Genomic DNA, 56,279 nt, shown 5'->3' with positions numbered 1-56,279 from the left:
GAGAAGTTGCAAGAACTTGAAGAACTTGATTCCAAAGGGGAACTTGTGCTATATTATGCCGACGAAAGCCATGTCTGTACAAATGGATATGTTCCATATGGCTGGCAATTCAAGAATGAGGATGTTTACATCCCATCCGAGAAAGCTGCCCGGCTTAATATCTTTGGTATGATTACCAAAAGGAACCAATATAAAGGCTTTACCACAAAAGAGTCCATCAACGCAGACAAGATTGTGGACTATCTTGACAGATTCTCTTTCAATGTCACGAAGAAGACTGTAATTGTCTTGGACAATGCTTCTGTTCATAGAAATCGGAAGGTGAAAGAACTGAGGAAAATTTGGGAGAATAGAGGATTGTTCCTCGTCTATCTTCCACCTTATTCTCCAGAACTTAATCCTGCCGAGATTCTTTGGCGTATACTTAAGGGCAAATGGATAAGACCGATAGATTACGAGACTACGGACTCGCTTTTCTATTGTACGAACAGGGCCTTGGCCTCTGTGGGTACGAACTTATTCGTGAATTATTCATATTTGTAAAATTAATTTTGAACAGTTACTTACAATAAAATATTGATTAAAAAACAAAGGTAATGAAAATTTTTGCAAAGACGGCAAAACATGACACAAATGTTGCTTATATTTTGGTGGGGTGGGCAATTATGTCTACCTTTGTGTGATAATGAAGTAATTAAGTGTATATATCTAAACAGCATATATAATGGAAGACAATAGCCTGGTTTCGGTGATAGTAGTTACATACAACCAACATGACAGCATAGCGCGCACTCTCGACTCTATATTGATGCAGAAATGTAGATTGCCGATAGAGATTGTTGTTGGCGATGATGCTTCGACTGACGGCACCAGAGCTGTATGCGAAGATTATGTCAGGCGCTATCCACACATCGTTAGGCTAATGCCAGCAGCCCCCAACAAGGGAGTTGTAGATAATTATTTCGACTGCTTGTTGGCGTGTCGAGGCAAATATATAGCCGATTGCGCTGGCGATGACTATTGGATTGACCCTATGAAACTTGATAAAGAGGTCGGGATAATGGAGACTGATCCATTGGTAACGATAGTGCATACCAACTGGCGCATATATAATGAGAGTACCCACGTTACTAAGGATAATGATGTTGTACAGTTTCCTGCTCGTAAGACAGACGGCAAGTTGATGCTTGAGGCTATTGTCACACAGACTGTAACACCAGTTGTGCATCTCTGTACAGCCCTTTATCGTGCCGAAACAATTAAGCGTTGTTATGATGCCAACATCGATTTGTTTAGAAATAAAGACATAGGATGCGAGGATCTTCAGATTGTCTTTATGCTTGCTCTTAATGGTAAGGTGGCTTATTTGCCCGATGTAACCATGACCTACAGCACAGGCAAGCCGTCAGTAAGCAATCAGCCCAATCATGTTAAGCAGTTTCGTTTTGTGCGTCAGACGGCAATGCTTTCGTGGAAGCTTGTAAGCTTAGCAAGTATAGATACTGATCATACACGTTGGTTCTTCTCATTGCGTGTGTACGAGCTTTTGATGCACGCCTTCAGAAGTGGCGATGCCAAGCTTAAGGCAATAGCCTTAGAGTGTATGTCTATCTGGAATGTAAAGCCCGATAAAAGAATTAAGACAGCGATGGCTGTAATGTCCAATGCTGTCTTATGGAATGTTATGCTTGGTGTGCGAGGGGCATTTGTCGCAATCAAACGTCTTTTAAGCTTGTTCTGAGTCTTGTGTTTTGCTTGAGATAACGCTTTTGAATATATCAGTCAACTGCTTGCCAATGACATTGGGCGACACAAGGCTCTTTACACAATCGGATATAGCCTTGCCGTCGAAGCTTGTGTTGTGCATAGCTTCGGCAAATCGTTCGGCCATGATGTCGGCTCTATTATATGGGGCAATAATACAGCCGCCCTCAATATGTACATTCTTAGGTGTGCGGTCGGTGGTTACAACCTGTATGCCTGTGCTCATTGCCTCAAGCAATACCAGTCCTTGTGCTTCGTTGCGTGTGGCAAGTGCAAGGCAGTCGCTTTGATACAGAATATCGAGTACGCCGTTACGGTCTAACTCGCCGTATAGTTTTACATGTTTACCTATTCCATACTTATCTACAAGCTTTCTCATCTCTTTGCTGTTAGTGCCAGTACCAGCCACAAGCAATTGTGCATCAGTATTGTACTTTTGTATAAATTCGGCAAATGCCTGATACAAAACATCGTATCCTTTGCGTGGCTCGAAAAAGGCGAGGCAGCAAATGGTGAATGGTCTGCCGTCGAGTAGCAGTCGCTTTTTGTACGCATACTGGTCGGTGTCGATAGTGTTGGATACTGCCTGCCAATTAAAGTTGCTACCGAACAGCGGTGCAAGGTCGGCTGCAAGTTCCTCTGATACAAGTATAATGCGGTTGGCACTTTCGAGCGATTCTCGCAGAAGCGGTACTTGCCACGAATTGACACCGTCTTTACCGAATTGCTTAAGATGCAGTTCTGACGACAAATGCTCTGTTACGACGTATGGTATATTGTGTTTTCGGCTTACAAGCATAGCAGCATATCCAGCCCATGCACAGCAATGGGCATGCAGGATGTCGGGTTTGCCATACTTCTTTATATATTCGTCTGCCATCTCGCCCACAATGCTGCACCACCTGTCTACATTATGTTTCATGCAAAAAGGTATGGCGCGCATCTCTCTGCGTGTTACATGTATGCCGTCCATATTGACGTCATACGAGTGGGTATGGCTATGCAACCACAGGCTTGGCGATAGGCGAGCGCTGACATTAAGATTGGATATTATCCTTACCGTGTGTCCCTGCTTGGCCAAAGCCTTGCTTTGCTCCAGGCAAAACAAACCTCCGTACGGGGGAAAGAAAGATGGTATTTCTAATATGTGCATAGCTTTATTATATATAATATGTAAGGCTTATTTAATAGTCTCGAATATGCGGTCGAAGGCTTGGCGCAATGCCTCGCGGTTTACAATGGTGTTGCGTATTTGTCGCAGATATTCCTCGTTGGGCGAGTTTGGCAACCATAGCTTTATATACCCATTGCTCGAGTATTTGTGCTCCATATGGTCAAGAAACCGCTCCCAATGTTCTTCCTTGTTCTTCTCGGGATAGTGGTCGAGTCCATATTCAATAGTGCGGCGGAACACGTGGTCGGGCTCAAGGTCGCGGTCGGCTTCTGCCACAATCTTTCCGTATATACTGCGTGGAGCATGCGATGCTGATGCACGATGATCCTCAACTGCTTCCTTCATTATCTTTAATTGTTCCTCGCCAAACCAGCGGCACAGACGTCTGTCGGCTATCAATATCTTTCCGCTTGTAATGTGGTGTACGGCACGCGGACCTTCAAGTCCGAGGTCGTGGTAGGCTGCTATTACGTAGCACATATTGATATCTGCACCCGTCGAGAGGGCAAGCTTAAGCGAGTTCTTTATAACATGGTTTGCATGCGAAAGGTTGTGTGCCCTGTCAAAGGAATTGTATCTTGGCAGTATGTTTTGCTCGACAAACTCCATGAGGTCGAGGCTTACGTTTCGTGTATCCATAATTGAATGATATAGAGATTTACTTGCAAAATTAGTTTATTATGGCTAAATTTGCAAGAAACAATTGATAAAAAGACCAATAACAGATAAAAACAAATATAATGGATGAAACAAATGTAAGGGTTAATTCTCTTAAGGCTTGGATTCTTGCCGCACGCCCCAAGACGCTCACCGGTGCTGCCGTGCCCGTTATGATAGGTATTGCCTGTGCCGTGGCTATGTATGGATGGTGTGGAATTAGGGTTGTGCCGGCTGTGTTGTGCATGCTGTTTGCTTTGATAATGCAGGTGGATGCCAACTTTGTTAACGACTACTTCGACTTTATGAAAGGTACTGACGACGAACAACGTCTTGGTCCGAAGCGTGCCTGCGCGCAAGGATGGATAACGGCATCGGCTATGCGTAGTGGTTTATTCGTTACTACTCTCTTGGCTTGCATCGTTGGACTGCCTCTGGTATATTATGGTGGTTGGGAGATGATAATGGTTGGACTGGCATGCGTTGTCTTCTGCTTTCTGTATACCATATCGTTCTCGTACATCGGACTTGGCGATTTGCTTGTGCTCGTATTCTTTGGTATTGTGCCAGTTTGCATGACCTATTGGCTCACGGCTCCTCCTACCGCGCTTACGTCTATTCCGTTTGCCGTGGTATTGATGTCGATAGCTTGCGGACTGATTATTGACACATTGCTCGTGGTGAACAACTATCGCGACATCGACAACGATAGGCGTGCAGGAAAGCTTACGCTTATTGTGCGCATTGGCGAGCGCGGCGGACTGGTTTTGTATCTTATGCTCGGACTTGTAGGCACCATTCTGGCTATTGTAGGTGTTGTGTTCCTCGATTGGCACGACGGACAATGGACACAATCGCTATTAATTATGTACACGCCATTCCATACATGGGCGTTCAACGAGATGCGAAGTATAAGGAAAGGTGCCGAGCTTAACCGTGTGCTTGGAATGACGGCACGCAATATGTTTATATTCGGATTGCTTGCATCGGCTGCCCTTGTATTTGCCAACTGATGGCAAGCCGACTGTGTCAACTTTTTATATGGATAAAGGCAGAAAGCAGCCGACTGTGTCAACTTTATTTATATGGATAAAGGCAGATAATAGTTAACTAAAAGCGTTAACCTATATGTCTTTATGAATACTCCAGTACCGTTTTTCAGTACTATATAACTGGTACTGCAGTACCATACAACTGGTACTGGAGTTTAATATATATGGTACTGCAGTTTAATATATATGGTATTGCAGTATCAGTTATATTATATTGGAAAGTGATATTGATGTACGTTTGGTTTAGTATATAAAACAACAACCTGTAGGATATATGGCATTATGTCATGCTCCTACAGGTTGTTTTCTTTATGATGTTTTGCTTGCGCCTCTTAGTTGAAGAAATTCCAGCTCACACCGAATCTGAATATTCGTTCGTTAAGCGGATAGTGGGGCGTAAAGAAGTAGTCGCGGTTGCCCTGACCTGCATTTACATGGCTCATCATCACGAAGAAGCGTGTGTGTTGCAGGTGGAAGTTGGCGTATACATTAACCAGCGGATAGTTGCCCACCTCGGTACGGCTGTTGCCGGTCTGAACACAATACTGTCCAAGAGCCGGGCTATAGTCGGGTGCATAATACTTGGTGAAGTAGCGTGCATCGGCACCGAAGTCGCACTTAAGCACTCTTGCAATCTTGAATCGCAGATACAGATTGGTGTAGATATTGAGATCGGGCACTGGTATAACGTCGTTGTTTGACGATTTCTGGTATGTCACCACATTCTCCCAGCGCAGCGGACCCAGCTTGAAGTCCTGTTGCAAGGCAAGTGTCAATAGGCTCACAGCTCCGCTTGCCTGCTTTACAGCGAGCGTGTTGGCAGTACGCAGCTTGCTGTCTGTGATGTTGTAGCCCATGGCAAAGTAGGTGTGGTTCTTGATGTTGTCGAATGCCACACGCACGATAGTATTGGTCTTTTCGTACTTGAACAGACCCTCGACGTGCGAGTGAATTATCTTCGACATGTTGTCGTTGTCCCACCAGAAGTGCTTAGAGTGATAATGGCGATAGTAGAACGACGGGTTGAGGCTGTGGAAGAAACCATTAGCCTGTAAGCGTACTGTGTCGCCAAAGAGTGCAAAGTTTACGTCTACATTGCCATCTACCTTAAATTGTCCTGCGTCTTCGCCTTGTAGCCAAGTCTCACCAATAACGTTGTAGTGTAGCGTTCTGCCTTGCGACTTTACCAACTGAGCGCCTATGCTGAGGTTGTGCTCGTTGTATGATGTGCTGGCGCTATTTAGGGAGGGTAGGGTGAAATGGCGCAAGTCGGATGTGATGAAGGCTTTTAGTCCAGCCTTAGCCCATTTGTTGAAACCCTCGAGAAGCGATATTGCAAACGTGTTCTGCAAACGATAGTGGGTTGTCTTGTCGTAGATAGAGTCGCCTCCAAATGAGCCTATTGTGTTGTAGGTCTCGGCATAGAAGTCGGCAGGCGACTTATAGGCTTGGTATATACGGCGATATGTGTCAAACTTCAGGGTGTGTATAAAGCTTGTTACAGGCACGTATTCGGTCTTCATCCACATAGTGTCCTCGGCAGCCTTAGCCATAATGCGGTTCAAGCTGTCGGCGGCAGCCTTGCCGTTTACAGTTATACGTCCTGTTGCAGGCTTGGCTAAAAGCGAGTCGGCAGCTGCCTTGCTTGCTATTTTGGCATTATCTGGTCGACCGCTGTATTGCGTGTTCTTGAATCGTTTCTCGTCAAATTCTCTTCCGTCGCGTTTGGCAGCCTTGCGTGCCTCTTCCATTTTCTCTTTGTCGGCATTCTCCTTTTGCGACTCCATTGCAAACTTCTTAGCCTTGATTTCCTCCTCGGTCATTTTCACCTTTCTGCTAAATCCCACGTTGTAGCGATGGGTAAGGAATATGTGCTGACTTTTGTTTCGGTTCCAGTTTTCCTCAAGTACAGTAGGTATCTCATTAGTGGCAAAATCGTCGTCGAAGCTTTCCGGGTGCCTTATGTATTCGTCGTCGGTAATGCCTCCATTTTCGGTTACCTTCTGGTTTATAGTAGAATAGATAAGGTGTGCCTGATAACGGTCTCCTATGTATGAACCGTACATAAGATACTTGAAGTGTGATGTGCTTTGGCTTGCGTAATAGCCTCTGCCGTAGATGTAGTCTACGTTAAAACCTACACCAAGACGTTTTCCGGCATTAACTCCAAACTTTGCCGTGAAGTGGTCTTCGCCGTTTGTGCGGTTGCCAGCATTGTTATACGACAGGTTGGTGAAAGGAGAAAGCGTGTTGGTAAAGTGGAATTGGTCGACCGGTGACACAACATAGTCGTACGGCTGTGTGAATATAAACTGGTCGGCAGACGCACGGTCGATGAATATACGGTTTATACGTGGTGCGCCAAGATTGCCCGTAGTGTTGTATTCGCCACGCATACCTGTAGTGAAGATGGTGTTGGGGTACATGTGCGACATAGTGTCTACAACGGCAGGACGTTGGTCGCCAAAGCGGCCATCTACGGTCCATACCCTTATGCCACGCGGTATTTCCTTGTCGGTACCAAGCGAGTCGGCCGACATCTTGCCAGATAAGAGTCGACCGTTATTGTCTGTTGACTGCTGTCCAAACTGGTCGAACTGGTTGTTATCATCAAATTGTGCCGCCACACTTGTCGGTACAAGTATGGCGGCAACAAAAGCGAGTAGAAATTTTATTATTGACTTTGTCATTATCTTGTTTATTGGCGGATGAATCGGAAGCAACATTCGGCAATCTTGAAGGCCATAGCGGTGAGAATGATGATTGTGCCCATTGTGCGGCTGTGGAAGTAGAACACGCCCATGCCCACTATTGCTCCAAGCATGAATATTATGTTGAGCACATTGCGTATCTTGAAATACTTGTCCTCGGATGCTGGTCGGCGATGAAAGCGATGCGGGCGCTCTAAGCCTGTGCTCTCGTCAACCTCGTTGTTGATGTTTGTTTCGTTGTTGTCCATATTTTATGCAAGTGCGTTTTATTTATGGTTATTGTTTTACCTTTTCTGTGATGTACTTGAATATGTCGTTCTTGCGGTCGATGGTCTTTCTACGGAACTTTGCAGGTCCATTTATCAGCCTTGTGTGCTTCTTGTTGACGGCATACTTGTCCGAAATCCACTTCTCGGCAGTTGTCTTAAATCCGTTCTGTCGCTCCTCCTCGTAGTTGTACGATATGCGCTGCAACTTTATGCTGAGGTGATTGTCGGTACATGATGCCACAATAGTATAGCTAAACTTGGTGCGGTCGAGTGACAGGAAGTTTCTTGTGAATTCGAGCCATTCCTGATATCGTGCTGCAATCATGTGTTCCTTGCGGTTTACAAGAGCCACGCAGCTGTTAATCTGGTTCTCTGTATTGGCAAGACTGTCGAGAGCCACGTATGTCTTGTCGTATATCTGCTGAGCAGTCATGTCTGGAAGGTCGAGCTCGTAGTCGAATACTACCTTTCCGTCTACTTCGGGCACAACACCTGGCTTTATGTATTCCCAGTCCTTGATGTCTTTAGGGTCGATAGTGGTGTTGGGAGTCTTGGCATCCTTCTTAACATCTTTTTTATCTACATTAGCCTCGTTGTTCTGTTTGTGGCTTGTCGGAGCTTCCCATTCGCTTTGAGCTGCGCACATTAGTGGGCAACACATCAGCAGCATGATAAATATTTTTTTCATACGTGATTGTTGTTAATGTTTTATGTTGTGAGTCTATGGCTCACTTGTTTGTATTTTGCAAAATTAATAAAATTAATGCTACGAACTGGGTATTATTGATTATTTAACTATTCTCGAGCTGAGTCTGAAGTCGCAATATCTCGTCGCGATATTGTGCTGCTTGCAGGAAGTCGAGTTTCTTGGCAGCTTCCTTCATCAGCAAAGTGGTGTCGGCAATACTCTTCTCAAGCTGTTTCTTTGTCATGCGCTTAACGATAGGGTCGGCTGCATATGCATAGCCATCTGGCTCGATGTATGGGCGATATTGCTTGGATGCCTGTGTGTTGGCGTTGGTAGAGCCGTGTCGGTTGGCAGTCTTCTTGTCTGTAGCCGATGCAGACGATATTGATGCAAGCGAGTCTTTTATGTCCTTGCGTATCTGCTGTGGTGTTATGCCGTGTTCGTTGTTGTACTTCAGCTGAATCTCGCGTCGCCGAGCCGTCTCGTCTATAGTTTTTTGCATGCTTTCGGTAATGTTGTCTGCATACATAATTACCTTGCCATTAACGTTTCGGGCGGCACGTCCAGCAGTCTGCGTAAGCGATCTATGGCTGCGAAGGAACCCTTCCTTATCGGCATCAAGTATGGCTACCAGCGATACCTCAGGCAAGTCAAGTCCCTCGCGCAACAGGTTAACGCCTACAAGAACGTCGTACAAGCCGGCACGCAGATCGTTCATTATCTGTACACGGTCGAGAGTAGCCACGTCGCTATGTATGTAGTTGGCGCGTATGTCGTGGTTTAGCAAGTATTCGGTTAGCTCCTCAGCCATACGCTTGGTCAATGTAGTAACAAGTACACGCTCGTCGCGTTCGCGTCGCTGTTGTATCTCTTCCAACAGGTTGTCTATCTGGTTCTCGCTTGGCCTTACCTCGATAATAGGGTCGAGCAGACCCGTAGGGCGTATTATCTGCTCAACAACCACACCGCCCGACTCTTGCAACTCAAAGTCGGCTGGTGTTGCCGATACATAAACCACCTGATTGGTCATCTCCATAAACTCGTCAAACTTTAATGGACGGTTGTCGAATGCAGCTGGCAGACGGAATCCATATTCCACAAGGTTCTGCTTTCGGGCACGGTCGCCTCCGTACATTGCACTAATTTGTGGCACACTAACATGGCTCTCGTCAATAAACATCAGGTAATCCTTTGGGAAGAAGTCCAACAGACAGTAAGGACGCTGTCCGGGTTCGCGTCCGTCAAAGTAGCGCGAGTAGTTTTCTATGCCTGAGCAATGTCCCAGTTCCTTAATCATCTCCATGTCGTATTCCACACGCTCCTTTATGCGTTGTGCGCGGATATGGTCGCCAAGACCCTCGAAGAAGTCTACTTGTTTTACAAGGTCGTCCTGTATAAGTCGTATGGCCTGTTCGGTTTGTTCCTTTGATGTAACAAACAGGTTGGCAGGATATATCTGGTACTCTTCAAAGCTGTCGATGCGCTGAAAGGTTTCGCTGTCAAGTTCTTCTATAGAGTCAATCTCGTCGTCCCACCATGTTATACGCAGAATATTGTCGCTGTAAGCCATCGACACATCAACTGTGTCGCCCTTTACACGGAAGTTGCCTCGCTTCATATCAATATCGTTGCGCAGATATAATGCATCTACAAGCTTGCGCAGAAATTCGTTGCGGTCGATAGTCTGGCCTCTGTGTACGCTGATAATGCTGTTTGACATGGCTGTAGGTCCGCCCATACCGTATATGCACGATACAGATGACACAACGACAACATCTTTTCTGCCCGAAAGCAAAGCGCTGACAGCCGACAGGCGCAGCTTGTCGATGTCCTCGTTTATGGCAAGGTCTTTCTCTATGTACGTGTCTGACGATGGCATATAAGCCTCTGGCTGATAATAGTCATAATAAGATACGTAGTATTCCACAGCGTTGTTTGGGAAGAATCCTTTCATCTCCTCGTACAGCTGTGCAGCAAGTGTTTTGTTGTGGCTAAGTATTAGGGTGGGGCGTCCGATATTGGCTATGACGTTAGCCATAGTAAAAGTCTTGCCCGATCCTGTTACGCCAAGCAACACCTGAGCTGGTTCGCCTTGCTTTATACCTTCGGTGAGCTGCTTAATGGCTTGCGGTTGGTCGCCTGTAGGTGCAAATTTGGATGTTATGTTAAAGTTCATGTCGAATTGCTTTTCAAAATTTTGAACTGCAAAAATAACAAAAAGAAGTAAGCCAAGCAAGAGAAAATAGGTTAAATAGACTTCCAACTGCCTTGTATTTAGGTTATTTTAGCGTGAATATTCTACCTCAAATCCGCAACCTATAGGGTTTAGTGGGATTTTGCTTGCAAAGCGACAAAATTCATTTTATTGTACATATTTCTTGCACAACAGAAATGTCGCAGACACAAAATCCCCTTACCCCATAAAGCGACTTGAGGTAATACGCTGGTTTAACCAGAAAAGCATGGTCTTTAACCAAAGTCTGTCTTGAACAGGTTGGCATAAGCATTGTTGTCTGAGTAAATGTTCAATACATGCCTACGTGATGTCTTAATCCATTTCGCAGGAACAGAGATGAACTTGAAAACAAAGGTCTTGATTCTGCTGGTGGCACGCAATCCAAATTCATGGGTTTTCAATCTCTGCATAATAGCTTTGTAGAAGTTTCTGATGAGAGCTGTCATAAGCAGGAATACAGTATTCTGTGCCATGAACGATTTTGGCAATCGATTCCAGCCAAAGCCATTGTTCATGTCATCGAAGATGCGTTCCTTGCCACCACGAAGATTGTAGAATTCCACGATGTCTCTTGCACTCGACTTGTAATCGTTAGCCAGTATACATCTGTAGGTATATTCGCCTTCCCAAATGTCAAGGTCTCCATCTATTCGCCTTTGTCTCTGTATGACAAGACGATACGGTTTTCCTTTCCATTTCTCAACAAGGATAGAATTCAACTCAAACTCAATACCGTTGATTTCAACAGTTTTCCATCCAGTTAAGGCAAACATGGAATCGTAGAAAGAAGAGCATCTGTTGGCACGAATATAAAAATGCCTGCAATGAGCCTCTACCATATCTACGATTTCCTCCGAACATGAGCCGCAATCCATGCGGGCACGAGAAATATATATTTCCGAAGCCTCCAATCGCTTGAAGATTCTTTCCAAAGTTTCTTTTTGGTTGAAGCGTACGTTTGTGTTGCCGTCTCTATTTTCAATACCAACAATCATGTCGTTAATGACAGCTACGCCTGGACTATAGCCCAAGAACTTCTTGTAGGTTGGTTTTGCATCATACTTCTCTGTTTCAATGAACTGATGGTCAAAGTCAAAATCATACTCTTGACCGGATTTCAATTGACCAGTAGCAAGCAGGGCATTGACCAGTAAGCAGTTCATCTTGTCTGCAGTATTGAAATCATAGGATTTGCCAGAAGCAGACTTATAGGTGATGCTCTTAAATGTCAGTTCTTCGATAGCACGTAATATGGTGTCTGCGCTGCAAGTGCGAAGAGTTGGATGAAGAGACAAATGTTTCATCAGGTGAGTTGTAACATCCTCAATGCATGAGCCACCACAAAGATATACGCACATCAGAGAGCGTAGAATCTCGCTATATTGATAACCAAACATAGTGCATCTCAATCCCAAGGTGGAATCTATGGTTTGAGCTAAAAGAGCATCAAATTGCTCCATAATCGAAAAAATTCCCCCAAAAGGAGTGAGTTTCTCTGATTTAATTTGTATCTTTGCCATGTCATATTAGAGTTTTGCTTGTCTTCTTTTCGCAACACTAAGGTAAGTGAAAATTCTGACATGGCAAAATCCTGGGTAACTTTTTGTTGCTCAGGCACTTATAAATAATGTTAAACTATAGTGTTGCGGAATTAAGGTTCTATAAAAAAAGCACACTTTCTTTGTAGATAGGTGAATAATGTGTATTTTTGCATTTCAAAAATATCGAGTTATGAAGAATTACATCACAGCCGTGGTTTTGTCGGCGCTGCTTTTTACAAGTTGTGCCAACGAGTTTAATAGGGTTTACAAGACCAACGACTACTCATACAAATACGAATACGCAAAGGAGTGTTATGCTCAGGGCAAGTATACTCGTGCGTCTACTCTGTTGCAGGGCTTGGTTACATTGCAGAAAGGTACAGACAATGCACAGGAGAGTCTCTATATGCTTGGTATGGCTGAATACAACAGCAAGGACTATGAGGGAGCTGCCGCTACTTTCAAGAAGTATTTCTCGAGCTATCCTAAGGGAGCTTATGCACAGGAGGCTGAGTTCTATGCTGGTATGAGTCTTTATAATAGCACGCCAGAGCCTCGTCTCGACCAGTCGCAGACGGTAAATGCCATAGCTGCTTTCCAGGAATATATCGACTTGTTTCCTGATGGCAAGGAGCGTTCGCAGGCACAGCAACGCTTGTTTGAGTTGCAAGACAAACTTGTGCAGAAGGAATTGTATTCGGCACAGCTCTATTATGACTTGGGACAGTACTTCGGCAACTGTACATATGGAGGCAACAACTACGAGGCTTGCATCATTACAGCGCAGAATGCTCTAAAGGATTATCCTTACTCAAAGCTTCGCGAAAAGTTCTCGCTGCTTGTTATGAAGAGCAAGTTTGAACTGGCACAGCAGAGTGTGGAGGAGAAGAAGCTTGAACGTTTCCAGGATGCTGAGGACGAATGCTACGGATTCTTGAACGAATATCCCGACTCAAAGGATAAGGTTACTGCCGAGAAGTTCATCACCAAGTGCAAGGCATTTACAAAAGACTGATATAAGCATCCGTCTTAACCATCTTATCCGTCTTGATAAACAGATTAAACATTAATATATAAAAAATAAACGTCAAATTAATGGATTACAAAAAGTCAAAAGCTCCTGTCAATACCGTTACGCGCAACATTATGGACTTGTGCGACGAGACAGGAAACATCTATGAGAGTGTTGCAATCATCGCAAAGCGTGCCAACCAAATTAGCGTTGAGATAAAGCAGGACCTCAATAAGAAGCTGGCTGAGTTTGCCTCTTACAACGACTCACTTGAGGAAGTGTTTGAGAACCGCGAGCAGATAGAGATCTCTCGCTACTATGAGAAACTCCCGAAGCCAACGCTTCTTGCTACTCAGGAATTCATTGAGGGCAATGTGTATTATCGTGACCCTGCTCAGGATAATGCCAATAAGGACCAGGAAGAGTTGTAAGATATGATACAGCGTAAGCAGTCAGTCTTCCTGTTGTTGGCTTTCGTTGCTTCTGTGGTTTGCTTGTGCTTGCCTCTTGGCAGCTTCGAGCCACAGGCAATGGGTGTTGGCTTCAAGATGTACAACCTTATGGTTATGCTTGGCACTGGTGCCGACTATTCTGTATGCGGTCTATTTGGTGTGCTTGTTCTTAGTAGCATACTGAGTGTAGCCACTATTGGTCTATACAAAAACCGCATGCTTCAGAGTCGCCTTTGTGCCTGCAACCTTTTCTTGCTTGTGGCATGGTATATTGTGTTTGGCGCAATGACACGCAATGTTATCTCTGCCGATACAACTTTCCATGTAGAGTTTGCCACTTGCTTGCCGGCTGTCTCAATCATTCTTGTGCAGATGGCGCGTATGGCTATACTTAAAGACGAGAAGCGCGTAAGAGATTCTGAACGCATCAGATAATTTATCTACACCTTATTATATATATAGGGACAATGTTTCTGTATATATTAAAAAGGAGGCATTATGTCTTCCGAACATAGTTAAGCATTTTAACAATGTTGGATGTCATAATGCCTCCTTTTTTGTATTTGTGTACGTATTGTCTTATATGTATATTTTATGTCATACACGTGCCTGTACATAACGTATTTGCTTGATATTCATAAAGTTGTTACTATTTTACAATGCTTAAAATATTACAAACGTGGTCGAAAAACTTGCACAATTCAGGATTTTTGTGTAAATTTGCACCCGATAAGAAAAAAGGATATGTACTTTTTTTGTATTAGAGGCATATCTGAAAGTATCTAACGGAATTTAGGTTATTGCAGAATTTATTGTTTTCAGGCATTAATCGTGAATATTTATTTCGGTCTGACCAGTCTCCATAAAATCGAGTTTAACCCAGGCGACGGTCTTTCCATATATGAAATGTCTATGGTTCTGTTTTGAAGAACTGTAACAGGAACATATTTAAGGGATAGTGTTCGGATTCCACAAAGAAATTAATAATGATTAAACTTTTTAGAGTAGTATTATTTATTGTATGTGTATTGGGAACAAGTCCCGTAATGGGTGCTGACGCTGCAGCAGGATCAGGAGCTGCACAAACAGAACATTTCGACTGGGAGCCTGTGATTAAGGCTATTGTACAAGTTGAAAGCGAAGGCAACACTCGTGCTGTTAAAGGCAACTCGTGTGGTGCTATGCAAATTACACCAATATTGGTGGCAGAATGCAACAACATTCTAAAGAAGCGTAAAATCAAGAAGCGTTATACGCTGCGCGACCGCTTCAGTCTTGAGAAGTCTAAGGAGATGTTTCTTCTCATGCAGTCGCATTTCAATCCGCTTAACGATATAGAGAAGGCTATACGTTCGTGGAATGGCGGCAACAAATATAGTGTCAAGCGCACTCAGAGATATTTTGAGAAGGTTATGAAGTGTATCCAATCTCAGAAATAATATAAAACGTCAAATAAGCCCTGACTACCTTATTAGGTGGTCAGGGTTGTTTGTTTTTAGGAGTAAAAGGGGGTATTGACTTGATTTGTATTAAGAACGAAAAAAAATAAAGAAAAAAAACTTGGAAATGTTTTGCTGTTTCCAAAAAAGATTGTACCTTTGCACTCGCAATTCAGAAACGTGGTTGCTGATAACAAAATAACCAATGCACCCTTAGCTCAGTTGGTAGAGCAACTGACTCTTAATCAGTGGGTCTAGGGTTCGAATCCCTAAGGGTGTACATTTTGTTTGAAGCGTGCCGAGATAGTTGCACCCTTAGCTCAGTTGGTAGAGCAACTGACTCTTAATCAGTGGGTCTAGGGTTCGAATCCCTAAGGGTGTACTACTAAATTTCTGATTATAAAACAACTGTTGCACCCTTAGCTCAGTTGGTAGAGCAACTGACTCTTAATCAGTGGGTCTAGGGTTCGAATCCCTAAGGGTGTACAAAGAAGCGTTGACTTACGAGTCAACGCTTTTTTTGTTGTATTACTGTACAATATTTATTGTATTATGACGTTAATATATTGATGAAAAAATTATTTCTTAACATATTACTGATTTTTTGCGCATTGGCTTATTGCGCTTGCGACGACGGAGATTCGTTTACGACATCTCCTAATAATCTGTTGACATTCTCAACCGATACACTCAAGCTTGATACCGTATTCTCTACAATCCCTTCTTCTACACGCTCGTTTTGGGCTTATAATAAGTCGGGCGACGGATTGCGTTGCACAAGTGTCCGACTTGAAGGTGGCAACCAATCGGGATTCCGTGTTAATGTAGATGGGGTTTATCTCAGTCCGGAGAACGGATATAAGGCAGGCGACATAGAGGTGCGCAATAAAGACAGCGTGCGTATATACGTTGAGCTTACGTCGGCATTGGCAAACAGCAATATGCCAAAACGTCTTTCCGACAATATTATATTTACTCTCGAGAGCGGACGCGAGCAGAAGGTGCCTATAGATGCTTGGACATGGGACGCGCGTGTTGTGCGTAATGTTACGGTTAATAACGACTCTACAATATCTTCTGTTGGCAAGCCTCTTGTGGTATATGGTATGATGAAGGTGGAGGAGGGGGCTACCCTTACTATTGCTCCTGGTTCTACCATCTATTTTCATAATGATGCCGGACTTGACGTTAAGGGTAGCTTGATGTGCAAGGGAACGGCATCGCAACCTATTGTATTGCGTGGCGACCGATTGGACCGTATGTTTGATTATCTGCCATACGACCGTGTAAGCGGACAATGGCAAGGTGTGCATTTTAACAAGATGTCATATAATAATGTGATAGATTATACCGATATCCATAGCTCCTTTAATGGTGTGAAGGTTGACTCGTCTGGTGTGGAACGTCTTGCTCTCGCCATTGCCAATTCAACCATACACAACTGTCAAGGACATGCCTTGTATGTTGCCGACTCAAAGGTGACGGTAGATAATTGCCAACTTACCAACGCTCTATACAATTGTCTTGCTGTTGATGGAGGCGACGTGACTGTGAACAATTCCACTATTGCACAATTCTATCCGTTTGACGGAATGCGTGCTGCTGCTCTTAATTTCTCGGCTCTTACATATCCACTTGTATCGTTCAAATGTCATAACTCCATAATTACAGGATATGCCGACGACGAGATGATGGGTGGCAAGCCTAAGGGCGAAGATGCCAACGAGTTTAATTACGAGTTTGCCAATTGTATAATTCGTACACCTGAGGTGAAAGATGACGATAAGGAGGGCTCTAATTTTATCGACTGCATATTCGAGGATGTAAAAGATACAGTAAGCTATGGCCGAAAGCATTTCTTGCTTGTAGATGGTGACAACCAGAGATACGATTTCCATCTGCGTAAGGAGTCGGCTGCTGTCGACTCTGCAAATGTTGCCACATCAACAAAGAGCGACCATGACGGTAAGCAACGTGATGAAAAACCCGACATGGGCGCCTACGAATACATCAAAACAGAAGAGTGACATAATATTTACTAATAAAACAAATTAAACCAAATTCTAACATGAAACAAATCAACATCAACATCTGCATTCAACATTACCAGCTTGACGAACTCAATGCAGACGACCGCGAACTGGTAGAACGCGCTCTTAAGGCAACGGAGAATTCGTATGCCGAATACAGCCACTTCTATGTTGGTGCGGCTATACGTCTTGCTAATGGCAATATTATGATAGGAGCCAATCAGGAGAATGCTGCATTCCCTTCAAGCTTATGCGCTGAGCGCACGGCTATATTTGCTGCACAGGCCAACTATCCCGACCAAGCTATAACCACATTAGCTATTGTGGCACGCAATGATAATGGGCTTCTCGATGATCCAGTAAGTCCTTGTGGAGGTTGTCGTCAGGTAATTCTTGGTGTGGAAGATCGTTATAAGAGTCCTATACGCATATTGTTGTATGGCAAACGTGGCGTGTATTGCGTGGCTTCTGCAAAGGACCTGCTCCCGTTGTCGTTTGTAGATGCAAGTATGGGATAGTATTTTTGAAAGAAAACCTTTATTACGTTTCATAAGCATTAAATAGTCTGAATAGTTTCTATCTTTGCCGATTTTTTCGTACTTTTGCAACGTATTATGGGTTGATACGAAACTCGAAAATATTATAAACACATATATTTAAATATGAGCAAACAAGTAGAAAAAATCAAAGAATTGGTCGCAAAACGCGAGCAGGCTCGTCTCGGTGGTGGCGAAAAGGCTATTGAGAAGCAGCATGCACGTGGCAAATACACTGCGCGTGAACGTATCGAGATGCTTGTCGACGAAGGTTCGTTTGAGGAGTATGACATGTTCAAGAAGCATCGTTGTACAAACTTCGGCATGGAGAAGAAGCACTATTATGGTGATGGTGTCGTTGCTGGTAGCGCAACTATAGGTGGCCGATTGGTATATGTATATGCTCAGGACTTCACCGTTAACGGTGGATCGCTTTCTGAGACAATGGCACAGAAGATCTGTAAGGTTATGGATATGGCCATGACTATGGGCGCTCCTGTTATCTGCATGAACGACTCTGGTGGTGCACGTATTCAGGAGGGTATCTGCGCTCTTGCCGGATATGGCGAGATATTCGAACGCAATATCCTTGCTTCTGGTGTAGTACCACAGATTTCTGCTATTATGGGTCCGTGTGCTGGTGGTGCTGTTTACTCTCCAGCTCTTACCGACTTCATCATCATGAAGGAGCAGACTTCTTATATGTTCCTTACAGGTCCTAAGGTTGTTAAGACTGTAACTGGCGAGGATATTGATGCCGAGCATCTTGGTGGTGCCTCTGTACACGCTACAAAGAGTGGTGTTACTCATTTTGCAGCCAAGACAGAAGAAGAGGCTATCGAGATGATTAAGAGCTTGCTCTCTTTCATCCCGAGCAATAATACCGAGGAGGCTCCACGTGTTGAGTGCAACGACCCAATCAACCGTATGGAAGATTCTCTTAACGAGATTATCCCTGACGATCCTAACAAGGCATATGATATGTATAAGGTTATTGGTGCTGTTACCGACAATGGCGAGTTCTTCGAGATTCAGCCTAAGTTCGCCAAGAACATCATCATCGGCTTTGCACGTTTCAATGGTCAGAGCGTTGGTATCGTAGCTAATCAGCCTGCAGCTTATGCTGGTGTACTCGACGTAAATGCAAGCCGTAAGGCAGCACGTTTCGTTCGTTTCTGCGATGCTTTCAATATTCCTATCGTGTCACTTGTTGACGTTCCTGGATTCCTTCCTGGTACAGGTCAGGAGTACAATGCAGTTATTCAGCATGGTGCACAGCTTCTTTATGCTTACGGCGAGGCTACTGTACCTAAGATTACTATCACTCTGCGTAAGAGCTACGGTGGTTCTCATATCGTTATGGGATGCAAGCAGCTCCGTTCCGATCTTAACTTCGCATGGCCTTCATCAGAGATTGCCGTTATGGGTGCTAGTGGTGCCGTTGCTATTCTCTGTGGCAAGGAAGCCAAGGCTAAGAAGGAAGCTGGTGAGGACGTTAAGGCTTTCCTCGCAGAAAAGGAAGAAGAGTATACAGAGAAGTTTGCCAACCCATACGAGGCTGCTTCTTATGGCTATATCGACGACGTTATTGAGCCACGCAACACTCGTTTCCGTATCTGTCGCGGACTTGCACAGCTTGCCACTAAGCGTCAGTCGCTGCCTGCAAAGAAGCATGGTTGTATGCCGATGTAATAACAATGTTTTAATAATTAAACATTAAACATTAACATTTAAGCATTTAAGAAAGTGGACAAGAATATTTATGCTGCTATTGCCATGGCTCTTTATGAGTATCAGGGCAACAATGTGCACGACAAGGAACCTGGATTCATTACCATTCAGCCGCGTCAGACAATGTGGAATGCCAAGTTCTTGAGTTTAACAGCAAAACCATAATATTAGAATGAAGGAATTTAAATATACAATCGACGGACAGGAATACAAGGTCCAGATTGAGGATGTAGAAGGCAACATCGCCAGTGTTAATGTCAATGGCGAGGCTTTCAAGGTTGAGATGGAGCAAGAGGCTGAACCTGAAAAGAAGAAGGTTGTTCTTGGACAGCCTGCTGCTTCTAATGATGAGGCTGAGACAACAAGTGCTGCTAACGTCAATACTGCCAACGCTATCAAGGCTCCTCTGCCTGGCGTTGTTACAGAGATTAAGGTTGCTGTAGGCGACGAGGTAAAGGTTGGCGATACTGTTGTTGTGCTTGAGGCTATGAAGATGGCTAACAACATCGAGGCTGAGAAGGACGGCAAAGTTACTGCTATCTGCGTTAAGCAGGGCGAGAGTGTTCTTGAAGACTCTCCATTGGTTGTCGTTGAGTAATTTGATATATTCGCCTTATGGGCAAAACAATACGAAAAAAGGTTCACAACTCATTATTGGGTTGTGAACCTTTTTTTCCGTTGTATGTATACTATATAATAAGGTAAATAAGTATTCAATACGAACGGCAATCTGTAGGAGGGTATGGCATCCCTGCCATACCCACTCTGCCATAATTGTACAGCCAATTTAGTGGGTATGGCAAGGATGCCATACCCTCCTACTATATGAAAAGAAATCTGAACTGTTACTTATATAATATATATATATAATAAGGTATATATATTATAAGGTGTACACGTATTACTACGTAGTAGTACACTCTAATATTATTCCGCTATACCAGCCTCAATCCACTGCTTTGCGATAGTCTTTGCGTCAGCATCGGCAGTAGTATCTTCTACCTCATATTCCTTCATAAGCAGATTCTTGAGAGTATCTGGGTCAAAATCCTTGCCTTCTACATTCTTCCACAGATAGGCAGCTGTCTCGTTCATACTTATAATCTTTGTAAAGTCTATGTTCTCCTTGCCTTCAGCAACGATGATGTTCTCGCCACAGACATTTCTTAATACAAATCCTTTCTTGGTTTTCATTGTTTTATAGGTTTTTTGTTTTGATTCTATTATGTTTTTAATTGTTGTTTACACCCTGTTCCTTCTTGTTATTTACCGCTTTTATTGTTTGTGCCAACCAATCGTAGATATATTCTGTATGCAAACAGCAGGTATCTGCGTATAGGGTAGAGTCGTGTCCAAATGTACGAGTATAGCAGCCATTTACGACCTGATGTTGAGTCGGCTTTTGTTCTGCCTTTGCGATAAAACGCCTCCGCATAACCATGCACATCGCTTATACTACATGTCTCGTTTGCCAAATTGCCGTCACCACGCAATGTCACTTTATCGCCCTCAATAGCAATAATGCGATGAAGCACATATCTTTTAGGAGCAACCTCAGCAAGCACAGCATCACCAACATGTATCGATTGTGGTTTGCGCAGTATAGCCTTGTCGCGTCTGTCCTCAAGGAAAGGGCGCATACTTACACCACGCAACCCAAGTGTTACGGTATGTCCAGCATTGAGCATACTTATAATCTCGGGTATAAGAAATTTGTTGTCTATTTCTTTCTTCTTTATCTCTGTGTCGGTAGCCGATTGTATCATAGTAAGGTTTCTCTTTCTTCTTTTTTTTTACTTAATTGCTATTGCGTTGTAGCATGTTCTTGCGGCATCCTCGTCTGGCAGACAATGCAGCACATTAACCGAAGGAATCGTTTCGATAAGTTTTATAACAGTGTCGTAAGTGTTTCTAAATACCACCTTGTCCCATTTCATTGACGAGCACGATGGCAGAACTTGTGAGAAGGCAATTGTAGGCGATAGTCTCTCCACACTGTTTTGCTTTGCTCTGTCTATCTTTGTCACAGCTCCAAGTGGTGCCTTTATATTGCGGTAGCAAGGTGTCTTGCCACTCCACGGGCTGCCATATATTACAGGCTTATTGTCTATAATGCGCACAATAGGATTGTCGTCGTTCATAAGGTCGCTACCCTCAATATACTTAAGCCATAGCGATGTGTGCGTGCTCTTGCCAGTTCCACTATGTGCTATGAAGGCATAACCATAGCCGTTGTTTCTTACCAGCGATGCGTGTATAAGCAATGTGTTGAAGAAACTTCCCCTAAAGGCATACAACATCATCAGCGCATTGTTCAGTCCAAAGCGTCTCATCTCTTTGCTGCCGTTAAGGGCGCACTGGGCTTCGGTAAAGTCCTTGTTTGTTTGCAGCATGCAGCAACTGTGTCCTGCAATATCTTTAATGATGAATTGGTACCCCCCATCTGTCTTAATGTCAACAGTTGTCTTGCCGTTGCCAGTGTCAAATATGTCCACACGGCTACGTTCCTCCTTAGGCACAACAGCAATATTGTCGTCAACATTAAGGCAGAACAACATATCTGTAGATGTGCTTACACATTTGTTGCCATTGCCATATACAAGACAACCGTCATTGTCCTCTTCTACACTGAAGGGGGCGAATGACGGTAGCAGCCTTATATCGTTATGGGCTGAATCTTCAAAAGATATCTGTAGCAGATGCTCTGCCACGCAAAAGGTATGTTTAGTACCCATTTATTATTTCTTGTTCTTTGATTTCTTTATCTTAGCTGGCTTAGGAGCGTCCTTCATCTCACTCTCGTCTGGGATGATAGGCGTAAAGGCAAAGTCGCTTGCCAACAAGTACTTCACATCATAGCGGCCTTTAGTGGCATAACGCTTCTTAAGTGCAGCATATTTCTTCTCAACATCCTTGCGCTTTTTGCTGAAGAAGGTGATGCATGTAGGATTAGCCACTCCATTCTTCTGCATATGTCCGCGTAGTTGGTACGAGTAGTTGTCTCGGCTATACAGAAACCCCGTTTTACTGTCGGTATATGTAGAGTCCATATACTGAATGTCAGTGAAGTAGACTGTAGAGTCGTTGAATGATGTGGCAAAGCCGCAGATATAACCAGGAGTGTGCTTTTGTACAGCAAAAGTCAGTGCTGGAATCAGCATAGCAGCCATTGCCAAGTATACGCGTAGCTTCATTTTCTTTTTTATTACGTGTTTTTGTTTCAATTTATATTGTTTATATGTCAATCCTGAGTTGGTGTGCGTTATCTTCCAAGATAAGCCTTCAGCATCTTGTTCTTGGTGTTCTGCTTCAGCTTTCTTATCGCCTTCTCCCTAATCTGTCTTACACGCTCGCGTGTCAAGCCATACTTCTTGCCAATCTCTTCCATTGTGCATTCGGGTTGGTTTATGCCGTAGAAAGCTTCCACAACATTGCGCTCACGCTCATTTAGTACAGTAAGTGCGGCAGCAATCTCATCGCGCAACGATTCCATAAGCAATTGGTTGTCTGTTGCTGGTTCCGAGTCACTCTGCATAAAGTCAATCATGCTTGTAGCATCGTTATCAGATACGGGAGCGTCAACCGATACCTGATGTGTATTCACCTTAAGCACGTCCTCTATTTTGTCGTGCGGAATATCAGTCTTGTCTGCTATCTCGTCAATACTTGGTCTGCGTTCGTTTTCCTGTTCAAACTGATTCAGTATACGGTTTATCTTGTTTACGCTTCCCACCTGGTTAAGTGGCAGTCTCACTACACGACTCTGTTCGGCAATAGCTTGCAGAATACTTTGTCTAATCCACCATACAGCATAACTGATAAATTTAAATCCTCTTGTCTCGTCAAATTTTTCAGCAGCTTTCAGCAAACCAATGTTGCCTTCGTTGATAAGGTCGGGTAGGGACAATCCTTGGTTCTGATATTGTTTTGCAACAGAGACAACAAAGCGCAAGTTAGCTTTGGTAAGTTTCTCCAATGCCTTGCGGTCACCATTTTTTATACGGCGAGCCAACTCAGCCTCCTCTTCTACGGAGATGAGTTCCTCGTGGCCTATTTCTTGCAGATACTTGTCAAGAGAGGCATTCTCTCGATTGGTTATCGATTTTGTGATTTTCAGTTGTCTCATTAAGTGTTGTCTTTTTAGGGATTTTATTGATTATTGTTGGGGCGCATGTATATCTACATTCATCTGCAAATTTAACCAAATATATTGGTTGACGCAAATTTTTCCTTGCTTATTTTAGTGTTGTACGGAGAATGTTTTAAGACAAGAGAACATGTTTTTTAGGACATAAGAACAGGAGAACATGTTTTTTTTTTAAGACATGAGAACAGAAGGACATGTTTTTTCTTAAGATTACAAAAAAACAGGAGGCACGGTATTGTCTTCCCGTGCCTCCTTTTTATTGTAACTAAATAACCTTGTTATTATTTAGTCCTCAAGCGGAACAGCAAAGTATGCCTTCTTGCCTGTAGGATAAATACCCTGGATATATAGTACAGGGTCTTTGCTTGTAGAAGCTTCCTTCACTACATTCTGCAAGTCATCGATAGTCTTGATAGCGCTGTCGTTTACACGCTGGATGATGAATCCCTTTGTGATACCTGCATTCTTAAGCTTGCCGGCGTTCACCTTCAATACCTCAAGACCATAGCCAATATTGAACTGCTGCTTCTGGTTATCGGTGATAGCACGGAAGTTGCCACCCAATACATCAAGGTCAGCCTTCTTCACAACCTGAGTATTGCCTTGCTCATTCTTCAATGTAACAGTCTTTGTCGACTTCTTCTTGTCGCGCAAGTAAGATATAGATACCTTGTCGCCAGGACGCTTCTTTGCCAAGTACTCTTGCAGGTCAGCCATCTTGTTTACTTCCTTGCCGTCAATAGCGGTAATAACGTCGCCTTCCTTCAGTCCTGCTTCCTCTGCAGCACTCTCTTCTGTTACCTTAGCTACATATATACCTTCCATTGTTCCGAGGTCTATGTCCTTGCCCTGATCCTTCTGTGCATCAACATAGTTCTTTACATCAGAGCCCTGAATGCCAATAACGGCACGCTGTACAGTACCATATTTCTTCAGGTCGTCCACCACCTTATTCATAATAGATGTAGGAATGGCAAAACCATATCCGCTGAACGATCCTGTTTGCGAGTAAAGCATAGCATTGATACCGATAAGTTCGCCGCGAGTGTTTACCAATGCACCACCCGAGTTGCCCGGATTGATTGCAGCATCAGTCTGGATAAACGATTCCACACCATTCTGATACAATGAGCGTCCCTTAGCACTTACTATACCAGCTGTTACGGTATTGGTAAGATTGAATGGGTTGCCTACAGCCAGTACCCACTCACCAACCTTGATGTTCTCGCTATTAGCGATAGTGATAGCCGGGAGGTTCTTTCCGTCAATCTTTATAAGTGCAAGGTCGGTAGTCTTGTCAGTACCAATGATACGAGCCGAATACTCCTTGTTGTCGTTCAATGTAACAGTGAGCTCATCTGCATCTGCCACAACATGGTTGTTTGTTACGATATATCCATCATTAGAGATGATAACGCCCGAGCCCGAACCCTGCTGCTTCGGAGTGCGCACGCTTCTCTTCTGCTTGCCTCCATTGCCTTGGTTAGGATTGCCAAAGAATCCAAATGGGTCTGAGAAGAAATCAGAGAACGGATCGCTCTGCACCTCCACGGTCTGCACTTTCGAGTTCTTTGTGCTTAGAATATGCACAACAGAAGGCAGCGACTTTTCTGCAGCGTATGTCAGGTCTACAGGTTGTGCCGGTACAGCAGCCAAAGCGGCAGGCGAGGCATTTACCTTAATCAATGTTCCAGTTGAGAAGGCAAGGGCAATAACGCTCAATGCCGCAACAAAATAATTAGAATACTTCTTCATAATCCTTATTTATTTTACTTGTTTTATTATTATTCCTATTTTTACTCTCTATGTCTACGCTATTAGCCATTCTGACATATTGCGGTCTGATATGGCTGTTGTTGTGTTAAAACAATAGCGTTTCTTGTTTTGTGGTTGCAAATATAGACGCAATATTTGTTAAAGTGTCAAATTGGCATATATCTTTATCCCATTTTAACACTCTAATTTAACATATTAACGGCTGTTAGAGATAAACGGAACGATTTTTACTTTTGTTTTCAAAGACATAAACAAGCCGAAAAGAAAAATAAATTATCAATTATTTTGTGGTCTTGCCAAATAGCAGTACCTTTGCAATCCGTTGGAAACAGTGTCTCGGTTCTGTCGCTGCCACACATTGGTGTGGAAGAGGAAAGTCCGGGCAGCATAGGGAACCCCACTTCCGAAAGTAGAAGCTGTCGGTGACGGCAGGTGTCGGTAGAAGAAAATAACCGCCGTGCTTTAGTACGGTAAGGGTGAGAAGGTAGTGTAAGAGACTACCAGCCGATGGGTGATCATCGGGCTGTACCATCTGGGGGCTGCAAGTTCATGTATACCATCGTTTGAGGGCGTCCCGTCCGACCTATGTGACGGTGGAGGGTAGAATGCTAGAGCCGTAGGGTGACTTACGGAGTAGATAAATGACAGAAGGCTTCCTTGTCCGTAAGGGTTGGGAAGAAACAGAACCCGGCTTATAGAGACACTGTTTCCAATTTTTTTAGTTTTCCTTCTTTCTCCAGCGCATGCCATACCGAGTAGCGTGCCTCCGGATTTATTTTTTCTATCTCCTCAAACATCCGCTTCATGTCAGTTCTGTTCGATGCTTTCTCGTACGGACACAGTTTCACCTGCTTCTTGTATCCGCACAGTTCGGCATACTCTTTTATGTCTTTCTCTATCAATAGGCATAAGGGGCGTATGATGGTCAGCGGCATTTTCTCCATCTGCATTACAACAGGCATTGTCGAGAACGATCCTTGGTAGAATTGGTTTAGCATTGCCGTGTGTATGATGTCGTCCATATGATGCCCCAGAGCAATTTTATTGAACCCGTTGTCTTGTGCAAATCTGAACAGAGCCTTGCGTCTATGCCATGAGCATAGGAAACAGGCTGGTTTGTCTGTCTTCTTTGTGTCGTCAAACGATGTTGTCACAATGTGCAACCTCACACCGTGCTTCTCGGCAAAGGCTTCCAGATACGATGTGTCCGACTCATACTTTATATTCTCCATCCTCACATGTATTGCCTCTACCTCAATACGTGGCTTTATTATGCGTTGTCTGCGGCCAAGCATCTCAAGAAGGCATAACGAGTCCTTGCCACCCGACAGTCCTATCAGTATTCTGTCGCCGTCGGACAGCATTGCATATTCGGTCAACGCTTTCTGAAAACGCTGATATATCATGTGGTTTAGTATTTGCTCTCGGGTTCTCATTGGTTCTGCTCCATTACTTAAACACCAGATAAACGGCTGCAATGATGAACACGAAGGCAAGCAAGTGGTTCCATTTCAGTGTCTCGCCCTGGAACATTATGTTTGCAATAAGGGCAAACACAATAAGACTGATGCACTCTTGCACCACCTTTAGCTGCACCAACGAGAATGGACCGCCATTACCCTGAAATCCTATGCGGTTGGCTGGCACCTGACAGCAATATTCAAAGAAGGCAATACCCCACGAGAAAGCTATTACGCCTATCAATGGCCAATTGCTCGACACGCCTGTCTGTTGTAGTTTTAAATGACCATACCATGCAAGAGTCATGAATATGTTAGATAGTATAAGTAAAATAATTGTGTAGAATCCTGACATGTTTTGTTTTGTTTTAAAAAGGAGGGGGTGGTAAAATGGGAGTTAAAGGAAGTTTGCCACCCTCCCTCTTTTTTTTATCATTTATTATTTCTCAATCTTTCATCCATCGCCGCTGCCGCTCTTCTTCCATCTCCCATAGCAAGTATCACAGTAGCGCCTCCGCGTACTATGTCACCGCCTGCGAATATCTCAGGACGCGAGCTCTGCATCTTGTCATTTACGGCAATAGTATTCTTTCTTCCAAGTTCCAGACCCTTGATAGAGTTTGGCACAAGTGGGTTAGGCGATACACCTACAGCCACAATCACCTGGTCTACCTCCATCGTAACCGTCTTGCCTTCTACAGGCACCGGACTGCGGCGTCCGCTTGCGTCGGGTTCTCCAAGCTCCATTACCTGAAGCACGGCAGCCTTAACGGCGCCCTTATCGTCGGCAATATATTCTATCGGGTTGTGCAGTGTAAGGAAGTGTATTCCCTCTTCCTTGGCATGCTTTACTTCCTCAAGACGTGCTGGCATCTCAGCCTCCGAACGGCGGTACACCAAGGTTACGTCTCCGCCCAAGCGCTTAGCTGTACGGCATGAGTCCATTGCAGTATTGCCGCCACCTACTACCAGCACACTCTTACCTATATTAATAGGTGTATCTGTCAGCGGATTGGCTGCGTCCATAAGGTTCACACGTGTAAGGTACTCGTTAGACGACATAATGTTCAATGCATTCTCGCCCTTTATGCCCATGAAGTTTGGCAGACCGGCACCCGAACCTACGAATATGCCCTTATATCCTTCAGCTTCCAGCTCGTCGGTCGTTATTGTCTTGCCAATGATGCAGTCGGTAGTAAACTCCACACCCATCTTCTTCAAGTTGTCTATCTCAACATCCACAATACGGTTAGGCAGGCGGAATTCAGGGATACCATATTTCAGCACACCGCCAATCTCGTGCAGAGCCTCAAACACATGCACCTCATAACCCTTCTTAGCCATATCTCCGGCAAAGCTCAATCCCGAAGGGCCGCTTCCTACAACTGCCACCTTTATGCCGTTCTTCTTAGCCATATCGGGCACAGCTATATTTCCGCTCTCGCGCTCAAAATCGGCTGCAAAGCGTTCCAGATATCCAATAGCCACAGCAGGCTCGTTCATTTTCAGGTGTATACACTTGCTCTCGCATTGCTTCTCCTGCGGACAAACACGGCCGCATACAGCTGGTAGGGCAGAGGTGCTCTTCAATACCTTGGCAGCAGCAAGGAACTGTCCACGCTCTATGTTTTTTATAAACGATGGTATGTTGATGTTCACCGGACATCCTTCCACGCATGCCGGCTTGCCGCAGTCCAGACAACGGTGAGCCTCACGTATGGCCATCTCCTTAGTCAGTCCCTTGTTCACCTCTTCGGTTCGTGTTGTCGCACGATATACAGGGTCAAGCTCAGGCATTTGCACACGTTCTATAGCCTTGCGTTCTGCGGGTTTCATGGCAGCGCGTAATGTCTTACGCCATTCTGCATCACGGTCTATCAGCTGTTCTATTGTCTCATTGGTGGGCTCAACATCCATACATGTCTCACATCCGCATGTCTCTGTCTTCTTCTCCACACCGCGCAGATGTTCCTCATAATGTTCCATTTCCTCGCGCTCGGCATCACGGAAAGTTCCCATACGTTTAAACATCTCGTCCCAGTCAACAAGTGCTCCGTCAAACTCAGGTCCGTCAATACATACAAACTTAGTTTTGCCTCCTATCGACAGACGGCAAGCTCCGCACATGCCAGTACCGTCAACCATGATGGTGTTCAATGATACCTCAACAGGGATATTATATTTCTGCGCCATCAGGCAACAGAACTTCATCATTATCGGAGGACCAATGGCAAACACCTTGTCCACATGCTCCTCCTGATTTATAAATTTCTCTATACCTATAGTCACTACACCCTTCTCTCCGTACGAACCATCATCGGTCATGATTATAAGTTCGTCGCTGCTCTCTCTTACCTCATCCTCCAGTATAACAAGGTCTTTGCTGCGTCCTGCTATAACCGAAAGCACACGGTTGCCAGCAGCTTTCAGGGCGCGTATAATAGGCAACATTGGAGCAACTCCAACGCCACCGCCAGCACAAACCACCGTACCATAATTCTCAATATGTGTAGGATTTCCAAGCGGACCAACTACGTCTGTTATGTAGTCGCCCTCGTTAAGGCTACACAGCTTAGTAGACGACAGGCCGACCTTTTGTACAACAATGGTTATAGTACCACGTTTTATGTCGGCATCGGCAATGGTCAGAGGCACACGCTCGCCATTATCGCCAACGCGGACGATTATAAAGTTGCCTGCCTTACGGCTCTTTGCAATCAATGGGGCTTCAATCTCAAAAAGGAATACCTTCTCAGAGAACTGCTTTTTCAATACGATTTTGTTCATGGGCGGTAATGTTATTGTTTAAAGTTAGGATTTGATATTGTTTAGTAGAGTAGGCGAAAGACTATTAAGAATAATGTAGTAGTGGGCTGGTAAGGCAAAGAGCCAAAAAAAGAAGTAATTGGAAGTTTAGCTCCTTTTTTTGGCTCCTCTCCTTGTCTTTCTATTTAGAAGTTCTTGTCATCAAGCATCTCAAAGCCACAGTATGGCACGAGTACCTTAGGCACGCGTATACCCTCTGGTGTCTGATTGTTCTCGATGATGGCAGCCACGATACGTGGCAAAGCAAGTGCCGATCCGTTAAGAGTGTGGCAAAGCTCAATCTTTCTTGTCTCTGCATTGCGGTAGCGGCAGTGCAAGCGGTTGGCCTGATAACTCTCGAAGTTAGATACCGAAGAAACCTCCAACCAGCGCTTCTGTGCTGCGCTCCATACCTCGAAGTCGTAGCATATAGCAGATGTGAAGCTCATGTCGCCACCACACAAACGTAGGATGTGGTAAGGCAGCTCAAGCTTCTTCAGCAGACCCTCAACATGCTCAAGCATCTCGTCAAGCGACTTGTATGAGTGTTCAGGCTTGTCAATGCGCACAATCTCAACCTTGTCAAACTGGTGCAGACGGTTCAATCCGCGCACATCCTTGCCATACGATCCGGCCTCGCGACGGAAGCAAGCCGAATAAGCACAACGCTTGATAGGCAGATCCTTCTCGTCCAAAATCTCATCACGGAAGATGTTGGTTACCGGAACCTCGGCTGTTGGAATAAGGTAGAGGTTGTCCAACTGGCACTGGTACATCTGTGCTTCCTTGTCAGGCAGCTGACCTGTACCGTAACCCGAAGCTTCGTTAACAACGTATGGAGGCTGTACCTCAAGGTATCCGCTCTTGCGAGCCTCCTCAAGGAAGAAAGCCTCAAGTGCACGCTGCAAGCGAGCCATCTTGCCAATGTATACAGGGAATCCGGCACCGGTAATCTTTACACCAAGGTCGAAGTCTATAAGATTAAACTTCTTGCACAAGTCCCAGTGGCATAAAGCGTCCTCTGGAAGGTTAGGCATTTCGCCACCTTCCTTAACAACAACGTTGTCGTTTGCGTCTTTACCCTCTGGTACATCGTCGTTAGGAATGTTTGGTATAGTGCAGAGCTTGGCTATCAAGTCCTTCTCTGCCTGGGCCTTTGTCTCTTCCAATGCCTTGTTTGCCTCCTTAATAGCGGCAACCTTAGCTTTGATTTCGTCAGCCTCCTGCTTGTTACCCTGCTTCATAAGAGCACCAATCTGTGCTGCCAACTTCTTTGCGTCCGACAGGTTCTGGTCAAGTTCCTGCTGTGTCTCGCGGCGACGTTTGTCTATAGCGAGAACTTCCTTAATGGCTTCCTCAGCACCAGCAAAGTGCTTCTTGTTCAAGCCTTTGATAACACGTTCAGTTTCCTCACTGATGAGTTTAAGTGTAAGCATATGCTAAATAGTTAAATATTAATATGCGTTGTTATGTTTTTATTCAGACTACAAAATTACATATTTTTTCTATTTACGGCAATTTTTTACTCTTTATTTTCTATTTTTTGAAAGACATGAGAACAGAAGAACAAGTTTTTTTGAAAGACATGAGAACAGAAGAACAAGTTTTTTTGAAAGACATGGGAACAGAAGAACAATTTTTTTTGAAAGACATGAGAACAGAAGAACAAGTTTTTTGAAAGACATAAGAACAGAAGAACAAGTTTTTTTGAAAGACATGAGAACAGAAGAACAAGTTTTTTGAAAGACATGGGAACAGAAGAACATGTTTTTTTTGAAAGACATAAGAACAGAAGAACAAGTTTTTTTTGAAAGACATGAGAACAGAAGAACATGTTCTTTGGTTGAGGGATAAAACATGTTCTTCTGTTCTTATGTCTTACCCCCCCCGCAAGCAATCCCCATGTTCTTCTGTTCTCCTGTCTTATCCCTCGCAAGCAATCCCCATGTTCTCCTGTTCTCCTGTCTTACCCCTCGCAAGCAATCCCCATGTTCTCATGTCCTCCTGTCTTACCCCTCGCAAACAATCCCCATGTTCTTCTGTTCTCCTGTCTTACCCCTCGCAAGCAATCCCCATGTTCTTCTGTTCTTCTGTCTTATCCTCGCAAGCAATCCCCATGTTCTTCTGTTCTTCTGTCTTATCCCCGCAAGCAATCCCCATGTTCTCATGTTCTTCTGTCTTCCCCAAAAAACATGTTTTTCTGTCTAATTACCATGCATATTTTTCTTATTCCAATTAAAATCCTCAATTGTTTTTCTTTGCCATTTCAAATAAGTTTTATACTTTTGTACATTAAAATTCTCTCTCTCCGCAAGATAGAGAACAGTATATACACGTTTTACCGTAATGGTACAAGTACATTGTAAGCTGGCCTTTCGCGACATCGTTGGCTGTAACTCGTTGATTTCCATCTTGCTACACGTGGTGAGATGAACTAAGATTGTGCACTTGTGTCAAGAAGTTGGTATCGTAAACTAAACTGTTTTAACACAAAATCCCCTTCCTTTTTCAAGTATGGCAAACTTGTCAGGTGCTGATATCACGAGGTGGTACGTCATGCACTCATATAAAAATGAGAAGAAAGCGGAAGAAAAACTTCAGGAGTATGGACAAATGAGGTTTTTCATCCCCAAGGAGCGTGCTGTGCGCACACGTAATGGCAAGAAGATCGTTATCATGGTGCCCGTCATCCCCAGTTTAGTCTTTGTGCAAGCTTCGCAGAAGCAGATAGTCAACTTCAAGAAATCCGTCTACAACGACCTTCAGTTTGTCATCTGGCGCGAGCATGATGGCAAGACAACTCGTTATCTCACCGTAGAAAACAGAGACATGCAGAACTTCATCCAGCTATACGAGCATAGTGACAAGAAGCTAACCTTCTATCGTCCTGGTGAGATAGACATAAGGAAAGGTGTGCGTGTAAGGGTACACTGCAATGGAGGCTTAGACCAGCTCGAAGGTATCTTCGTCAAGGTTGCCCGCAAACGCAGCAAACAAATCGTAGTCATCATCCCCGACACCCTCGCCATATCAGCAGAGGTAGAACCAGAAGTACTTGAAGTCATCGAGTAACTGTAGGAGGTACGGTCTCCGAACCGTACCACTCAAGTAGCCACATTACCCCACTCAAGTAGCCACATTACAGCATTATATATTACTTCGCCATTTATATTATATTAAATGCCCTTTTAATATATATTAAATACCACTTGACATATATTAAATAGCCAAGTATATTATATTACTTTTTTCTTGCTCTGGCAAGTGGTAAAGCCGATTACAACACTCAATAATCAAAATTGTGCCAATATTCTTGTAAATATGGAATATATCCTTTATCTTTGTGTTATAATACAAATTTAATATAAAGGTTATGCGATACACAGAAGAACGATATATCAGTTTGCTGACCGATTTCGGTTTCAAGCGAATCTTTGGCACTAATCCCAATAAGGATTTGTTAATTGATTTTCTCAACTCTCTGTTTGATGGTGAACAGGTTGTAAAGGACGTGACATTCCTTAATAGTGAGCATGTTGGTGATGTACGTGCAGACCGCAAGGCTATATTCGACGTATATTGTGAGAATGAGAAGGGCGAGAAGTTTATCGTTGAGATGCAGAATGCCAGTCAGAAATACTTCAAAGACCGTTCCCTCTATTATGCCACATTCCCTATTCGTGAGCAAGCGCAAAAAGGAGAAGTATGGAATTATGAACTCAAGCATGTTTATGTTGTTGCATTACTCAACTACGACATGACAGATTCTGCTTTTGCACAAGATACAATCAATCACGACGTCGGCTTGCTTGACAAGCGGACACATCGAGTGTTCAACGATAAACTCACATTTAAGTATGTTGAAATAGCCAAGTTCAAAAAGAGTATAGAAGAACTAAAGACCAATTATGACAAGTGGATTTATGTTCTTCAAAACCTCTCGCGTCTTGACCGTCAACCCAGGTATCTCCAAACAGAAGTCTTTAGTCGTTTGTTTAATCAGGCTGAAATCGCAAGATTCTCAAAAACTGAGCTTCGTGAATATGAGGACAGTCTCAAAGCTTATCGCGACATGAAGAACTCGCTGGATAATGCAGAAGAGAAAGGACTTGCAAAAGGACTTGCAAAAGGTCGTGCGGAAGGTCTTGTAGAAGGTCGTGCGGAAGGTCTTGCAGAAGGTAAAAAAGACAAAGCTGTAGAAATAGCAAAAAAACTTCTTGAAATGGATATGCCTATTGACGCTATAATGAAAGCAACAGGCCTTTCACAGGAAGAGATAACTAAACTTTAAGTTTTGTAAATGATTACATTACCCTCCAAAACCTATACCGCTGACGCTATTCGTCTTTCTCAGATTCTTGGCAGCACCACAAAAGCCAACATGCTGATAGTCTGCAAGAGACAGTACTTACGTTGTCCGCAAGGAGCGTAAGACTCCTTATATCCTTCAAAATGGTAGTGACCTATTGCGATGAAGAAAAAGATAATGGTATATGCTCATGCCAGCTGAACTTCGCAAGTCTCTCTCCGATGACTATAAAGTATACCTCGACCTTGCTCTGCAAGGCAAGAAATGACCGTCGGCAAAAGACCTGAGAATGATGGCGTTTATGAAGAATCTGTATGGGGAATAAATCCCAAACATTAGAAAATTAGTGTCAAAATCCTTGTAAAAATGGAAGATATACTATATCTTTGCAGAAAAAAGGAGGGTGTATATGAGTATCAAAGAATATCGTTTGACATCTATGGAAGAACCAACAGATGCCATGCTTCATGAATTAATGTATCAAGTAGCTTGTTCTGCAAGGCAAAGCTCGTATAATGCAAAACAGGTTTTAAAGCAGAAGATGCAAGAAACTATAGAGTTGATACAGAGACAAAGACAAACACTTTCATCTAATAGTCAATAATCATGGTAAAAGAGCTTCGCCCCGTTTTGTGTGTTGTTGCAGGTCCGAATGGTTCTGGCAAGACATCTACTACAGAAAAACTGCTTGCCAACGAATGGACAGCAGATAGTGTCTATATCAATCCTGACAATATCGCACAAGAGAACTTTGGAGACTGGAATTCTCTGGATGCTGTGATGAAAGCTGCAAAGGAAGCTACACGTTTGCGTTATGATTGCTTGGAAAGAAAGATAAGTTTTGTTTTTGAAACAGTGTTTTCGTCTCAAGAAAAATTGGAATTTCTTCAAAAAGCACATGCGGAAGGTTTCTTTATCCGATTCTTTTATGTATGTACAGAGAATCCAGAGATAAATGTGTTGCGAATAGCTCAACGTTATCTTAATGGAGGACATGAAGTTCCCATTTCAAAGGTATTCAGTAGATATTACAAGTCGTTGGCACTTGCTGCTCAGGCTATAAGTTTTGTTGACAGAGCATATATTTACGATAATTCACGAGATAATGAGTTGCCGCAATTGCTTTATCGAACAACTGATGGACACTTGATAAAGAAATATTCTGAAGATATACCTGAATGGGCAGCGTCCTTAGTATCATTATAATTGAACAGTAGGTAATCTTTGGATAAGTAGTTTAAAAGTAAGGAGGAGTTATAGTCTTCAATACTATATCGGAGCATTTAGTATACTCGATGCTTTACCCTAAAAGACAATGCAAATGAGCGCAATGAAAGCTGGCTTTTACATTGCCGAGTGCAGCTTATCTTCTGCAAAACGATACATAATAACTTTTTTCAAAAAACTGATAGGTAACCGTCTATTTCTCCATATCGTTTACTAAGAAGTAGATATTAACTTTGCTGCTGAACAAAAAATCAGTAGCAAATGGAAAATAAAGTAAAGAAGGTAAAGGTTGATTATGCAGCCATCATTCGTGAGTTCGAGATGTATGGCCGAGGCCGCTCCCTTAAGCAATTTTGTGATGAAAGTAATTATACATATGCTAATGTGCTACATTACTATCGAAAGTGTTTTTGGGACAGCAAGGCAAAGAGCGGTGATTTATCCAAAGGAGACAAAGCTCTTGTTCCCTTGGAAATTGAATCTGTTGAGAGAAAAGCTCCAACCTCTTCATCGGTGGAAACAGACAATACGGAAGATCCTATATCTCCGGCCAAACCTCCCGTTTCCACTTATAGCATCATATCGATGCACGTGTCTTTCAGTAACGGAATGGAGTTGTCTCTTTGTGAAACAGATGTGAATGAGATAACCGCATTGTTGCACAAAATCGTAGGCTAAATGATATCCTTTACAAGTAAACAGAGGTACTATTTCTGTTCATCCCCTATGGATATGCGTAAGGATATCGATACCCTTTCAGAAGTAGTCCGCTCCCAAATGGGCTTGGATCCATTTCTTGATGAATCTGTTTTTATCTTTATGTCAAAGACTCTTCGTACGATGAAGATACTCTATCGTGGTCGCCGTAGATTTGAATTGATAAAAATTCGTTTGGATGATGAAAAATTCTTTTTGCCCATATTCGACGAAAAGCGTTCTTGTTACAAAATATGCTGGAGCGATTTTGTTGCACTTACAGAAGGCGTACAAGTAACTAAAATGATGATAAAAGAAGACGCTGCTTGATTGTGTAAGCTCTTGTTTATCAGTAATTTGCATATAAAATATCTAATAAAAGTCTTGCATATGTCAGAAAAAAGCAGTACCTTTATGGATATGAATGACGAAATGAAGTTACGTTTGGCTTATGCTGAGATAGCCCGTCTTAATGAAGAGAAGGCTACAGCGAATCGTGGGCAGATAGATCTTGTAGCCCACGATCAAGCCATGCGTGCCGACTTTGAACGTCAACGTGAAGAGGACCGTCAGTTCTTCAAAGCCCAGCAGGACAATATGAAGGAGTTCTACATGCAACAGATGAAGGATCAGGCAGAACGTCATAAGGCAGAACTCAAACAGTTGCGTATTGATAATATGGAAAATGTCAAGCGTGTAATGGAGGAGAGTGCTTGTCATCAGAAAGCATCCGATAATTTGATAGCTTCCTTGAACGAGAAGATATCAAAACTTACTGCTATGCTTGAGAAATCTGCAATCTCGGAAACAGAGGCAAAATGGTTGGCTTCCTATCGTCAACGTCAGAAATTCAAGCGCAATGCCGAGCAGGCAAAGCTATTGAAGTCGGGCAATGAGGTGACGAGAGAAGAGGAAAAGGATGATTGGCCAGATAAGAAGAACAACAATAAGTCTGATTCATCCACTTCTTCAGGAGGACATGTTTCTCCCCAAAAGAAGGACTCACATGACAAGCGTTCAGTCCGTACAGACTATCAGAAGAACAAGCCCTATACACTCACTCCTGTATATCATAAGTTACATGAATATTTCTCTCTTCCTGAAAACGGACATTTCGTGAAGCGTAATGGAGAAATCGAAACATGGTGGTATCGTGAGTTGGTCCGCATCCCTGAGCATTATGAAGAGCATTTCTATGAAGTTGCCAGTTATTATGTGAAAGGTAAAGGCCAAGGGATAACACGACCAAACACCCGCTTAATAAAGGGAGTGCCTTTTGATTTGGAACTGATAACTTATGTTCTAACCGAGCATTTTGCTTACAACACTCCGTTTACAAGAATCGTAGACAAACTGTCTCATATGGGATTGAACATGAACACCAAAACTCTTGGTGTCATAGTCCATAAGATTATCACTTATATCCGTAAAGAGATGAAGGAGGTTTGGGAGTCAACTATCAAGAAGACCCACAACTGGATGATAGATGAAACCTCCGGACTAGTAGGAGTTAAAACAGATGAGGGTATCCGTAAATACCTGAAACGTTACTTTTGGGGAATCAAGGCTAATGTCCAAAAACTCGTGTGGTTTATATACGAGCACGGAAGCCGTGGCCTCAAGGCAATCCGTCAGTTCTTGGACAACTTCATCGGCTTCTTCACTACAGATGGTTATGTAGTATATAAGGTATATGATGACGAGGAACATCCAAACCAACATCGCTCAGCCTGCCTTACTCATATAAGGAGAAAATTTGTAGAATCCCTGGAGGAGAACCATTCCTTGTCAATGTGGTTTATAGATGAGATAGGAAGGCTTTTTGCAATAGAGCATGATTGCAAAAAGGCAAATCTAGATTCCGAGCAAGTCCGTTTGGAAAGACTCAAAAGGAGTCGTCCTATAATGGAACGGATTAAAGAAAAATTTGAGCAGTTTGCCAGATCAGGCTACAAAGGCTTAGGGACCTTGACAAAGAAAGCACTAAAGTATATCAAAGCAGAGTGGTCTGCAATGCAGACAATTTTGCAGGATGGCAATCTCGAGTTATCCAACAACTTGGCAGAACAAATGATGAGACACATCAAGCTGAATCTTAAAAACTGTCTGAATATCGGCAGTGAAGATTCTGCGCTTGACTATGCCTTTATGTTTTCTGTTATAGAGAGCTGTAGTATGAACAAGTTGTCTCCTGTAAGGTACATCAAGGAGTTGGTCTCTCGTCTTACAGATAAACCTTGCAGCCATGCTGAAAAGGAGGCAATCTTGCCATGCTTTATACAGAAATAAACGTTAAATTCAATCGTTTTTTATTTTAACATCTTATGAACTGCCTTTGTTTAAAGGTGGTTCAGATGGTGTATGGAAATATAGATGGTTACAAAAAAGAGTGGTCATTTGCGACAATAAAAAATTCAAAAAGATAACAATGGAAATATTCAATCAAGTTAAAACTCTCAAAATAGCCACAACAGAGAAAATAGATACAATCTACTTCCAATACAAGATACAAGGTTCACCAACTTTAATCCATTCAAAAGTAGATGTAAAGATTATCGGCTATGGCTGCAATAATAAATCAATTTTAATGAAGTAACTCGATTTATCATAATTCACTACTGTCCAATAAAAAAGGCAATTCAAATACACATTCTTCTTCAAGTGGGAATGGTTTTGGTCCTTTTGGAAGTGGAAGCAATAGTAGTAGTCAGAATTTTAATAGATGATTGTTTATGAAGAAACTGTTAATAATTTACTTGATTATATCATTTCTAATGGTTTTTGTTTATGCTATCTTTGTGGTAAATGCGTATGTTAGTATAAAATACGAGGTAGAAACTATAGATAATGATGCTATCATAAATATGGTTTACCAGATATTCGATACTGGTGTTACTATAAATTTTATTTGGTTTGCCATAAATACGATAATAGTTTTGGGCTTGTATATAAAGCTTCGTCGTAAGTGAAAAATAATATGATTATGCAAAAGATTGCATAATGTTAAGTATTGAACTTGGAACAGAAATTCTAAAGCAAGGAACTAAATTAAAATTTTCTGGAGCCGAAAGGATTACAGATATGATAATTGAAAAGAAACAAGAAGAAGTCAAAAACGATAGTACTATTTGCAAAAAGTAATAATTATGAACTATATTTGTCTTTGGGGAATATTAGCGTCTATAACAGGAATTGCAATAATGTTTTCAGTTATTAAGCACAAAAAGTCGGTAAGTGCCGTAAAATATGGCACTTACTTGATTTTTTCAATTTTGATGATATGCTTAGGAATAACAACCATCTTATTTAAAAGATATGATAGTATTTGTGCAATATTCTATGGTATTACATTCCTAAATATCACATACAAAGACAGGCGTAATTTCCCACCGAGTTTTACAATAAACTATATTAATTATCTTAAAGGATATGTTGTTGGTTTGGGGTCTATAATGTATGCTTTGTTTAGAATTTTTGAATAGTAAGAAGAATGGAAATATTAAAGATTTATTGAAGCGGAATTCCTCCTCATCCGCCTTTCCATATAATGCCTTTGTATTGCGCCCAACCAACGTAGGACAAGGGCTTTTCCTTTGTGGGCAGCAGCCATCGGCATCATCTCCTGTTACGCTTCGCTTCATCTGCACCTTTTTTGGTGAAAACAACCTGAATCAGAAGAAGACCTTCTCGAACACCGTACCAACGGCACCGATGCCTTCGAAACACTCTATATCGGCTGCGAGAAGTTCCCACAGCACGATTTATACCCAATTTGCGTGGGTGAAGTGAGATAATGCAATAAAAATATCTGTTTGTCGTTTTTATGGTGTAACTTTGTGGAGTATAGTTGTTGAATTTATGACAAAAAAGAAACACTACAGAAAATCAGCGTCAAAGACATTCCCTATAAAATTAACAATAGGAAATGTCTACTTCTCAATTTGTGTTGTCATTATCTTATATGCAGTTATTTCTGCACTAATTTTGACACCAATGCTAAAACATTACGGAAGTCAATGCAAAGCCGTAATCACTGACAATGAATCATCAGTGATCCACAGGTACACTACAAATTGTTATCTTTATGAGTTCAGTGTCGGAGATGAAACCTATACAGGGAATTCTTTAATTGAAGTTGGCAATAAGGATAAGATCGGGGACACTATAGAAATTCTCTATTTTCAATGTTGGCCTTCTTTTAATATACCCATATACTATTATGACAATGAATAACTCTAAGAAATATGAAATAGTCCTATTGATAAATATAGGCTTACTGGTATTCTTCATATTTTCTTGCTATCTATATAATCATAGGCAAGTTCTTATGGATACTACTTTCTATTATGAAATTCCTGTAATAGACAAAGTTCTTACTATAAATACTCCTGTATTTAATGATTATGCATACGTCCGTATAGTGACAAATAAATCATATACATTAAAAAAATGTGCAGATTTAAAAATCGTTCGGCGTGAAACGACTGATGTTTCACTGATTTTTAACAAACAAAAGAATGATACAATATTTTATTCAGACAGATGGGGTGATGTTATTTTATTAGATAAAAAACATATATACAAAAAGGTTAGATGGTATGATGATAGATTTTATGTAAAAGATAATAAAACCAAAAGATACTATATACGAAATAACTTTATCGAAGTTGTTATAAAAGACAATGCGACTTTTGTTGTATATCAATCAAATAAATTGTTTAGAGTTTTAAAACCTTTGTCTTGCGCTCAACCAAAGTAGAACAATGGCTTTTCCTTTGTGGGCAGCAGCCATCGGCATCATCTCCTGTTACGCATAGCTTCATCTGCACCTTTTTGGTGAGAACAAAGATCTTCTCGAGCACCGTACCGACGGCACCGATGCCTTCGAAACACTCTATATCGGCTGCGAGAAGTTCCCACAGCACGATTTATACCCAATTGCGATTGGCGGAGTAAGATAATTGCTCATTTTTGCAGAAAATAAGAAGAAACTCTGTATCTTTGTCGCAATAAAACCTACTTTATGGAACAACTATTATTCATCGTATTGGCAGTTGTCATCATTTTCGCCTTGTTGTATAAGTGGAAAAAGCGGACAGAGAAAAAGATGGGCAACGATTTGAACGCTCTCATTGAAGCTAATGACTGGCGGGGAGTGTGTCGTATTTTACGCAAGCAACTGATTGTTTGGGGACTTGTGCTTGTGTTGTGTATTGGATTATTGGTGGCTCGAATAATGAGTGGCGGACAATTCTATACACCTATAATTGTTTGTGCTTTCTTGGCATGGAGATTCTTCAAATTGGTAAACCTTTACATGATTTCGTACAAGAACATGAAAGTAGTGGAGGTAGAGAGTGAAGACAATATACCGCCTTTGCCTTCCATTGAGTGGTTCCTTCAAGGTTGTAAAGTTACCCATGTAGATGTACCTTCGCCAGAGATTAAGCAGTTGTGGCTTGATGCTTACGAGAGAGGCAAGCAAGAAGGCTTTAGCCCGGTTCTGTTGGCTGTAGACAGTTGTTTTTTCGACTCACTTGATGACAGTTCTGAATGGTATGATGAAACCAAGCGTCAGGAGTGGCAATCTAAATTGTTGGCATCAAACTTAAACGATGGAGCTTCTATCCTGCATGAAAGAATGGAACAGGTAAAGGAAGAATACAGCGATGCAGAATGGAAGAATGATGTTGTTGGTACAGATGAGGATATTGAGCCTATCAATGATTTTGAAATTGAAGAAGGCACGGATCTCTATCTTGTTGAAGTTCCCGTGAAAGAACCATGGAAAGTATTTGCGTATGTTCCGTTTGGTGACTGGAATGAATGTCCGAAAGCTGAAGAACACATGGCAATAGCCAAATATTGGTATGAGAAACATGGTGCGTGTGTAGCATATATTTCAGATGATGTTGTTGAGTATTATCTGCACAGTTCAGTGATGGGTGATACAATGCCTATTGCAGAGGAACATTTGGGATATAGTGCGGATATTTTACAAGGAAACAATCTTGCATCCCTTTCTTCTCAACTTAAAAAATCCACAATATGGTATTTCTGGTGGGATTGATTTATTGAAGCGGAATTCCTCCTAATCCGCCTTTCCAGATAAAGCCTTTGTCTTGCGCCCAACCAATGTAGGACAAGGGCTTTTCCTTTGTGGGCAGCAGCCATCGGTATCATCTCCTGTTACGCTTCGCTTCATCTGCACCTTTTTGGTGAGAACAAAGATTTTCTCGAACACCGTACCGACGGCACTGATGCCTTCGATACCCTCTATATCGGCTGCGAGAAGTTCCCACAGCACGATTTATATCCAATTGCAATTGGTGGAGTGAGATAAGGCAATAAAATTGGGAAAATAACGTTTCTTTTAGAGTGGAACAAATGCATTCTCCTTAAATTTTACCATTAGAATAGACTAATTATGAAAAAGATTTTCTTTTATATAATAATTGCATCGTTACTTGTTGTCTCTGGTTGTGACAAGAATAAAACGCCAAAGATATTTATAGAAGAATCTTTGGATTCATTACTATCTAATTTCATAAAAGATAATCCAAACGACCATATTTATTCTATACTTTTTTACAATAAAAACGAAAAGCAATTTATGGAAATAACAAGCTTTGGGAAACTTTATTATAGTAAACTTGTTGATAAGGTTTTCTATAAAGATGGGAAACTTATATGTTACTATTCCATTAATAGGAGTTGGGCTGACAGTTTACTAAATATTCCTGCTTCTTTGTTATGCACTGATTCACTTAAAAAGTATGATGATCTTAGCACAGGACTCATAGACTATGAAGGTCCACTGAACACAAGGACATACAGGATATTCAGTAAGGGGAAAATATTGCCAGCAAAAGAGGATGACTTTGTTTGCAAAGTAATAGCAAGTGATACAAATGTTATTAAAAATGAGCAAATAAACAATATCTTAAATAGTTTTATCAACGAACACAACCCTATTATTACATATATACGATTTAAACACATAAAAAATAAACGATATATGTGTCTCGGCAATGACATCTCTTATGATAAGAAAGGGTTTATTGGAATGTTCTATCGAAATGGAAGAATTGTTGTCTTGTATTCCGATATCAATATGGCTGACAACGACATTGTTGAAACAAAGCTATTGAAATCGATAAAAGAATTATCGGACTACCACATCGTACACAATGAAATTCCTGTTTATTTTCAAGAAGAATACTGCTTAAAAAGAGATGACCTTACAGAGGTTTCATGCAATGACCCTGAATACATAAAGGTACATTTCAACTAAGAATCAGTCATATAAAATAAAAAGAAGCGGAACATTGCCTAATCACCCTTTCCTATACGCCTTTGTCTTGCGCCCAACGCAGGATGAAGGCTTTTCTTTTTTCAGTGGTGTGCTCCGCCTTCAGCACCTCCTTCGCTTCGCTCTTCGCACCTTTGGCTTTTGCAATCTCTCAGGCGTGAGAGTCAATCACATAAGGTAGCCAATCCCGTTTCTCAAAGGAGTAAGGCGTGGCGCACCGCCTTTCCTGCACTTTGTGCATCTTTCCTATGCTGTTATCTTGGTAGCTTGCTCCACCGTCCCATGCAATGTTTGTGGACGAATCGGCTTTTATTTCGCCACCAAAATGACAAGTATTCATCTTTGCCGGAAGCAACGCCTCATGCCGTACTTCATCCGCCAAAACAACGATGACCTTATCCTCGCCATCCAGTCAGTAGGAGTGGAGCGAGGACGCAACGGCTTCCGCAAGAACAAGTCCATGGAAAAGCAGCCGGAGTCCGAAGAAGACCTTCTCGAACACCGTACCGATGGCACCGATGCCTTCGATACCCTCTATATCGGCTACGAGAAGTTCCCACAGCACGATTTGTATCCAATTTGCGTGGGAGGGGTGAGATAATGCAATAAAACGAGGGAATTGTCGTTTTTATGGTGTAACTTTGTGAGGTTAAATTTAGTAATATTATGGATAGGGGTAGAAAAATTTGCGACGTACTGAAAGCTGTCAGAAAAAAGATTGCTGACATGAATGGCATTGCATACGAGCCAAGAGTTTGCCACTTCAAAGGACATTGCAGTGGAACATGTCCAGCATGCGAGACTGAAAGAAAATATATAGAGTCGGAATTGTCTTTACGCAAACGCATGGGAGAGGCTGTTTGTGTTACAGGTGTTGCCATTGGCATTTTGGCGACCCCATACAATGTATATGCCCAAACTTCGTCACCGTCTGTACCTATTGGTAATGAAGTAATCGCAGCAGACTCTCTGCCAACAAGAGCACAAGTTACAATCAATGGATGTGTGAAAGATGCTGACGGAACTCCTATTGTTGGTGTAATTATTGTTGTAGGAAACAAACGATCCGGCAGCATTACAGACATTGACGGAAACTTTTCTGTTACCTTTCCAAGGGATTCCACGCTACGATTGGAATATATTGGTTATAAAAACAAGGTCTATTCATTCAGCGAACTGGACTTGAAAGGCTTTAACACGCTTTGCCTAACGGAAGAAGACTATAATATTTTAGGAGAAATGGTTGTAGTTGTACCACAAAAGCCTAAAACAAAGAAGCGTCGCAAGAAAAAACAGGAAGGAAAAATGGTTGTTGAAAATAAAGATTTTGACACAGGGCCATTCTATCCTGGCGGCAACAGTGCCCTACTACATTTTGTAGAACAAAATTTATGTGTACCTGAAACTTTACAAGGAGCATATCAGCAGCGCATAAATGTTTCTTTCTATGTGTTGGGGGATGGCAGTCTTGCCGATGTTAAAGTCATAACAATTTGTCCTCAAGAGATGAAAGAGGAAGTGTTACGACTTGTAAAAGCGATGCCTAAATGGAAGCCAGCCTTAAAAGACGGCAAGCCGACATGTGCGAAAATTATGATACCAATAGATATTATGCTAAAGTAACTTATGCCATCATTAGAAGCACCATTGATAGGAATTGACCGTCACCGCTTGGCTACAGACGGTGACGGCATCACTACTCTCGTTGCATTTCATGAATGTCCACTTAGATGTGCATATTGCATAAACGCCCAATGCTTCAAAGAATCACCAGAATGTAAGCTTACTGTTGATGAACTGATAGAACGCTTGATGCCTGACAATATTTATTTTTTGGCAACGGGTGGAGGAGTTACTTTTGGTGGTGGTGAGCCACTGCTGTACGCTGATTTTATAAGTGAGTTTACTCGAAAAATGCCAGAGGAATGGAAAATCACCATAGAATCTTCATTGAATGTACCGAACAAAAATATCTTTAAAGTTGCTCAATTTGCTGACCTTTTAGTGATTGACATCAAAGATATGGACGAGTTTATTTACAAGCAATACACAGGCAAGAACAACTCTTTTGTATTAGCCAATCTCAAATGGCTTGTAGACAATGGGTATGCAGATAAGACCATTATCAGAATTCCTCTCATAAAAAACTACAACAATAAAAGCAATCAAATCAAAAGCAGGGAAATTCTCGAAAGCATTGGCTTTTCTCGCTTTGACATCTTCCGTTATGTTATAAAATAATCTTGGCTTTTCCCCCATACAAATGCTTCCGTACTTTCGCAGTATGGAAGCATTTTCACACTTTGATTTTTCATTATATAACGAGATTGAATCTTCTAAAAAACGACCTCAAACATTTGCTTGTTAAGAAAAAAAGTATTAAATTTGGCGCATTAAAAACCATAAAATTATTCGCTTATGAAGAAACTATTTTTCATCATCTTCCTAATGGTATTCTCGTTTGCGATAACAGCAAACGCCAAGAAACCCAAAGTCGTATGGCCTAAGGCAGTGCTGACTCTTAAAGACGGTACTGTGCTCAACGGCTATTTGCAGAACGACATCCACTTCATGAAAAAAAACATCTATTTCAGTGAAACACAAAATGGTAAGGATGTAAAATACAAAATCGTAGACATTAAATCCCTTGAGGTGGATAATGCTCTCCAGGATGGCAAGAAACGCACTTTCATCCTTATAGACGAAGACCCTAAATACCAGTATTTGGCTACAGTTGTTTACAAGGGTAAACATGTTACGGGCTATATGCAGCCGTTTGCTTTTGACAATTCCACCCACAGCAGGTCGTTTACTGGTATATGGACAAATAATACCGTTTACTTGGGCTGTAGATCATACGACTATAAGGTTGATGGCGGAAAGCTTGTTTACTATTGGATGTTATTTGAGGATAAAAAAATTAATTCCAAAAGAGAAAAATATTCTCAAAAGAAACTGTTGAAAAAGATAAAGGAAAAATTCAAGGACTATCCTGCCGTCGCTGAAGAAGTGGAAAAGAGAGGACTCACTGCTGAGCAAATCCACGAGGACCCTGCCATTCTTCTTGAAATCCTTGACAAGAGTCTGCAATAATCTTTTGTCTTTTCCCCCATACAAATGCTTCCGTACTTTCGCAGTATGGAAGCATTATGCAAAAGATTGCATAATGTTAAGTATTGAACTTGGAACAGAAATCCTAAAGCAAGGAACTAAATAAAAATTAGTAATGAGATTTTGCGCGATATTAATACTTTCTGTGATTTCAATTCTAAACAGTTTGGAATTGAAATCACAGACTGTTGTAAACATTTTAAGTAATGGTTATAAGTTAGAGAGAAGTTTATTTCTACACGGGAAAAAAATCGGGGTATATAATAAAAAGGGTAGATTGATTAAATTGTCCACAGATGACAAAACGCGTCAAAAGATATTTTTAAATCAATCTAATAGCCTAACAGATTATGGAATAAAGCTAAAATATCCCGAGGTCATATATAAGGATGCATGTGTTATTGCTGATATTTTATCAAGTTATGGCCCAAGCGAAATCTTGTCATTTACAAAGCCAATAGGGGAACAAAAAAAGATTTCTATACAAAATATCAATAAGTATTACACATATCTTGATGCCAGTGTTGACTATGTGTTAAGTATTGAAATTATAGTCAAGGATTGTCTTATTACTCAATATAGTTATACATATAAGCCAAACATGTCTGACGTCATTATTTCATATACATGTGTCTTTACTTATGATAAGAATAATAGGGTCGTAAAATTAAAAAAAGAATATAGGAAACACTATGAAACAATAGAATTCATATATGAACATCATTGAAAAATATAATCAAGATAAAGAGACAACGATACAGGCTGATATCTCTGAATTTCTACATTTTAATTTTAGCAATTATATAATGCAACAATTAAAATGTAGGAAAGACCCTAATGTTAAGAAACTTCTTTCACTATTTCCATTACAACCTGACACAAGAAAATCAGAAATCAAAAAAATAATAGATAAATTAGAAAACATTTTATCTTATGACTTATTAGATGATATAAAAGATGAATTTCGAGATATTTGGGATGATTATAAATGGGCAAATAGTAAAGATGGAAAAGTAGTTTTGAAAATTGAAGAATGGATTAAGAAAGCAAGACTCTGTATTCCTAACGAATTTCCCAATGCTTATATATATATTGGAAGACGTTTCGTCAATCCTATTAGTCTGAAAATAGGTGGATATGTACAGGATGAAAATGAAATAAATAAAATTGAAACATACTTCAATAATATGAATCCACCTATTTCTATTCTATATTCTATAAAAGTTTATGTTGAATAATATATTGTATGAAAAGTAAACAACAAGTATTTTTTTTAACAAAATTGGATCTTATTAAAATGATGTCTGTTGTAGAAGAAAAAGTTCCTTTAGAATATATACTAATGGGAAGTTTTGAACATAAAACTATCAGAAGAGAAATATCCATATCTAATTTTGAAGATCTAGGTTATACATACTATAGCAATTGGATGTCATTGGATAATAGATATATGGTTATTCCATTAGATGAAAATGTAAAAAGTAGAACTGTGATGCAGCGGAACGGCTCATATCGTTACATAATAGACTTGTCAACGAATCCTAAAGGTGTTGAGTTAAGTACAGGAGGTATTTATAAGAAAGCAGAACATGTTTTAATAGCAGGTCGTGCTGCTGTCTTTACTGATAGCTCAATCGAAGCCATGCAAATCTATAAAGAAATATTGAGAGCTATGAATAAATGTTTTACCAAGAAAAATAACATCTTTGTATCTCAAGAGGTGTTATCTTTATTGAAAGATGGATGGCGATAAACATGTAATTATAATGCGCCTTGCGAAAATGATTTGGTGTTGGATCAATAAAGAAGACTATCATATGGGTGACACGGTAACCTTCACCTATCAACAAGGCTGCCTCGGAATGGATGTGGTGAGGAACATTTTGCCATGTAATGCTCATTAAGATAATGGTAAAAACAAAAAGTGAAATGTTTATTTATGCAAACATTGATATGATAAGCACTTTAAATTTGAATTGGAAACAATATGAAAATTAAAACATTATTTAAAACACTTTTTTGTGCAGGGTTAGTTTTATCTCTTGCTTTATATTTCTTATATTTACATGGTAACCATATCGAAAAAACTCAGAAGCCTATTGTAGATTATCAGTATAATGGATATGAAGAAAAACTTAATTACAAACGTTCAAATACAATTTTAATAACATATAAATCAAAGCAATATAGATTGCATACAGGAGATAGAAACTTGAACAAAATAAAGTCAGGAATCTTTCCTAAACTATACTATGCTTCAGAAACGGATTATCTTTTTTTGAAGGAGATTATTTGCCTGTCGGTTATGCCCAAGCGGCTTTAATTTTCACGTTCATCTTTTCAGGTATCGGAACTTTAATCTGGAGGAAACAACTTGATGATGATATTAGTAAAATGTAAAAGTATCCAAGGACTATATTGTTTATTGAAGCGGAATCTCTCCTAATCCGCCTTTCAATAAAGTATTTGTATTGTGCTATAAAACAATAGTTCGTTAAAATTTGAGATAACGGCTAAGCGGCTTTACGCTGCCCAGCCAAAGAGTTCTTTGCCAGTATGACTAATTAACTTTCCGTTCGGCATAATCCAAATGACAAGACGCACTTTCTGCTTCAATGCCTTTGAATAGGCTATGAGTGTGTAGGCTGTGCCTTCAAGTCCTTCAATATGCAGCTCAACCATGCGTGTGAGGTCAAGTTTCTTGTAATCGATTTTTCCGTCAAGTGTCTTGGGACGTCCAGGCTTATTGGAACGCCGTAGCGCTCCATTTGAGTGAAATTTATCTTTCTCTGTATCGTAATGTACAATAAAAGTATTTCCAAGAGTAGATTCTCGAAAGTTTTGCTTAACTTTGCAGATGAACTTTTGATAGCATCTCTGCAGATTTCCGTATATTGGTTGAGTGGTTCTGATGTCATGTTACTTTAAGCTTAGTACACTATAAAGTTATTGATAATCAGCCACATAACCAAATTTTATTAGTTATATTACGTTAATTAACTCTCTCATTTTCAAACGATTACATTAGAATTAACAGAGTATTGTTAGAGAAGAAAGAGCGAAAAAACAGCTGTTAACTCTGTTAACCCCCTTTTGTTCTTCCGCTCTTTATCTTTCGATGTATCAGCCTTACATATCCTGCATAGACAAGCCTATCAGCTGCACTTCTTTATACTTTCCGAAATTACTACGAATCGATTCAAATTTCTCCTGCAAGAGTTTAGGATTATATCGGTCGGCATTACGCTTCACTTCTGCCACCAATGCCGTCTTGTCAATATCGTTGAGTGCGATAAGGTCTATCTCGTTCATTCCTTTCCTGTCCCAATAATTTCCAACCAAGGTAACACGCTTCTCCTCAGCAATCTTTTGGCGAAAATATTGTTCCAGCACCAGCCCCGTATAGTCATTGTAATCTCGCTCCACGATTTCCAAGAGCAAGTCGTTGCGCTCCGTTTCTATCAAAGCTTGATTAGGCAAGACGAAACGGAACCAGAAGCGCAGGAAGCAATCTTCTACACTCCACCTGAGGTTTCTACTGCCAGGCTTGCTAAACATCGGTGTCAACTTGCTTACATAGTTATAGTCTTCCTCCAGTCGCTTCAGATAGGTACCCGTATTCTTGCCGATGATATTATCTATCTGGTTCTGAACAGTCATTCCCCCAGCCACCAGCTGCAAGATGCTGAGATAGTTGGCATAATCCTTGCCAAACTCCGACAACACAATTTCCTTACCCTCTGTGATTAAAGGACTTTCCGAGCTTGTTGCCCAACGGAGCATACTCTCTTTATCGGTCGCTCCTGCATCCATCAGCAAGGCGATGTATTTAGCTACACCACCAGTCAACATATACAGACAAAGCAAGTCTTCAGAAGTATAGTTGGGGTTGTAGTCATGCAAGATTTCTTTGATAACGCTTATCCTAAATGGCTTGAGCCTTATCTCGCAATCCTTCCTGCCATATAGAGGCTCGTCATCGTTATCGAAGATTTTGTGCATCATGCTATAGATGCTGCCACAAGCCACGAGATTGACCATTGTTGATTCGTGGTATCTATCCCAAATGTCCTGGATATGGCTTGGAATGGCTGGATTCACATTCAAGAAGTTTTGGAACTCATCGAAGACAATGGTAAAATGATGTTCCTTTCCATACTTCATGATTTGCTCGAAGAACTGTGCAAAAGTCTCCATTCTACCATATACATGAAGTCCCAGCACTTCCTCAGCAGTCTTTTGGAATTTCTCCGTCAAAACACGTTCGTTGTCCTTCGACACATATAGATACAGCATCTTCTGCTCTTGCTCCGTCTTGAGCAAGAGAAGCGTCTTTCCGATACGTCTTCTGCCTATCATCACAGTAAAAAGGGAATGCTTAGCCGATTTTTCCCAGTTCCTGCGCAGTATCTCTATCTCCTTTTTCCGATCATAAAACTTCATAATGTAACAGCCGTTAAATTAATGCGTGTTAAATAAACACCGCAAAGATACAATATTTTGTCATCAAAATCCCTAAATCGCGAAAAAAAAACATACTTTGGGGAAATAAAAGACAAAAAGTTAAGATATAAGATAGATTAGAAACAAAAAATGGGCACGACCAATCGTGCCCCAAATATTATAAGGATGCTTTCGTCTTATTCTACAGCTACTTTCTTCACGCTACCATCGCTATACTTCACGATATTCAATCCCTTTGTTGGACCTACCAATCGCTGACCATTTACAGAATAGCGAGATATTTCCTCAACATCGGTAGAGGTTGTAGTCTTGTCGATGCCTGTTGGATCGAATTCTACTATATTCTCAAAGAAGTAACCAAAGTCAGAGAGCCAATAATCATCATAAGTTCCCTTAGGAACATAAACAGTACATTTCTTGGCATCACAATTTTCAAATACACCATAACCCATTTCAGGTACTTTCTCGGCATATACATAAATAGAGGTTAATCCGCTACAACCTTTGAATGTGTTATTAGTTGATTATCAGTACTATACACTCTAAACGGTAGAAAAGTGATTGTGTGGATTCTGTTTAGATACGAAAAGGTAATCCTCTTTGCCCCGATAATGATAGCCACGCTTTTGACATGTGCGCAATTGGAACGTGACAATATCTCATTCCGATTGCAATCAGGAAGGAAGCGGTAAATAGAGAAAATACAATAATAATACGAAACAGCAAGGACTTTTAGCAAATTTTTACGGTTAATTTTCTGTAATTATATAATGTGGTTTAATCGTAATCGCAGAAAAAATGTATTTTTGTAGGCAAGAATCCTATAAAAACAAGACCCGATAGCTTGACGAATCAGAGGCTACCGGGAATCAACGCTACAAAGATAGTGTTTTTTCTTGTTACAACCAAGTAAATGAACGAATATTCTCATTCCAAACTTATTGCAGAAATGGAATTCGGTGTATGGAAATATATGTTTTCCTCACTACAATATCGTGCGACAGGACAATGTCTGCTAAGGGCTTTTATGCATCAGAAATAGACACAAGTTACATCGTCAATGAATACCAGAAAATTCAGACTTTATTTTCGTGGATGGGTATTGATTCACGTTCAATGCTTTATGGGCTTGACAATGTGCAAAGTGTTTGTGCCAAGATAAACAGTTTAAAAGGGTAATAGGCTTGCTTTTATACGATGAAAATACTATTTATATTAACATTGTGCTTCTATATTAATGTAGAAGCACAATGTAAAAGTAATAAATCAATATATGGCAATGCCATATCTGTATTATACGAAAAATTACTAAAGGATGAAGTTTTGGAAAAGACTGATACTCTTTATCTTATTTTAGATGAAAAAGCGAATTTAAATAAAGAACAAGACAAGATAAGCAAAAATATTTCTTTTAAAGTTCCTTTTTTGAGATTGGGAGAAAGTTCACCTATATATAAGATGAATCCATATCTTATTTATAAAAAGAATAGGGTAATAATCAAAATTAATATATGTCAAATTATACACGAAAAAGACGGGATGAGAATAATATCTTCTGGTACTTTTGTGCTCTATTATAGAATAAAAGGTGTATCTTATAAATTAATAAAGATTGAGAATCGAGGTATATAATATATTTTATCCCCTCTCACCTTATATAATATATTGTCATCACTCGAAGGATTCACAAGTAGCAATATGTTGCCGTCAAGCACTTGGAAAGAACCTTTTAACCTTTCCTGCTCGTTCTGCTTTTCTTTGAATGTCTGTGCCCAAAAATAAGTACAGTCAGCATTTAACGTGAGTGTTGTCTCAACAATATTATAAGTTCCAGCTATGGAATCCAAGCTAACTCTGTTTCCCAAAACTGCCGTATATTCTTCAATCTTGATAGAATCAATACCTGCATCATTTTGTTCTGTGCCGCATAATATATAAGATGTAACAAATGAGATAACCAAAACTGCTATAATTATCTAAATCTTCTTCATAAGCAGATTGCAAAGAAAGCCAAAAAGAAGCAGGAATGCCACAAAAAACGTTCTAAAGAAGAAGCTATCTCAGGACTTAAACATAACGTTCCATTCAAAAGTTTATCTAATTCAAACTCTTCAAGCCTTATTTTCTGAGCAAAAAACCTTTTGGGTTACTCCCAAAAGAACTTGCCTGTCGGTGATTTGTTCCTCCGTAGTCGGACAATTAAGATGGAAAGAACATATAAAAAAGCATAAAAAGTTTCTGATTTTTCTCATAAACAAATTAGATTTCATATCTTTGCGCAAAATTAGAAACAATGACAGAACTATTGAGTATATTATACAAGCTGCGGATATTCACTTCGGATGAACTTTCTGAGGCTCTGAAAGGCAAGGTGAAATCGTTGCTTGCTCGGTACAAGCAACAAGGGTGGATTGTGGCTATACGGCGCAATACCTATTGTATGAAGGATATTGCATCGGGCTTACCAGTTTGCGACAAGTATGAGATAGGAAGCCACTTGTCACCTACAGCTTGCATCAGTTATCACACAGCATTGGAATTTCATGGATTGGCTCATCAACCCTTCAATGAGGTTTTTGTGAAAAGCATGACTCGCTTCAATTCCTTTTCTTTCGACGATGTGGATTACACCTATTGCCGACAAACAAAGGAAATCGTTGGTATGATGACTCCCAAGGGAAACCCTTATGTACGAGTAACGGATATGGAGAGTACGTTGTTGGATTGCTTTGACCGTATCGACCGAGCTGGGGGCATTGAGGAATTGCTGCATTGCATGGAGGGTATCGTCTTGCTTAATGAGGAAAGGCTCATCGATTATCTCGCAAGGTACGACAAGGCATTCCTGTACCAGAAGACAGGCTATCTGTTGGAGCGAATCAAGGAACAAGCCAACATCTCAGAATCCCTCTTGGAGCTGTGCCGAGCCAAGGGAACCAAAAGCGTCAAGTGGTTGACTAACAACGAAGAGTCGGATACATTTGTAAATAAATGGCGCATGTATGTGCCGCAAGAACTAACATCAAAGGAAGAATATGAACTCATATAACAAACAAGCTCTTGACATCATCGCCAAGGAGCAAGGCTTTATTCGCGACAACCTCGAAAAGGTGATGCGATTGGTGGAGATACTCAACTATTTCCATGACAGTCCTTTGCTGTCTAAATCTCTTGTGCTGAAAGGTGGCACAGCCATCAATCTCACCGTTTTCCAACTGCCAAGACTCTCGGTAGATATAGACCTTGACTTTACGGTGGATTGCGACCGAGAATCCATGCTCTCCATTCGCCAAGAAGTGAATAACGAGATTCTACGCTATATGGAGTCGGATGGTTATCATCTTGCGCCTGGCTCCAAGACACCGCATACGCTTGACTCATGGGTGTTTCATTATACCAATGCCGCAGGCAACAACGATGGCATCAAGATTGAAATCAACTATTCCGACCGTTGCCATATCCTGCCTGCCATAGAGACTCATGTGTCCATTCCGTTTCTGAGCGATGTGAAGGTACGTTCTCTTTCACCTGTCGAATTGTTTGCCACCAAGATAAACGCCTTGATAGGTAGAAGTGCTGCACGTGACATTTATGATGTCTATAACATGGTGAAGCATCAACTATTCGTGAGCGATGAAGAGAAAACGTTGCTGAGAAAAGCGACCGTCTTTTATCTGACTGTTGGCTCAAGCAGAAAAGACAACGCTACGCCTACAGAATATACTGACTTTCCGCAGATAGACAAGATCCGTTTTCCGCAGATTCGTTCGCAACTCTTGCCTGTGCTTAGGCGCAGTGAGCATTTTGACTTTGAAAAAGCCAAGACAGAAGTGAAAGACTTTCTCTCAAAGCTATTGGTTCTGACAGAATCAGAGAAAGAATATGTGCGGGAATTCAATGACAAGAAGTATATTCCAGAATTGCTGTTCGAAGATAAAGAGATGGTCAATAGAATCAAATTTCATCCTATGGCTTTGTGGAAGACAAGGAGTCGTTGAATGTTTTTCTGTAAATTTTGAAAAAAGTTGTTGTTTTGCTTAGTTTTTTGATTGGCTCAACTGTATAGATAGTGTATGAAACAGGAAAAGGACATAGAAAAAATCGTTTTGCAAGTTTAGTGGATAAATGGAACATAGCAATAGATCATAATCCTAAGACGCGATATAGTGCAAGCACATATTCATATGCAAAATTGCCTGAGTTCATTCCTCTCAAATCAATGGGAAAACAAATAGTTCCACTAATTATGGAACGAATGATAAACTCTTCCGATTTTTATTTTCTTGTTCTTTATGAAGCTGTTCTGGAAGGAAATGAAACGAAAGACGATTCTAAGTTTAGCGAAAGCGAACAAATTACGTTCCAACCTCTCTTGTTCTCCTTTGGCTGCTTTAGAGCTTTATGTTAACGAATCAAAATTATGGAATTAGAAAAGAAATGAATGAAGGAGCTGAGGAAGGCGGTAGTGGACCTTATAGAAATGGAGCGTCGCTATCCGCCTTTTGATTTGTTTTATCTCATGATTTTTCCTTTGCCGAATATATATGACATGTGGGTGCGATCCATTATATGTCCGATGGCGATGCTGCCAAGGAGACATAGGAGGATGGTGATGATGGCATGGGTTAGGCCGGTAGGGTCGAAGGAGAAGATGGGTAGGAAGTATTTGGCAAGCATGGTGAAGATGGGGTGGAAGATGTATATTGGAAGGGTGTTGCGACCTATGTAGTGCATTGCATTACGTAAGTATAAGGGAGAGAGTTGCTCTAAGCTTGCACTGAAACAGAAGAAACATAGTACGCATGCAAGGACGGAAAGGATGCCCCAATCGCGTAGGTGGGGTTGGGATACAAGTAAGGCGAAGGGCAGGAGAGTCAACAGACTCTTGCGATATACCGAGTTGAAGTTGCCTAAGCATACTCGTATCAGGACGCCAATGAAATAGTAGGCTGCGTTGCGTAGACTGAGAAATGGTGTGTACTGACTAACCACAATCATTACGGTGGCAAGCAATGACAGGCGTGACACGATGCTAAGACATGTGTTGGAGGTTAGGCGGAAGGTGGCATAATATAGTATGCCGCATACTATCATTGCATGAAGGAACCAATAGGGACCTATGGATGTGATGAAGAGAGTGTGGCATAAGGTAGGAATATCAAAATTGGTGATGCCTCCGCGTACTGGTAGATACAGGGACAGTACGACAAAGCCCGTAACCATAATGGTATAGGGCAAGGCTATGCGTATGATGTAGGCACAGAACTTACCTAAAGGCTTGTCTACATTGACAAGGTAGCCCGTGATGACAAGGAACGAAGGCATAAGGAATGATAATATGCCGTCCTTGATATCGGGATAGAGTGTGCCGAAGTTGACGATATGTATTAGTATCATGAGCACTATGAGTATGGCGCGCATGAAGTCGATGGTGGTGTTGTGCTTGGTGTTCATAATGTTGTTGAATCGAGGTGAATGGTGTGTTATCTCTTTATGATGAACATGCCGAGTCGGTGGCTCTTGCCCTTGCGGTTGAGAGAGCGTAGCTGGTAGATGCCATCCTTTATTCTGCTTATGTTGGCTGTCTTGGCAGTGGGATTGTACGGCAATGTGGTGATGGCAACACCTTGCAATGACTCAACCAAAAGAAACTCGGTATCGGCAAGGCGGGATGCTTCGG

63 protein-coding genes, 3 tRNA genes, 1 other RNA gene and 2 pseudogenes (2 of these 69 running past the window's edge) are annotated in these 56,279 nt (G+C 41.5%); 43 read left to right on the top strand and 26 right to left on the bottom strand.

All coding sequences use genetic code 11. The features are described 5' to 3' along the window. Together C9991_RS12065 and C9991_RS12060 are read left to right on the top strand one after the other, a co-directional pair. On the top strand, nucleotides 1-543 hold the 3' portion of the coding sequence (locus tag C9991_RS12065) for an IS630 family transposase (protein WP_106812727.1). The gene continues 75 nt to the left of window position 1, outside the view; 543 of the gene's 618 nt are visible here — the last part of the coding sequence; its start codon lies beyond the left edge, outside the window; it ends in the stop codon at nucleotides 541-543. Nucleotides 544-724: 181 nt separating this feature from the next. After that, nucleotides 725-1,741 carry a glycosyltransferase gene (locus C9991_RS12060; RefSeq protein ID WP_106812726.1) on the top strand — a complete coding sequence of 339 codons (1,017 nt, stop codon included), beginning with the start codon at nucleotides 725-727 and terminating at the stop codon, nucleotides 1,739-1,741. On the opposite strand, the gene C9991_RS12055 is transcribed toward C9991_RS12060, so the two are convergent. Further along, nucleotides 1,727-2,917: a glycosyltransferase family 4 protein gene (locus tag C9991_RS12055; protein ID WP_106812725.1), complete on the bottom strand. Its 1,191-nt coding sequence runs from the start codon at nucleotides 2,915-2,917 to the stop codon at nucleotides 1,727-1,729. The two genes, C9991_RS12060 and C9991_RS12055, sit on opposite strands and share 15 nt — an antisense overlap. A 27-nt stretch (nucleotides 2,918-2,944) precedes the next feature. After that, nucleotides 2,945-3,577, bottom strand: coding sequence for an HD domain-containing protein (locus tag C9991_RS12050; protein WP_106812724.1), 633 nt, complete (start codon nucleotides 3,575-3,577; stop codon nucleotides 2,945-2,947). Between the two features lie 101 nt (nucleotides 3,578-3,678). Here C9991_RS12050 and menA point away from each other — a divergent pair, with 101 nt between their 5' ends. Then, entirely contained in the window at nucleotides 3,679-4,608 is a 930-nt protein-coding gene (gene menA / locus C9991_RS12045; RefSeq protein WP_106812723.1) for a 1,4-dihydroxy-2-naphthoate octaprenyltransferase, read from the top strand. A 371-nt stretch (nucleotides 4,609-4,979) separates the two neighbouring features. On the opposite strand, the gene C9991_RS12040 is transcribed toward menA, so the two are convergent. The 5 genes from C9991_RS12040 to C9991_RS12020 form a co-directional block, all read right to left on the bottom strand. Beyond that, on the bottom strand, nucleotides 4,980-7,337 hold the full coding sequence (locus C9991_RS12040) for a putative porin (RefSeq protein WP_106812722.1): 2,358 nt from the start codon (nucleotides 7,335-7,337) through the stop codon (nucleotides 4,980-4,982). Nucleotides 7,338-7,345: 8 nt separating this feature from the next. Continuing rightward, on the bottom strand, nucleotides 7,346-7,606 hold the full coding sequence (locus C9991_RS12035) for a hypothetical protein (RefSeq protein WP_232823324.1): 261 nt from the start codon (nucleotides 7,604-7,606) through the stop codon (nucleotides 7,346-7,348). Nucleotides 7,607-7,634: 28 nt separating this feature from the next. Next, nucleotides 7,635-8,315: a DUF4468 domain-containing protein gene (locus C9991_RS12030; protein WP_106812721.1), complete on the bottom strand. Its 681-nt coding sequence runs from the start codon at nucleotides 8,313-8,315 to the stop codon at nucleotides 7,635-7,637. A 103-nt stretch (nucleotides 8,316-8,418) separates the two neighbouring features. Beyond that, entirely contained in the window at nucleotides 8,419-10,491 is a 2,073-nt protein-coding gene (gene uvrB, locus C9991_RS12025) for an excinuclease ABC subunit UvrB (protein WP_106812720.1), read from the bottom strand. 293 nt (nucleotides 10,492-10,784) lie between these two features. After that, nucleotides 10,785-12,071, bottom strand: a complete 1,287-nt coding sequence (locus tag C9991_RS12020) for an IS1380 family transposase (RefSeq protein ID WP_106811463.1) — start codon at nucleotides 12,069-12,071, stop codon at nucleotides 10,785-10,787. A gap of 211 nt (nucleotides 12,072-12,282) precedes the next feature. Here C9991_RS12020 and C9991_RS12015 point away from each other — a divergent pair, with 211 nt between their 5' ends. From C9991_RS12015 to C9991_RS11965, 12 genes are all read left to right on the top strand, one after another. Continuing rightward, nucleotides 12,283-13,107 carry an outer membrane protein assembly factor BamD gene (locus C9991_RS12015; RefSeq protein ID WP_106812719.1) on the top strand — a complete coding sequence of 275 codons (825 nt, stop codon included), beginning with the start codon at nucleotides 12,283-12,285 and terminating at the stop codon, nucleotides 13,105-13,107. An 80-nt stretch (nucleotides 13,108-13,187) separates the two neighbouring features. After that, entirely contained in the window at nucleotides 13,188-13,535 is a 348-nt protein-coding gene (locus tag C9991_RS12010) for a DNA-directed RNA polymerase subunit omega (protein ID WP_106812718.1), read from the top strand. A gap of 3 nt (nucleotides 13,536-13,538) precedes the next feature. Then, nucleotides 13,539-13,991: a DUF4293 domain-containing protein gene (locus tag C9991_RS12005; RefSeq protein ID WP_106812717.1), complete on the top strand. Its 453-nt coding sequence runs from the start codon at nucleotides 13,539-13,541 to the stop codon at nucleotides 13,989-13,991. A 611-nt stretch (nucleotides 13,992-14,602) separates the two neighbouring features. Further along, a complete protein-coding gene (locus tag C9991_RS12000; protein ID WP_438269208.1) occupies nucleotides 14,603-14,995 on the top strand; it encodes a transglycosylase SLT domain-containing protein in 393 nt (130 codons plus the stop codon). A gap of 207 nt (nucleotides 14,996-15,202) precedes the next feature. After that, nucleotides 15,203-15,275 (top strand) — tRNA-Lys (locus tag C9991_RS11995). A 29-nt stretch (nucleotides 15,276-15,304) separates the two neighbouring features. Next, a tRNA-Lys gene (locus C9991_RS11990) sits at nucleotides 15,305-15,377 on the top strand. A 31-nt stretch (nucleotides 15,378-15,408) separates the two neighbouring features. Further along, a tRNA-Lys gene (locus tag C9991_RS11985) sits at nucleotides 15,409-15,481 on the top strand. An 83-nt stretch (nucleotides 15,482-15,564) separates the two neighbouring features. Beyond that, complete coding sequence (locus C9991_RS11980) at nucleotides 15,565-17,022, top strand: right-handed parallel beta-helix repeat-containing protein (RefSeq protein ID WP_106812715.1); 1,458 nt, start codon at nucleotides 15,565-15,567, stop codon at nucleotides 17,020-17,022. Nucleotides 17,023-17,063: 41 nt separating this feature from the next. Continuing rightward, entirely contained in the window at nucleotides 17,064-17,543 is a 480-nt protein-coding gene (locus tag C9991_RS11975) for a cytidine deaminase (RefSeq protein ID WP_106812714.1), read from the top strand. A 144-nt stretch (nucleotides 17,544-17,687) separates the two neighbouring features. Beyond that, nucleotides 17,688-19,253: an acyl-CoA carboxylase subunit beta gene (locus tag C9991_RS11970; RefSeq protein ID WP_106812713.1), complete on the top strand. Its 1,566-nt coding sequence runs from the start codon at nucleotides 17,688-17,690 to the stop codon at nucleotides 19,251-19,253. Between the two features lie 54 nt (nucleotides 19,254-19,307). Next, on the top strand, nucleotides 19,308-19,457 hold the full coding sequence (locus tag C9991_RS16925; protein ID WP_007896899.1) for a hypothetical protein: 150 nt from the start codon (nucleotides 19,308-19,310) through the stop codon (nucleotides 19,455-19,457). A 7-nt stretch (nucleotides 19,458-19,464) separates the two neighbouring features. Next, a complete protein-coding gene (locus tag C9991_RS11965; protein ID WP_106812712.1) occupies nucleotides 19,465-19,890 on the top strand; it encodes a biotin/lipoyl-containing protein in 426 nt (141 codons plus the stop codon). A 329-nt stretch (nucleotides 19,891-20,219) separates the two neighbouring features. Here the strand turns inward: C9991_RS11965 and C9991_RS11960 are convergent, their stop codons facing one another. From C9991_RS11960 to C9991_RS11935, 6 genes are all read right to left on the bottom strand, one after another. After that, nucleotides 20,220-20,486 (bottom strand): PqqD family protein, encoded by a 267-nt coding sequence (locus C9991_RS11960; RefSeq protein ID WP_106812711.1) that lies wholly within the window; start codon nucleotides 20,484-20,486, stop codon nucleotides 20,220-20,222. 68 nt (nucleotides 20,487-20,554) lie between these two features. Beyond that, nucleotides 20,555-21,058, bottom strand: a complete 504-nt coding sequence (locus C9991_RS11955) for a S24/S26 family peptidase (protein WP_106812710.1) — start codon at nucleotides 21,056-21,058, stop codon at nucleotides 20,555-20,557. Between the two features lie 27 nt (nucleotides 21,059-21,085). Next, entirely contained in the window at nucleotides 21,086-22,027 is a 942-nt protein-coding gene (locus C9991_RS11950) for a hypothetical protein (protein ID WP_106812709.1), read from the bottom strand. Between the two features lie 3 nt (nucleotides 22,028-22,030). Next, nucleotides 22,031-22,486, bottom strand: a complete 456-nt coding sequence (locus C9991_RS11945) for a hypothetical protein (protein WP_232823323.1) — start codon at nucleotides 22,484-22,486, stop codon at nucleotides 22,031-22,033. A 68-nt stretch (nucleotides 22,487-22,554) separates the two neighbouring features. After that, a complete protein-coding gene (locus C9991_RS11940) occupies nucleotides 22,555-23,418 on the bottom strand; it encodes a sigma-70 family RNA polymerase sigma factor (RefSeq protein WP_106812708.1) in 864 nt (287 codons plus the stop codon). Between the two features lie 306 nt (nucleotides 23,419-23,724). After that, entirely contained in the window at nucleotides 23,725-25,194 is a 1,470-nt protein-coding gene (locus C9991_RS11935) for a Do family serine endopeptidase (protein ID WP_106812707.1), read from the bottom strand. A gap of 349 nt (nucleotides 25,195-25,543) precedes the next feature. Here C9991_RS11935 and rnpB point away from each other — a divergent pair. Continuing rightward, nucleotides 25,544-25,926: RNase P RNA component class A (gene rnpB, locus C9991_RS11930), an RNA gene on the top strand. Nucleotides 25,927-25,952: 26 nt separating this feature from the next. Here the strand turns inward: rnpB and C9991_RS11925 are convergent. The 4 genes and pseudogenes from C9991_RS11925 to serS form a co-directional block, all read right to left on the bottom strand. After that, a pseudogene (locus C9991_RS11925) lies at nucleotides 25,953-26,651 on the bottom strand (tRNA 2-thiocytidine biosynthesis TtcA family protein); the annotation flags it as partial. Between the two features lie 13 nt (nucleotides 26,652-26,664). Beyond that, nucleotides 26,665-27,030 carry a DMT family protein gene (locus C9991_RS11920; protein ID WP_106812706.1) on the bottom strand — a complete coding sequence of 122 codons (366 nt, stop codon included), beginning with the start codon at nucleotides 27,028-27,030 and terminating at the stop codon, nucleotides 26,665-26,667. A gap of 77 nt (nucleotides 27,031-27,107) precedes the next feature. Further along, nucleotides 27,108-29,462: a bifunctional dihydroorotate dehydrogenase B NAD binding subunit/NADPH-dependent glutamate synthase gene (locus C9991_RS11915; RefSeq protein ID WP_106812705.1), complete on the bottom strand. Its 2,355-nt coding sequence runs from the start codon at nucleotides 29,460-29,462 to the stop codon at nucleotides 27,108-27,110. Nucleotides 29,463-29,626: 164 nt separating this feature from the next. Continuing rightward, nucleotides 29,627-30,916 carry a serine--tRNA ligase gene (serS, locus tag C9991_RS11910; RefSeq protein WP_106812704.1) on the bottom strand — a complete coding sequence of 430 codons (1,290 nt, stop codon included), beginning with the start codon at nucleotides 30,914-30,916 and terminating at the stop codon, nucleotides 29,627-29,629. A gap of 116 nt (nucleotides 30,917-31,032) precedes the next feature. On the opposite strand from serS, the gene C9991_RS17175 reads away from it, so the two are divergent. Then, nucleotides 31,033-31,158, top strand: coding sequence for a hypothetical protein (locus C9991_RS17175; RefSeq protein ID WP_255414795.1), 126 nt, complete (start codon nucleotides 31,033-31,035; stop codon nucleotides 31,156-31,158). Between the two features lie 374 nt (nucleotides 31,159-31,532). On the opposite strand, the gene C9991_RS17170 is transcribed toward C9991_RS17175, so the two are convergent. Then, nucleotides 31,533-31,667 carry a hypothetical protein gene (locus C9991_RS17170; protein WP_255414794.1) on the bottom strand — a complete coding sequence of 45 codons (135 nt, stop codon included), beginning with the start codon at nucleotides 31,665-31,667 and terminating at the stop codon, nucleotides 31,533-31,535. A gap of 327 nt (nucleotides 31,668-31,994) precedes the next feature. Between C9991_RS17170 and C9991_RS11895 the strand changes: the two genes are divergently transcribed. The 12 genes from C9991_RS11895 to C9991_RS11840 all read left to right on the top strand — a co-directional run bounded on the left by C9991_RS11895 (nucleotide 31,995) and on the right by C9991_RS11840 (nucleotide 40,471). Next, a complete protein-coding gene (locus tag C9991_RS11895) occupies nucleotides 31,995-32,552 on the top strand; it encodes a UpxY family transcription antiterminator (protein ID WP_106812701.1) in 558 nt (185 codons plus the stop codon). Nucleotides 32,553-32,853: 301 nt separating this feature from the next. Continuing rightward, nucleotides 32,854-33,771, top strand: coding sequence for an Rpn family recombination-promoting nuclease/putative transposase (locus tag C9991_RS11890; RefSeq protein ID WP_106812700.1), 918 nt, complete (start codon nucleotides 32,854-32,856; stop codon nucleotides 33,769-33,771). A gap of 9 nt (nucleotides 33,772-33,780) precedes the next feature. Continuing rightward, nucleotides 33,781-33,912, top strand: a complete 132-nt coding sequence (locus C9991_RS17165; protein ID WP_255414793.1) for a hypothetical protein — start codon at nucleotides 33,781-33,783, stop codon at nucleotides 33,910-33,912. Nucleotides 33,913-34,198: 286 nt separating this feature from the next. Beyond that, on the top strand, nucleotides 34,199-34,393 hold the full coding sequence (locus C9991_RS11885; RefSeq protein ID WP_106812699.1) for a hypothetical protein: 195 nt from the start codon (nucleotides 34,199-34,201) through the stop codon (nucleotides 34,391-34,393). 2 nt (nucleotides 34,394-34,395) lie between these two features. Continuing rightward, a complete protein-coding gene (locus C9991_RS11880) occupies nucleotides 34,396-34,995 on the top strand; it encodes an ATPase (protein ID WP_106812698.1) in 600 nt (199 codons plus the stop codon). A gap of 282 nt (nucleotides 34,996-35,277) precedes the next feature. Beyond that, nucleotides 35,278-35,694, top strand: coding sequence for a hypothetical protein (locus C9991_RS11875; protein ID WP_106812064.1), 417 nt, complete (start codon nucleotides 35,278-35,280; stop codon nucleotides 35,692-35,694). Beyond that, nucleotides 35,695-36,042 carry an IS66 family insertion sequence element accessory protein TnpB gene (gene tnpB / locus C9991_RS11870; RefSeq protein ID WP_106812697.1) on the top strand — a complete coding sequence of 116 codons (348 nt, stop codon included), beginning with the start codon at nucleotides 35,695-35,697 and terminating at the stop codon, nucleotides 36,040-36,042. It abuts the gene before it with no gap. A 60-nt stretch (nucleotides 36,043-36,102) separates the two neighbouring features. Continuing rightward, on the top strand, nucleotides 36,103-38,001 hold the full coding sequence (gene tnpC, locus C9991_RS11865; protein ID WP_106812696.1) for an IS66 family transposase: 1,899 nt from the start codon (nucleotides 36,103-36,105) through the stop codon (nucleotides 37,999-38,001). A gap of 139 nt (nucleotides 38,002-38,140) precedes the next feature. Then, complete coding sequence (locus tag C9991_RS16920) at nucleotides 38,141-38,308, top strand: hypothetical protein (protein WP_198643801.1); 168 nt, start codon at nucleotides 38,141-38,143, stop codon at nucleotides 38,306-38,308. A gap of 404 nt (nucleotides 38,309-38,712) precedes the next feature. Next, entirely contained in the window at nucleotides 38,713-38,853 is a 141-nt protein-coding gene (locus tag C9991_RS16745; RefSeq protein ID WP_157949461.1) for a hypothetical protein, read from the top strand. A gap of 717 nt (nucleotides 38,854-39,570) precedes the next feature. Continuing rightward, nucleotides 39,571-39,945 carry a hypothetical protein gene (locus C9991_RS16915; RefSeq protein WP_198643800.1) on the top strand — a complete coding sequence of 125 codons (375 nt, stop codon included), beginning with the start codon at nucleotides 39,571-39,573 and terminating at the stop codon, nucleotides 39,943-39,945. 94 nt (nucleotides 39,946-40,039) lie between these two features. After that, nucleotides 40,040-40,471: a hypothetical protein gene (locus C9991_RS11840; protein WP_157949460.1), complete on the top strand. Its 432-nt coding sequence runs from the start codon at nucleotides 40,040-40,042 to the stop codon at nucleotides 40,469-40,471. On the opposite strand, the gene C9991_RS16740 is transcribed toward C9991_RS11840, so the two are convergent. Continuing rightward, nucleotides 40,431-40,637: a hypothetical protein gene (locus tag C9991_RS16740; protein ID WP_157949459.1), complete on the bottom strand. Its 207-nt coding sequence runs from the start codon at nucleotides 40,635-40,637 to the stop codon at nucleotides 40,431-40,433. The genes C9991_RS11840 and C9991_RS16740 overlap by 41 nt on opposite strands. Before the next feature lie 98 nt (nucleotides 40,638-40,735). Between C9991_RS16740 and C9991_RS11835 the strand changes: the two genes are divergently transcribed. Then, the gene (locus C9991_RS11835; RefSeq protein WP_106812690.1) at nucleotides 40,736-41,782 is read left to right on the top strand and encodes a DUF4253 domain-containing protein; all 1,047 of its coding nucleotides are present in this window, start codon (nucleotides 40,736-40,738) and stop codon (nucleotides 41,780-41,782) included. 21 nt (nucleotides 41,783-41,803) lie between these two features. Here C9991_RS11835 and C9991_RS11830 read toward each other — a convergent pair whose 3' ends face one another. Continuing rightward, complete coding sequence (locus C9991_RS11830) at nucleotides 41,804-42,019, bottom strand: hypothetical protein (RefSeq protein ID WP_106812689.1); 216 nt, start codon at nucleotides 42,017-42,019, stop codon at nucleotides 41,804-41,806. Nucleotides 42,020-42,139: 120 nt separating this feature from the next. On the opposite strand from C9991_RS11830, the gene C9991_RS11825 reads away from it, so the two are divergent. The 9 genes from C9991_RS11825 to C9991_RS16910 all read left to right on the top strand — a co-directional run bounded on the left by C9991_RS11825 (nucleotide 42,140) and on the right by C9991_RS16910 (nucleotide 48,458). Continuing rightward, complete coding sequence (locus tag C9991_RS11825; protein WP_106812688.1) at nucleotides 42,140-43,006, top strand: hypothetical protein; 867 nt, start codon at nucleotides 42,140-42,142, stop codon at nucleotides 43,004-43,006. Nucleotides 43,007-43,385: 379 nt separating this feature from the next. Next, complete coding sequence (locus C9991_RS11820; RefSeq protein WP_232823322.1) at nucleotides 43,386-43,625, top strand: hypothetical protein; 240 nt, start codon at nucleotides 43,386-43,388, stop codon at nucleotides 43,623-43,625. A gap of 65 nt (nucleotides 43,626-43,690) precedes the next feature. Next, on the top strand, nucleotides 43,691-44,647 hold the full coding sequence (locus tag C9991_RS11815; protein ID WP_106812687.1) for a carboxypeptidase-like regulatory domain-containing protein: 957 nt from the start codon (nucleotides 43,691-43,693) through the stop codon (nucleotides 44,645-44,647). Nucleotides 44,648-44,650: 3 nt separating this feature from the next. Beyond that, nucleotides 44,651-45,265 carry a radical SAM protein gene (locus C9991_RS11810; protein WP_106812686.1) on the top strand — a complete coding sequence of 205 codons (615 nt, stop codon included), beginning with the start codon at nucleotides 44,651-44,653 and terminating at the stop codon, nucleotides 45,263-45,265. Between the two features lie 177 nt (nucleotides 45,266-45,442). Next, nucleotides 45,443-46,117: a hypothetical protein gene (locus C9991_RS11805; protein WP_106812685.1), complete on the top strand. Its 675-nt coding sequence runs from the start codon at nucleotides 45,443-45,445 to the stop codon at nucleotides 46,115-46,117. A 190-nt stretch (nucleotides 46,118-46,307) separates the two neighbouring features. Next, entirely contained in the window at nucleotides 46,308-46,862 is a 555-nt protein-coding gene (locus C9991_RS11800) for a hypothetical protein (RefSeq protein WP_232823321.1), read from the top strand. Continuing rightward, nucleotides 46,849-47,373 (top strand): hypothetical protein, encoded by a 525-nt coding sequence (locus C9991_RS11795; RefSeq protein ID WP_106812683.1) that lies wholly within the window; start codon nucleotides 46,849-46,851, stop codon nucleotides 47,371-47,373. The genes C9991_RS11800 and C9991_RS11795 overlap by 14 nt, the downstream gene beginning before the upstream one ends. 8 nt (nucleotides 47,374-47,381) lie before the next feature. Continuing rightward, complete coding sequence (locus C9991_RS11790) at nucleotides 47,382-47,888, top strand: hypothetical protein (protein ID WP_106812682.1); 507 nt, start codon at nucleotides 47,382-47,384, stop codon at nucleotides 47,886-47,888. Between the two features lie 234 nt (nucleotides 47,889-48,122). Continuing rightward, nucleotides 48,123-48,458, top strand: a complete 336-nt coding sequence (locus C9991_RS16910; protein WP_106812681.1) for a hypothetical protein — start codon at nucleotides 48,123-48,125, stop codon at nucleotides 48,456-48,458. 200 nt (nucleotides 48,459-48,658) lie between these two features. Here C9991_RS16910 and C9991_RS17095 read toward each other — a convergent pair whose 3' ends face one another. The 3 genes from C9991_RS17095 to C9991_RS11770 all read right to left on the bottom strand — a co-directional run bounded on the left by C9991_RS17095 (nucleotide 48,659) and on the right by C9991_RS11770 (nucleotide 51,051). Further along, on the bottom strand, nucleotides 48,659-48,817 hold the full coding sequence (locus C9991_RS17095; RefSeq protein ID WP_232823320.1) for a hypothetical protein: 159 nt from the start codon (nucleotides 48,815-48,817) through the stop codon (nucleotides 48,659-48,661). A gap of 447 nt (nucleotides 48,818-49,264) precedes the next feature. Next, on the bottom strand, nucleotides 49,265-50,578 hold the full coding sequence (locus C9991_RS11775) for an ATP-binding protein (RefSeq protein WP_106812680.1): 1,314 nt from the start codon (nucleotides 50,576-50,578) through the stop codon (nucleotides 49,265-49,267). A 197-nt stretch (nucleotides 50,579-50,775) separates the two neighbouring features. Then, nucleotides 50,776-51,051, bottom strand: a complete 276-nt coding sequence (locus C9991_RS11770; protein ID WP_106812679.1) for a hypothetical protein — start codon at nucleotides 51,049-51,051, stop codon at nucleotides 50,776-50,778. Between the two features lie 144 nt (nucleotides 51,052-51,195). Here C9991_RS11770 and C9991_RS17295 point away from each other — a divergent pair. Together C9991_RS17295 and C9991_RS11755 are read left to right on the top strand one after the other, a co-directional pair. Continuing rightward, nucleotides 51,196-51,288, top strand: a pseudogene (locus tag C9991_RS17295) (recombinase family protein); the annotation flags it as partial. Between the two features lie 508 nt (nucleotides 51,289-51,796). Beyond that, entirely contained in the window at nucleotides 51,797-52,231 is a 435-nt protein-coding gene (locus C9991_RS11755; RefSeq protein ID WP_106812677.1) for a hypothetical protein, read from the top strand. Here C9991_RS11755 and C9991_RS11750 read toward each other — a convergent pair. Next, nucleotides 52,195-52,446 (bottom strand): copper resistance protein NlpE N-terminal domain-containing protein, encoded by a 252-nt coding sequence (locus tag C9991_RS11750; protein WP_232823345.1) that lies wholly within the window; start codon nucleotides 52,444-52,446, stop codon nucleotides 52,195-52,197. The two genes, C9991_RS11755 and C9991_RS11750, sit on opposite strands and share 37 nt — an antisense overlap. Nucleotides 52,447-52,892: 446 nt before the next feature. On the opposite strand from C9991_RS11750, the gene C9991_RS11745 reads away from it, so the two are divergent. Together C9991_RS11745 and C9991_RS11740 are read left to right on the top strand one after the other, a co-directional pair. After that, nucleotides 52,893-53,648 carry a type IV toxin-antitoxin system AbiEi family antitoxin domain-containing protein gene (locus C9991_RS11745; protein ID WP_106812675.1) on the top strand — a complete coding sequence of 252 codons (756 nt, stop codon included), beginning with the start codon at nucleotides 52,893-52,895 and terminating at the stop codon, nucleotides 53,646-53,648. Then, a complete protein-coding gene (locus tag C9991_RS11740; protein ID WP_106812674.1) occupies nucleotides 53,635-54,597 on the top strand; it encodes a nucleotidyl transferase AbiEii/AbiGii toxin family protein in 963 nt (320 codons plus the stop codon). The genes C9991_RS11745 and C9991_RS11740 overlap by 14 nt, the downstream gene beginning before the upstream one ends. A gap of 514 nt (nucleotides 54,598-55,111) precedes the next feature. Here the strand turns inward: C9991_RS11740 and C9991_RS11730 are convergent. Both C9991_RS11730 and C9991_RS11725 read right to left on the bottom strand, forming a co-directional pair. After that, entirely contained in the window at nucleotides 55,112-56,053 is a 942-nt protein-coding gene (locus C9991_RS11730; protein ID WP_106812672.1) for an acyltransferase family protein, read from the bottom strand. A 29-nt stretch (nucleotides 56,054-56,082) separates the two neighbouring features. Beyond that, on the bottom strand, nucleotides 56,083-56,279 hold the final stretch of the coding sequence (locus C9991_RS11725; protein WP_106812671.1) for a glycoside hydrolase family 10-like protein. The gene runs 1,465 nt beyond the window's last position; the window shows 197 of its 1,662 coding nt (coding positions 1,466-1,662); its start codon lies beyond the right edge, outside the window; its stop codon occupies nucleotides 56,083-56,085.

This window comes from Prevotella merdae (assembly GCF_900290275.1).
Taxonomy (GTDB): Bacteria; Bacteroidota; Bacteroidia; order Bacteroidales; family Bacteroidaceae; genus Prevotella; species Prevotella merdae.
Note: the sequence above shows the minus strand (reverse complement) of the source record. Positions and strands in the feature narration are given on the sequence as shown.

Bases quoted from the DNA above. Each gene is read 5' to 3' on its own strand.
- C9991_RS11885 (WP_106812699.1), top strand. From the start codon at position 34,199: ATGAGTATCAAAGAATATCGTTTGACATCTATGGAAGAACCAACAGAT.
- C9991_RS12015 (WP_106812719.1), top strand. From the start codon at position 12,283: ATGAAGAATTACATCACAGCCGTGGTTTTGTCGGCGCTGCTTTTTACA.
- C9991_RS11890 (WP_106812700.1), top strand. From the start codon at position 32,854: ATGCGATACACAGAAGAACGATATATCAGTTTGCTGACCGATTTCGGT.
- C9991_RS11940 (WP_106812708.1), bottom strand. From the start codon at position 23,418: ATGAGACAACTGAAAATCACAAAATCGATAACCAATCGAGAGAATGCC.
- C9991_RS11790 (WP_106812682.1), top strand. From the start codon at position 47,382: ATGAAAAGTAAACAACAAGTATTTTTTTTAACAAAATTGGATCTTATT.
- tnpC (WP_106812696.1), top strand. From the start codon at position 36,103: ATGTCAGAAAAAAGCAGTACCTTTATGGATATGAATGACGAAATGAAG.
- C9991_RS11745 (WP_106812675.1), top strand. From the start codon at position 52,893: ATGACAGAACTATTGAGTATATTATACAAGCTGCGGATATTCACTTCG.
- C9991_RS11815 (WP_106812687.1), top strand. From the start codon at position 43,691: ATGGATAGGGGTAGAAAAATTTGCGACGTACTGAAAGCTGTCAGAAAA.
- C9991_RS11895 (WP_106812701.1), top strand. From the start codon at position 31,995: ATGGCAAACTTGTCAGGTGCTGATATCACGAGGTGGTACGTCATGCAC.
- C9991_RS11935 (WP_106812707.1), bottom strand. From the start codon at position 25,194: ATGAAGAAGTATTCTAATTATTTTGTTGCGGCATTGAGCGTTATTGCC.
- C9991_RS11970 (WP_106812713.1), top strand. From the start codon at position 17,688: ATGAGCAAACAAGTAGAAAAAATCAAAGAATTGGTCGCAAAACGCGAG.
- C9991_RS11730 (WP_106812672.1), bottom strand. From the start codon at position 56,053: ATGAACACCAAGCACAACACCACCATCGACTTCATGCGCGCCATACTC.
- C9991_RS16920 (WP_198643801.1), top strand. From the start codon at position 38,141: ATGGAAATATTCAATCAAGTTAAAACTCTCAAAATAGCCACAACAGAG.
- C9991_RS11740 (WP_106812674.1), top strand. From the start codon at position 53,635: ATGAACTCATATAACAAACAAGCTCTTGACATCATCGCCAAGGAGCAA.
- C9991_RS11950 (WP_106812709.1), bottom strand. From the start codon at position 22,027: ATGGGTACTAAACATACCTTTTGCGTGGCAGAGCATCTGCTACAGATA.
- C9991_RS11840 (WP_157949460.1), top strand. From the start codon at position 40,040: ATGGATACTACTTTCTATTATGAAATTCCTGTAATAGACAAAGTTCTT.
- C9991_RS12005 (WP_106812717.1), top strand. From the start codon at position 13,539: ATGATACAGCGTAAGCAGTCAGTCTTCCTGTTGTTGGCTTTCGTTGCT.
- uvrB (WP_106812720.1), bottom strand. From the start codon at position 10,491: ATGAACTTTAACATAACATCCAAATTTGCACCTACAGGCGACCAACCG.
- C9991_RS12035 (WP_232823324.1), bottom strand. From the start codon at position 7,606: ATGGACAACAACGAAACAAACATCAACAACGAGGTTGACGAGAGCACA.
- C9991_RS12055 (WP_106812725.1), bottom strand. From the start codon at position 2,917: ATGCACATATTAGAAATACCATCTTTCTTTCCCCCGTACGGAGGTTTG.
- C9991_RS11975 (WP_106812714.1), top strand. From the start codon at position 17,064: ATGAAACAAATCAACATCAACATCTGCATTCAACATTACCAGCTTGAC.
- C9991_RS12020 (WP_106811463.1), bottom strand. From the start codon at position 12,071: ATGGCAAAGATACAAATTAAATCAGAGAAACTCACTCCTTTTGGGGGA.
- C9991_RS12040 (WP_106812722.1), bottom strand. From the start codon at position 7,337: ATGACAAAGTCAATAATAAAATTTCTACTCGCTTTTGTTGCCGCCATA.
- C9991_RS11880 (WP_106812698.1), top strand. From the start codon at position 34,396: ATGGTAAAAGAGCTTCGCCCCGTTTTGTGTGTTGTTGCAGGTCCGAAT.
- C9991_RS12010 (WP_106812718.1), top strand. From the start codon at position 13,188: ATGGATTACAAAAAGTCAAAAGCTCCTGTCAATACCGTTACGCGCAAC.
- C9991_RS11810 (WP_106812686.1), top strand. From the start codon at position 44,651: ATGCCATCATTAGAAGCACCATTGATAGGAATTGACCGTCACCGCTTG.
- C9991_RS12000 (WP_438269208.1), top strand. From the start codon at position 14,603: ATGGGTGCTGACGCTGCAGCAGGATCAGGAGCTGCACAAACAGAACAT.
- C9991_RS16915 (WP_198643800.1), top strand. From the start codon at position 39,571: ATGACAAAAAAGAAACACTACAGAAAATCAGCGTCAAAGACATTCCCT.
- C9991_RS16910 (WP_106812681.1), top strand. From the start codon at position 48,123: ATGAAAATTAAAACATTATTTAAAACACTTTTTTGTGCAGGGTTAGTT.
- C9991_RS11980 (WP_106812715.1), top strand. From the start codon at position 15,565: ATGAAAAAATTATTTCTTAACATATTACTGATTTTTTGCGCATTGGCT.
- C9991_RS17165 (WP_255414793.1), top strand. From the start codon at position 33,781: ATGATTACATTACCCTCCAAAACCTATACCGCTGACGCTATTCGTCTT.
- C9991_RS12060 (WP_106812726.1), top strand. From the start codon at position 725: ATGGAAGACAATAGCCTGGTTTCGGTGATAGTAGTTACATACAACCAA.
- C9991_RS11960 (WP_106812711.1), bottom strand. From the start codon at position 20,486: ATGAAAACCAAGAAAGGATTTGTATTAAGAAATGTCTGTGGCGAGAAC.
- C9991_RS11955 (WP_106812710.1), bottom strand. From the start codon at position 21,058: ATGATACAATCGGCTACCGACACAGAGATAAAGAAGAAAGAAATAGAC.
- C9991_RS11965 (WP_106812712.1), top strand. From the start codon at position 19,465: ATGAAGGAATTTAAATATACAATCGACGGACAGGAATACAAGGTCCAG.
- C9991_RS16745 (WP_157949461.1), top strand. From the start codon at position 38,713: ATGTTAAGTATTGAACTTGGAACAGAAATTCTAAAGCAAGGAACTAAA.
- C9991_RS11820 (WP_232823322.1), top strand. From the start codon at position 43,386: ATGCCGTACTTCATCCGCCAAAACAACGATGACCTTATCCTCGCCATC.
- C9991_RS11835 (WP_106812690.1), top strand. From the start codon at position 40,736: ATGGAACAACTATTATTCATCGTATTGGCAGTTGTCATCATTTTCGCC.
- C9991_RS11795 (WP_106812683.1), top strand. From the start codon at position 46,849: ATGAACATCATTGAAAAATATAATCAAGATAAAGAGACAACGATACAG.
- serS (WP_106812704.1), bottom strand. From the start codon at position 30,916: ATGCTTACACTTAAACTCATCAGTGAGGAAACTGAACGTGTTATCAAA.
- C9991_RS11805 (WP_106812685.1), top strand. From the start codon at position 45,443: ATGAAGAAACTATTTTTCATCATCTTCCTAATGGTATTCTCGTTTGCG.
- C9991_RS11770 (WP_106812679.1), bottom strand. From the start codon at position 51,051: ATGGGTTATGGTGTATTTGAAAATTGTGATGCCAAGAAATGTACTGTT.
- C9991_RS11825 (WP_106812688.1), top strand. From the start codon at position 42,140: ATGAAAAAGATTTTCTTTTATATAATAATTGCATCGTTACTTGTTGTC.
- C9991_RS11920 (WP_106812706.1), bottom strand. From the start codon at position 27,030: ATGTCAGGATTCTACACAATTATTTTACTTATACTATCTAACATATTC.
- C9991_RS11755 (WP_106812677.1), top strand. From the start codon at position 51,797: ATGAAAATACTATTTATATTAACATTGTGCTTCTATATTAATGTAGAA.
- C9991_RS11915 (WP_106812705.1), bottom strand. From the start codon at position 29,462: ATGAACAAAATCGTATTGAAAAAGCAGTTCTCTGAGAAGGTATTCCTT.
- menA (WP_106812723.1), top strand. From the start codon at position 3,679: ATGGATGAAACAAATGTAAGGGTTAATTCTCTTAAGGCTTGGATTCTT.
- C9991_RS11875 (WP_106812064.1), top strand. From the start codon at position 35,278: ATGGAAAATAAAGTAAAGAAGGTAAAGGTTGATTATGCAGCCATCATT.
- C9991_RS17175 (WP_255414795.1), top strand. From the start codon at position 31,033: ATGAGAACAGAAGAACAAGTTTTTTTGAAAGACATGAGAACAGAAGAA.
- tnpB (WP_106812697.1), top strand. From the start codon at position 35,695: ATGATATCCTTTACAAGTAAACAGAGGTACTATTTCTGTTCATCCCCT.
- C9991_RS12050 (WP_106812724.1), bottom strand. From the start codon at position 3,577: ATGGATACACGAAACGTAAGCCTCGACCTCATGGAGTTTGTCGAGCAA.
- C9991_RS12030 (WP_106812721.1), bottom strand. From the start codon at position 8,315: ATGAAAAAAATATTTATCATGCTGCTGATGTGTTGCCCACTAATGTGC.
- C9991_RS11775 (WP_106812680.1), bottom strand. From the start codon at position 50,578: ATGAAGTTTTATGATCGGAAAAAGGAGATAGAGATACTGCGCAGGAAC.
- C9991_RS17095 (WP_232823320.1), bottom strand. From the start codon at position 48,817: ATGGTTGAGCTGCATATTGAAGGACTTGAAGGCACAGCCTACACACTC.
- C9991_RS11945 (WP_232823323.1), bottom strand. From the start codon at position 22,486: ATGAAGCTACGCGTATACTTGGCAATGGCTGCTATGCTGATTCCAGCA.